General features: G+C 74.1%; 22 protein-coding genes and 30 pseudogenes (1 of these 52 running past the window's edge). 10 read left to right on the forward strand and 42 right to left on the reverse strand.

Annotated features, from left to right (window positions below; all coding sequences use genetic code 11):
• Both FF86_RS56340 and FF86_RS68020 read right to left on the reverse strand, forming a co-directional pair.
• Positions 1-158, reverse strand: a 158-nt coding sequence (locus tag FF86_RS56340) for a sigma factor (protein WP_304438182.1), incomplete at both ends; no start/stop codon positions are given.
• Position 159: 1 nt separating this feature from the next.
• A pseudogene (locus FF86_RS68020) lies at positions 160-323 on the reverse strand (hypothetical protein); the annotation flags it as partial.
• A 588-nt stretch (positions 324-911) separates the two neighbouring features.
• Between FF86_RS68020 and FF86_RS68025 the strand changes: the two are divergent.
• Positions 912-1,409: pseudogene (locus FF86_RS68025) on the forward strand (DNA glycosylase AlkZ-like family protein); the annotation flags it as partial.
• Between the two features lie 125 nt (positions 1,410-1,534).
• Here FF86_RS68025 and FF86_RS56345 read toward each other — a convergent pair.
• The 5 genes and pseudogenes from FF86_RS56345 to FF86_RS23865 form a co-directional block, all read right to left on the reverse strand.
• Positions 1,535-2,019, reverse strand: a 485-nt coding sequence (locus FF86_RS56345; RefSeq protein ID WP_242419403.1) for a cbb3-type cytochrome c oxidase subunit I, incomplete at its 5' end; no start/stop codon positions are given.
• Between the two features lies 1 nt (position 2,020).
• A pseudogene (locus FF86_RS56350) lies at positions 2,021-2,108 on the reverse strand (hypothetical protein); the annotation flags it as partial.
• 1 nt (position 2,109) lies between these two features.
• Positions 2,110-2,675, reverse strand: a pseudogene (locus FF86_RS56355) (cbb3-type cytochrome c oxidase subunit I); the annotation flags it as partial.
• A gap of 1 nt (position 2,676) precedes the next feature.
• A pseudogene (locus FF86_RS56360) lies at positions 2,677-3,253 on the reverse strand (cbb3-type cytochrome c oxidase subunit I); the annotation flags it as partial.
• Between the two features lie 525 nt (positions 3,254-3,778).
• On the reverse strand, positions 3,779-4,366 hold the full coding sequence (locus tag FF86_RS23865; RefSeq protein WP_236706202.1) for a MarR family winged helix-turn-helix transcriptional regulator: 588 nt from the start codon (positions 4,364-4,366) through the stop codon (positions 3,779-3,781).
• A gap of 223 nt (positions 4,367-4,589) precedes the next feature.
• Between FF86_RS23865 and FF86_RS23870 the strand changes: the two genes are divergently transcribed.
• On the forward strand, positions 4,590-6,167 hold the full coding sequence (locus FF86_RS23870; protein ID WP_044887098.1) for an MDR family MFS transporter: 1,578 nt from the start codon (positions 4,590-4,592) through the stop codon (positions 6,165-6,167).
• Positions 6,168-6,209: 42 nt separating this feature from the next.
• Here the strand turns inward: FF86_RS23870 and FF86_RS56365 are convergent.
• The 24 genes and pseudogenes from FF86_RS56365 to FF86_RS56445 all read right to left on the reverse strand — a co-directional run.
• Positions 6,210-7,109 (reverse strand): annotated as a pseudogene (locus FF86_RS56365) (peptide synthetase); the annotation flags it as partial.
• A 599-nt stretch (positions 7,110-7,708) separates the two neighbouring features.
• Positions 7,709-8,740, reverse strand: a 1,032-nt coding sequence (locus tag FF86_RS56370; protein WP_242419404.1) for an AMP-binding protein, incomplete at its 5' end; no start/stop codon positions are given.
• Between the two features lies 1 nt (position 8,741).
• Positions 8,742-9,541, reverse strand: a pseudogene (locus FF86_RS68030) (AMP-binding protein); the annotation flags it as partial.
• A 16-nt stretch (positions 9,542-9,557) separates the two neighbouring features.
• Positions 9,558-10,709: a YqcI/YcgG family protein gene (locus tag FF86_RS23885; RefSeq protein ID WP_044887088.1), complete on the reverse strand. Its 1,152-nt coding sequence runs from the start codon at positions 10,707-10,709 to the stop codon at positions 9,558-9,560.
• A 59-nt stretch (positions 10,710-10,768) separates the two neighbouring features.
• The coding region (locus tag FF86_RS56375) for a condensation domain-containing protein (RefSeq protein WP_242419405.1) at positions 10,769-13,786 on the reverse strand (3,018 nt) is incomplete at its 5' end.
• Position 13,787: 1 nt separating this feature from the next.
• Positions 13,788-13,854: pseudogene (locus tag FF86_RS56380) on the reverse strand (hypothetical protein); the annotation flags it as partial.
• A gap of 1 nt (position 13,855) precedes the next feature.
• Positions 13,856-19,482: pseudogene (locus tag FF86_RS56385) on the reverse strand (amino acid adenylation domain-containing protein); the annotation flags it as partial.
• Between the two features lies 1 nt (position 19,483).
• Positions 19,484-21,769: pseudogene (locus tag FF86_RS56390) on the reverse strand (AMP-binding protein); the annotation flags it as partial.
• Between the two features lies 1 nt (position 21,770).
• Positions 21,771-24,876 (reverse strand): annotated as a pseudogene (locus tag FF86_RS56395) (AMP-binding protein); the annotation flags it as partial.
• A gap of 1 nt (position 24,877) precedes the next feature.
• Positions 24,878-25,752 (reverse strand): annotated as a pseudogene (locus FF86_RS56400) (AMP-binding protein); the annotation flags it as partial.
• Between the two features lies 1 nt (position 25,753).
• Positions 25,754-28,712 (reverse strand): annotated as a pseudogene (locus FF86_RS56405) (amino acid adenylation domain-containing protein); the annotation flags it as partial.
• A gap of 1 nt (position 28,713) precedes the next feature.
• A pseudogene (locus FF86_RS56410) lies at positions 28,714-30,346 on the reverse strand (condensation domain-containing protein); the annotation flags it as partial.
• Between the two features lie 245 nt (positions 30,347-30,591).
• A pseudogene (locus tag FF86_RS56415) lies at positions 30,592-31,006 on the reverse strand (AMP-binding protein); the annotation flags it as partial.
• Between the two features lies 1 nt (position 31,007).
• Positions 31,008-32,265: pseudogene (locus FF86_RS23895) on the reverse strand ((2,3-dihydroxybenzoyl)adenylate synthase); the annotation flags it as partial.
• A complete protein-coding gene (locus FF86_RS23900) occupies positions 32,262-37,379 on the reverse strand; it encodes a salicylate synthase (protein WP_082122134.1) in 5,118 nt (1,705 codons plus the stop codon). The pseudogene FF86_RS23895 and the gene FF86_RS23900, both read right to left, overlap by 4 nt.
• On the reverse strand, positions 37,376-37,672 hold the full coding sequence (locus tag FF86_RS23905; protein ID WP_044887085.1) for an MbtH family protein: 297 nt from the start codon (positions 37,670-37,672) through the stop codon (positions 37,376-37,378). The genes FF86_RS23900 and FF86_RS23905 overlap by 4 nt, the downstream gene beginning before the upstream one ends.
• A gap of 129 nt (positions 37,673-37,801) precedes the next feature.
• Positions 37,802-39,317, reverse strand: a 1,516-nt coding sequence (locus FF86_RS23910) for an ABC transporter ATP-binding protein (protein WP_242419407.1), incomplete at its 5' end; no start/stop codon positions are given.
• A gap of 1 nt (position 39,318) precedes the next feature.
• Positions 39,319-39,490 (reverse strand): annotated as a pseudogene (locus FF86_RS64335) (ABC transporter ATP-binding protein); the annotation flags it as partial.
• Positions 39,483-41,038, reverse strand: a 1,556-nt coding sequence (locus FF86_RS23915; protein ID WP_242419408.1) for an ABC transporter ATP-binding protein, incomplete at its 5' end; no start/stop codon positions are given. The gene FF86_RS23915 and the pseudogene FF86_RS64335, both read right to left, overlap by 8 nt.
• A gap of 1 nt (position 41,039) precedes the next feature.
• Positions 41,040-41,123: pseudogene (locus FF86_RS68035) on the reverse strand (hypothetical protein); the annotation flags it as partial.
• A 347-nt stretch (positions 41,124-41,470) separates the two neighbouring features.
• Positions 41,471-42,087, reverse strand: a 617-nt coding sequence (locus FF86_RS56430; protein WP_242419409.1) for an iron chelate uptake ABC transporter family permease subunit, incomplete at its 5' end; no start/stop codon positions are given.
• 1 nt (position 42,088) lies between these two features.
• Positions 42,089-42,580 (reverse strand): annotated as a pseudogene (locus FF86_RS64345) (iron chelate uptake ABC transporter family permease subunit); the annotation flags it as partial.
• Positions 42,550-43,209 (reverse strand): iron ABC transporter permease (locus FF86_RS56440; protein WP_242419410.1); only part of this gene is annotated, 660 nt, incomplete at its 5' end. The gene FF86_RS56440 and the pseudogene FF86_RS64345, both read right to left, overlap by 31 nt.
• Before the next feature lies 1 nt (position 43,210).
• Positions 43,211-43,623 (reverse strand): annotated as a pseudogene (locus tag FF86_RS56445) (iron chelate uptake ABC transporter family permease subunit); the annotation flags it as partial.
• Between the two features lie 363 nt (positions 43,624-43,986).
• On the opposite strand from FF86_RS56445, the gene FF86_RS56450 reads away from it, so the two are divergent.
• The 3 genes and pseudogenes from FF86_RS56450 to FF86_RS23930 all read left to right on the forward strand — a co-directional run.
• Positions 43,987-44,075: SidA/IucD/PvdA family monooxygenase (locus tag FF86_RS56450; protein ID WP_242419417.1), on the forward strand; the 89-nt coding region annotated here is incomplete at its 3' end.
• A 1-nt stretch (position 44,076) separates the two neighbouring features.
• Positions 44,077-44,225: pseudogene (locus tag FF86_RS56455) on the forward strand (SidA/IucD/PvdA family monooxygenase); the annotation flags it as partial.
• A 1-nt stretch (position 44,226) separates the two neighbouring features.
• A pseudogene (locus FF86_RS23930) lies at positions 44,227-45,360 on the forward strand (SidA/IucD/PvdA family monooxygenase); the annotation flags it as partial.
• Between the two features lie 88 nt (positions 45,361-45,448).
• Here the strand turns inward: FF86_RS23930 and FF86_RS56460 are convergent.
• Positions 45,449-46,111 (reverse strand): ABC transporter substrate-binding protein (locus FF86_RS56460; RefSeq protein ID WP_242419411.1); only part of this gene is annotated, 663 nt, incomplete at its 5' end.
• 676 nt (positions 46,112-46,787) lie between these two features.
• On the opposite strand from FF86_RS56460, the gene FF86_RS23940 reads away from it, so the two are divergent.
• From FF86_RS23940 to FF86_RS56465, 3 genes and pseudogenes are all read left to right on the forward strand, one after another.
• Entirely contained in the window at positions 46,788-48,539 is a 1,752-nt protein-coding gene (locus FF86_RS23940) for an ABC transporter ATP-binding protein (protein WP_242419412.1), read from the forward strand.
• A 104-nt stretch (positions 48,540-48,643) separates the two neighbouring features.
• On the forward strand, positions 48,644-49,953 hold a 1,310-nt coding region (locus FF86_RS23945; protein ID WP_242419418.1), incomplete at its 3' end, for an ABC transporter ATP-binding protein.
• A gap of 1 nt (position 49,954) precedes the next feature.
• A pseudogene (locus FF86_RS56465) lies at positions 49,955-50,307 on the forward strand (ATP-binding cassette domain-containing protein); the annotation flags it as partial.
• Between the two features lie 3 nt (positions 50,308-50,310).
• On the opposite strand, the pseudogene FF86_RS56470 reads toward FF86_RS56465, so the two are convergent.
• From FF86_RS56470 to FF86_RS23955, 4 pseudogenes are all read right to left on the reverse strand, one after another.
• Positions 50,311-50,739 (reverse strand): annotated as a pseudogene (locus tag FF86_RS56470) (hypothetical protein); the annotation flags it as partial.
• Position 50,740: 1 nt separating this feature from the next.
• A pseudogene (locus FF86_RS56475) lies at positions 50,741-50,980 on the reverse strand (thioester reductase); the annotation flags it as partial.
• 1 nt (position 50,981) lies between these two features.
• Positions 50,982-52,053: pseudogene (locus FF86_RS56480) on the reverse strand (AMP-binding protein); the annotation flags it as partial.
• Between the two features lie 183 nt (positions 52,054-52,236).
• Positions 52,237-52,509, reverse strand: a pseudogene (locus tag FF86_RS23955) (dihydrofolate reductase family protein); the annotation flags it as partial.
• A 148-nt stretch (positions 52,510-52,657) separates the two neighbouring features.
• Between FF86_RS23955 and FF86_RS23960 the strand changes: the two are divergent.
• Positions 52,658-53,011 (forward strand): VOC family protein, encoded by a 354-nt coding sequence (locus FF86_RS23960; protein ID WP_044887077.1) that lies wholly within the window; start codon positions 52,658-52,660, stop codon positions 53,009-53,011.
• A gap of 31 nt (positions 53,012-53,042) precedes the next feature.
• Here FF86_RS23960 and rox read toward each other — a convergent pair whose 3' ends face one another.
• The 4 genes and pseudogenes from rox to FF86_RS68040 form a co-directional block, all read right to left on the reverse strand.
• Entirely contained in the window at positions 53,043-54,506 is a 1,464-nt protein-coding gene (rox, locus tag FF86_RS23965; protein ID WP_044887076.1) for a rifampin monooxygenase, read from the reverse strand.
• A 227-nt stretch (positions 54,507-54,733) separates the two neighbouring features.
• On the reverse strand, positions 54,734-55,189 hold a 456-nt coding region (locus FF86_RS23970), incomplete at its 5' end, for a TetR family transcriptional regulator (protein WP_242419415.1).
• A gap of 1 nt (position 55,190) precedes the next feature.
• Positions 55,191-55,237, reverse strand: a pseudogene (locus FF86_RS63025) (hypothetical protein); the annotation flags it as partial.
• Between the two features lies 1 nt (position 55,238).
• Positions 55,239-55,300: pseudogene (locus FF86_RS68040) on the reverse strand (TetR family transcriptional regulator); the annotation flags it as partial.
• A gap of 85 nt (positions 55,301-55,385) precedes the next feature.
• On the opposite strand from FF86_RS68040, the gene FF86_RS23975 reads away from it, so the two are divergent.
• The gene (locus tag FF86_RS23975; protein WP_044887074.1) at positions 55,386-56,297 is read left to right on the forward strand and encodes an SDR family oxidoreductase; all 912 of its coding nucleotides are present in this window, start codon (positions 55,386-55,388) and stop codon (positions 56,295-56,297) included.
• A 139-nt stretch (positions 56,298-56,436) separates the two neighbouring features.
• Here FF86_RS23975 and FF86_RS23980 read toward each other — a convergent pair.
• Positions 56,437-57,411 (reverse strand): WS/DGAT domain-containing protein (locus FF86_RS23980; protein WP_242419416.1); only part of this gene is annotated, 975 nt, incomplete at its 5' end.
• A 1-nt stretch (position 57,412) separates the two neighbouring features.
• Positions 57,413-57,671 (reverse strand): annotated as a pseudogene (locus tag FF86_RS56490) (DUF1298 domain-containing protein); its annotated part runs 73 nt beyond the window's last position; the annotation flags it as partial.

Here is a 57,671-nt window from a genome sequence, read left to right on the forward strand (position 1 = left end):
GTGACGGCGACTCCCAGGGTGCGCCGCCAGTGCGCGGCAAGCACCGTGCGGGCCGTCGCGACCAGGTACGCCCGCACCTCACCGACGCTAGCCGACACCCGCAGGGGACGCAGCGCCGCCATGAACACCTCGGCCGTCAGGTCCTCGGCGTCCGGACGNTTCCCCACCTTCGCAAACATGATCCTGTACACCCGCTCCACGTTGTCGCGATAGATCTCCTCCCAGCCCGGATAGACGTCATCGGACACCACCCGCAACCGCGGCGGATCGGGACGCCCGAACACCCCGACGCCGACGCCGGCTCGACCACCGTCGCCGCCCAGGCCGCCACCTCTGGAGCCGTCACGGCCCCCGGAGCCGTCATCACCACCGGCGCCTCCGACCGCCTCCTCTTCCGTCAGGGTGCGTCGTCGGATCCACACCCGACCACCCGCCACCGGTCGCCACCGCCTCACAGCTCGCCATCGTCGCCGATCTATCGCCTCACCCGTACAGATAGGCGGGAGGGTTACACCCGCGCGTGCCAGGACCACCGCTCCGCCACGCGGCGCCGGCGGCCTGGCTGTGTGAGGCGTGCGCGGGCGAGCGCCTGCGCGCTGTCGAGAGCGTGGAGATGGTCAGGTCAGAGTGGAGATGGTCAGGACCAGAACCTTGCTCGCGGCCGGCCGTTATGTAGCGCGGGGGGAGGCGGGCAGAACAGCACGGATCATCGGGATCTGCAGTGGCAGGCGAGCCCACAGGGCGGCGGCCCGGACGCCCACGCCAACGCTNGTCCAGAGCCGGCCGAACCGCCGCGGGGCGGTTCCGCGGAACCGCCGGAGGCGCCATCCGGGATCCGCCGGTGAGCGACTCGCGGTGAAGAGACCCGGGCACACCTCAGCCGAAGATCTTGTGGGTACCGACGTGCAACCGGGGCACCGCACATCTACCGCCGCGGCGATCTGCCCGCCGTTGCCGCGGCCGTCGAGCCCTTCTCCGAGGCGGACGCCGGAAAACGGAAGGCGAGGTGTCGGGCCGGCTGGCGGAGATGATGGACGAGCCGTACCTGCGCCCCTGCCGGCCCTGCCGGGCCACCCACCTGTACGAGCAGCCGTTCCGGCTGGCCGCGCTGCGTGCCGCCTGGAGCTGGCGGCCGGCACGTCTCCCCCGGTCCTGCAGCCCGTCCCGGGGTTCACCCGCGCCGCCTCGGTGCCCGCGCGCTTCGACTGCTCGGCCGCCCCGGCGCCGTGCTCGTGGACGGCGAGATCGCCGGCCTGTGGCGCCCCCGCGCGTCGGGCGCGAAGCTGCGGCTCCTGGTCACCCCGTGGCGGTCGGTCACGCCGGCGCTGCGCGCGTCGATCACCGACCAGGCCGAGCGGCTCGCCGCGTTCCGCCAGATCCGGCTCGTCGGCGTCGAGCTCGACGACTGACACCGCCGGCTCGCTGCTGGGCTCCACCGAGCTGAGCCGCACCGAGCTGGGCCGCATTTGAAACCGAAACCGCCCCGGATTCTCAGGAGTCCGGGGCGGTTCACGTGCACGCGGGTGCCGCGTTCTTATTCCTTGCGCCGTGGGAGCTGCGTGTGCGCGCCGCCGAGCTCCGGCGTCGCGTGGTAGTCGACGAGGCCGACGACCTCCGGGTAGTGCAGGTCGAAGGCGGGCCGCTCGGAACGGATCCGCGGCAGCGTCTTGAAGTTGTGCCGCGGCGGCGGGCAGGACGTCGCCCACTCCAGCGAGTTGCCGTAGCCCCACGGGTCGTCCACCGTCACGATCGGACCCTTCCGGTACGACGACCACAGGTTGTACAGGAACGGCAGCGTCGACAGCGCAAGCACAAAGCTGCCCGCGGTGGCGATGGTGTTCAGCGTGGTGAAGCCGTCGGCCGGGCTGTAGTCGGCGTAGCGGCGCGGCATACCCCGGACGCCGAGCCAGTGATCCACCAGGAAGGTCGTGTGGAAGCCGACGAACATCGTCCAGAAATGAATCTTCGCGAGCCGCTCGTTCATCATCCGGCCGGTGACCTTCGGGAACCAGAAGTACANCCCGCCGAAGCCGGCGAACAGCAGCCCGGCGACGACGTAGTGGAAGTGGCCGACGACGAAGTAGCTGTCCGAGACGTGGAAGTCGATCNGCGGGCTGGCCAGCAGGACACCGGTAAGACCACCGAACAGGAACGTCATCAGGAAGCCGACGGCGAACAGCATCGGCGCCTCGAAGCTGATCTGTCCGCGCCACATCGTGCCGATCCAGTTGAAGAACTTGACCCCGGTCGGCACCGCGATGAGGAACGTCAGGAAGGCGAAGAACGGCAGCAGCGCCGCACCGGTGACATACATGTGGTGCGCCCACACGGCGATCGCCAGCGCCCCGATGCCGATGGTCGCGTAGACCAGCCCCTTGTAGCCGAACAGCGGCTTGCGGGAGAACACCGGAATGATCTCCGTGATCATCCCGAAGAAAGGCAGGGCGATGATGTACACCTCGGGATGCCCGAAGAACCAGAACAGGTGCTGCCAGAGGATGGCGCCACCGTTGCTCGCGTCGAAGATGTGCGAGCCGAACCGGCGGTCGGCCTCCAGGGCGAGCAACGCGGCCGCGAGCACCGGGAAGGCGACCAGCACCAGGATCGAGGTCACCAGCAGGTTCCAGCAGAAGATCGGCAGCCGGAACATCGTCATGCCGGGCGCCCGCAGGCACNGGATCGTCGTGATGAAGTTGACCGCGCCCAGGATGGTGCCCAGACCGGAGACGGTCAGGCCCACCACCCACAGGTCACTGCCGACACCCGGCGAGTAGGCGGTGTTCGACAGCGGCGCATAGGCGAACCAGCCGAAGGAGGCGGCACCGTTCGGCGTGAGAAAACCGGCGGTGACCGTCAGGCTGCCGAACAGCCAGAACCAGAACGACAACGCGTTCAGGCGTGGAAAAGCCACGTCCGGCGAGCCGATCTGCAGCGGGACCAGGTAGTTCGCGAACGCGAACGCGATCGGCGTGGCGAACATCAGCAGCATCAGCGTGCCGTGCATCGTGAACAACTGGTTGTACTGCTCGTTCGAGATGTACTGCAGGCCCGGCCGGGTGAGCTCGGCCCGCATGAACATCGCCAGGACTCCGGCGAACGCGAAGAACAGCAGCGAGACGATGAAGTACATCACGGCGATGTCCTTGTGAGACGTCGTCCGCAGGTACTGCAACAAGCTCCTCACGACCCTGGGCGGGGCCTCGTCCACCGGCGGGTCCGAATGCCCGGCCGGCGTATCGTGCACGAGTGTCACATTCCACTCCCGATCGTGTTGCCGCTGCCGGCGGTGGCGCGCGCGGTCCCGGCGACGGGTGTCACGACCGCCGCCGGGCAGCCCACAATGAATGTGTCGTTACCGTCGGCGGGGACGGGCCCGACGGATAGACGGCCCCGGGCCGCGCGGCTCGGCGCACCGGCTCCAGAAACCTGCCGGCGCTGGTCACGTTATCCACGCGCTGGTTGCCACGACCCTGTCTGACGGCCCGCATTCGGGGGAACTCCGGCACCCGGGCCGGGCGCACAACGTCCTATGTCCGGCCGGNCCGCCATTGCCGGAAGCGCCCTCCACCCCTGTTTCGGGTCGGCCCATGGCCCGCCACCAGCACGTTCCTTGCCGCAGACCGACCGGCGAGTGCCGTCACGCCGCCCGGGACGACACCCGCAGACGATCAGAGCAGCCGTGATGGCCGGTTGACAGGCCGAACCCCCGAATTTCTTGANCCCCNCCCGAACGGGTGGCCCGCCCCTCCGCCGCGGACTGCCTGGCCGGGCGTGGCGATCAGTCGGCTGGGAAGGCGACGGGGCGTGGACGCATCGCGGCGGGAATGGCGGGCTCCGCGTCGACGATGCGCATGAGCAGGCGCAGCAGCTGCTGCTGCTCGTCCGGCGAGAGCATCTGCACCGACGCCGGGGGAACGGACAGCAGCTCCTGGGCGTGGGCGAGAATGCGTCGGCCCTCCTCGGTCATCGCGACCGTCTTGGCCCGCCGGTCGGTCGGATGCGGCTCACGCCGGGCGACGCCGCGGCGCTCGAGCAGGTCGACGACGCTGGTCAGATAGCTCGGGTCGTAGCGGAAGGATTCGACGAGCTCGCGCATCGGACGCGGCCCGCTTGACAGCACCATAAGAATCTTGAAAGCGGCCGGCGTGAGATCGAATGCCTGGCAGACCGCGTGCATCCGGCCGGGCGCCTCGCCACTGAACATCAACGCCAGGATGGCGCGCCACGCTTCGCGAGCCGTCGTCTCGCCGTCCGTCACTCCGTCCGCAGTCACTCCGCCCGCCGCCGCCCCGCCAGCCGTCACCCCGCGCGTGGCCGCGCCCTGGGCAGCCACCTTTCCGGCGGCCTCCTGAGCGTCCTCGATCACCCCTCAATCGTAGCGGCACGCCGCCGCCCATATCGTGGTCCCAATCATATATTTGACACCACTCAACGAACGCCCGATGCTGGGCGGCGACAAGCTCTGTCCCGTCCGGTCGCCGACGGGGCGACGTCCCGGGTTCCTGCCCGATCGGCTCCGAAGTCGAGCGGACAGGTCCGAACTCGACCGACCGTCCCCAGCGCCCGCCACCTTCACCACGGAGATCAATGTGCCCGACCAACCCAACGCGGCCCCGCCGCCCGCAACCGCCGCGCCCGGGCCCGGGCCCGGGTCGGACGACAGGCTCGACCCGGCACTGATCCGGCTGTCCGTCACGGTGATGCTCGGCGCGATCATGGTGATCCTCGACACGACGATCGTCTCGGTCGCCATCCACGCGCTCGGCAACGAGTTCCACACGTCACTGTCGACGATCTCCTGGGTGAGCACCGGCTATCTGCTCGCGCTGGCCGTCGTGATCCCGCTGGCCGGCTGGTCGGTCGAGCGGTTCGGTGCGACGAGGATGTGGAACATCTCCCTGGCGCTGTTCGTCGCCGGCAGCGCCCTGTGCGGGGTCGCCTGGTCAGCGGAGGCGTTGATCGCCTTCCGGATCCTGCAGGGACTCGGCGGAGGCATGATCATGCCGATCTGCATGACCGTGCTCGCCCAGGCCGCGGGCCCGCGACGGATGGGCCGGGTCATGAGCATCATCGGCGTCCCGACGCTCATCGCGCCGGTCCTCGGCCCGGTCGTCGGCGGTCTGATCGTCGACCATCTCAGCTGGCGCTGGATCTTCTACGTGAACGTGCCGATCGGCGTGCTCGCCCTGTTCCTGTCCTGGCGCGTGCTGCCCCGCGACGACCGCGGCTCGGCGCACCACCGCCTCGATCTACCCGGCCTGGCGCTGATCTCGCCGGGGCTGGCGGCGCTCGTCTACGGCCTGTCCGAGGCAGGCAACGGCGGCGGCTTCGGGGCCGCGAAGGTGGAGGTCAGCATCGGCCTCGGCCTGGCGTTGCTGGCCGGCTTCGTCGGGTACGCCCTGCGCCGCGACGGCGCCCTGCTCGACCTGCGGCTCTTCCGTGACCGGACGTTCAGCATGGCGGGCCTCACGACCTTCGCGATCGGCGCGATGCTGTTCGGCGCGATGTTCCTGCTGCCGCTGTACTACCAGATCGCGCGCGGACAGAGCGCCAGCGACGCCGGACTGCTCATGGCACCGCAGGGACTGGGCGCCATGATCGCCATGACGATCGCGGGACGGGTCGTCGACCGCCGCGGCGCCCGGTCGGTCGTCCCGCTGGGCATGGCGCTCGCCCTGCTCGGCACGCTCCCGTTCACCCAGGTCGACGCGCACACCAACGAGGCGCTGCTGGCCCTGTCGCTGTTCGTCCGCGGGCTGGGCTTCGGAGCGGCGATGATGCCCGCGATGACCGCCGCCTACGCGACGCTCGAGCCGGCGGCGGTGCCGCGCGCGACCACGACCCTGAACATCCTGCAGCGGGTCGGCGGGTCGCTGGCCACCGCGCTGGTCGCCGTCGAGCTGCAGCACGCCATCGCCAGCCGGCTGCCGGGCGTCGGTGGTGGCGAAGGCGCCCTCGCCGAATCGGCGGGGGTGCAGCTTCCCGGCTCGGTCGCCGACAAGGTCGCCGAGGCGTTCGGCACGACGTACTGGTGGATCATCGCGCTGACCGCCGTCGGCTTCGTCGCCAGCCTCTTCCTCCCCGGCCGCCCCGCTGACCCCGCGGCGGACGGCCCCGCCAACCGCCAGCCGCAGATCCCGCGGCCCGAACCAGCCGGGGTGGAGTAGCCCACCGGCGGGTAGCGCCCCGAGCGCCCGACTGGCGCGCGATCAGAACGTCAGGTACATGTCGTCCGGGATGATCGGCTGGTGGTAGGTGCACGAACCGGACAGCACCGTGGATCCGTGGAGCCGCGACTTGGGAATGAGAATCTTGTCGCCGTCACTCAGTGCGATCTTGTGAGTGACATTGTTCCAGAAGTGCATGTCACCCGACTCGATCATGACCAGTCGGTGCTCGTCGTGGACGTGCGTCGTCGACGTCTCGTCGCACGACTCGACGAACGTGTCCAGGTCGACCTCGATCCCCTCGGTCGTGAGGTAGGCGTCGATGGCCCGCGCCTTCGCCTTGTACTCCTCGATCGCGTCCGCCCAGGCCAACTGGTCCGCGAGGTCGCGGTCCCACCGGCGGGCGAGCTCGGCGGCGTCGGTGAAGCCGGCGTGGAAGGCGATCAGGGCCGCGTCCCCGGACAGCGCGAGCAGCGGGGTGAGCAGCGTGTCGACCAGCCTGTCCAGGCCGTCCAGGCCGTCCAGGCCGTCCGGGGTGGCCGGGGTGGCCGGGGTGGCCGGGGTGGCCGGGGTGGCCGCCGACGGTCGCGCGGTGAACAGGGCCGGCCGCTCGCCGAGGCCGTCCTCGATCGCGTCCGCCCAGGCGGTGGCGACGACCGCGTCGTCGATGCACTGGTGCACGAACGCGCCGAGCAGTTCGGCGTGCCGGTACGGCGAGCGGGACAGCAGGTGCAGATGGTTGCCGCGGGCCAACGAGGTGTTCAGGTACAGCTGCCAGTACGCCCCGACCGTCGGGGTGAGCTCGGCCGCGGCGAGCAGCGCCGTCCACGCGGACGAGTCCGCCACCCAGCGCCGGTAGTCCTCGACCAGCAGTTCCCGGGCGACCGCGTGGGCCGGGTCGTACTCGCCGAGCGACGCGCGGGCGGTCGCCGTGCGTGCCGCNGGCAGGAACGCCGAGAGCTGCAACAGCGCGAACGTCGTCGCCTCGCGGCGGTCGCGGGTGCCGCGCAGCACCGCGAACGCGTCCCCCGGATGGTCCCGGCGCTCCTCCCAGTAGCCGCGCAGCTCGCCCAGCACCCCGTCGACCGACGGACCGCCCGACAGGGACGGGCGTTGGGGTGCCAGGAACGAGAACAGGTGACGTTCGAGGACCGGCTGGGCGAGCGCGGCGCGTAGCCGGTTCGCCGCGCCGTAGAAGTCCGCGCCGTCACGATCGGCCGCCGCGTTCCGGTTCGGCGGCAGGTACAGCAGGTCCGCGTCGTAGATGTTGCGCAGCATCCGGTGCCCGAGCAGGCCCGAGAGCCCGAGCGTGTCGTCCGGTCCCAGGGCGGTGCCGTAGTTCAGCCAGGCCAGGTCGGCGGGCCGGACCGGGCGGCGGTACGGGTCGTCCTCGGTGGTCAGCTCCTCCCACTCGGCCGGGCGGAAGGCGGGGTTCGCCGCGAACGCGCGCACCAGCGCGTGCGCGTCCGGACCATCCTGGGCGGCCTCCACCCGGCGGGCCAGTTCGTCGAACCCGGCCAGCGTCGTGGCCTGGTCAGAAGTCATCGGGTTCCTCCTCCAGCGGGAATCGTCGTGGGCTGCGGCTGCTGTTCCTGCGGTGGCTGCTGTTCCTGCGGTGGCTGCGGCGGCGGGGCGGGCGCGGCGAGGGCGCGCCGGTCGATCTTGCCGGCCGCGGTCAGCGGCAGCTCGGCGACGTCGACGAAGGTGTCCGGGACCATGTGCGCGGGAAGCTGCCCGGCCAGGACGGCGCGCAGGTTCGGCGGGCCGCCCGTCCCCGCGCGCACGCAGTACGCCCGCAGCTCGTCGTCGCCCGCCTCGCCGTCGCCCGCCTCGCCGGGGACGACGACGACGGCGGCGTGGCGGATGCCGGGCTGGCCGCACAGGACGTTCTCGATCTCCTCCAGCTCCACCCGGAAGCCGCGGAACTTCACCTGGTTGTCGGCCCGGCCGAGGAACTCGATCTCCCCGTCGGTCCGGAACCGGCCCAGGTCCCCGGTGGCGTACATCCGGCTGCCCGGGACCGAGCTGAACGGGTCGGGCACGAACTGGTCGGCGGTGCGCCGCGGGTCGTTGAGGTAGCCCCGGGCCAGCGGCAACCCGCTGATGAACAGCTCGCCGGCCGCGCCGAGGGGCACCGGGTTGTAGTCGGCGTCCAGAACCCGGATCTGGGTGTTCGGGTTCGGCCGGCCGATCGACACGCGGGCGGTGGCCTGATCCGGGTCGAACACCCGGCAGGACACGCCGATCGTCGCCTCGGCCGGGCCGTAGCCGTGGTAGAGCCGGGCCCGCCACCGCTCCCGGAAGCGCCGGTAGGCCTCGTCGCGCAGGACCTCGCCCCCGCACCAGACGTGCCGCAGCGACCGTCCCGCCTCCTCGGCGTCCGGACGTTCGAGCATCGCCCCGAGCGTGGCCGGCCCGACGTAGCAGAACGTCACCGCATGCGCGTGCACGATCGCGAGCAACGTGCCCGGATCCGTCTCGGCCCCCGGCGGCGCGATCACGATGCGTGCGCCGGCGACCAGCGGCAGGAAGACCTCGTTGATCGAGATGTCGATGCTCAGCGGCGCCTTGTGNAGGACGGTGTCGTCGCCGGTGAGGCCCAGCAGGTCGACCTGCCAGTGCAGCCGGTTGCAGATCGCCTGATGGCGGATCATCACGCCCTTGGGCGTCCCGGTCGAGCCGGAGGTGTAGATGACATAGGCGAGGTTCTCCATGTCCACGGTCGAGTACGAATCCCCGGCCGCGTGCGGGTCCCCGGCGGAGCTCGGGTCCGCGAGGGAGCTCGGGGCGTCGCCCGGGACGGGCCTGGCGGACGTGCCGGCGGTGGCGAGCCGGCCGGCGGGGTCCAGCCGGAGCAGCGGCACGAAGCCGGCGCCGGCCGACAGCTCCGGCGGGGCGCCGGCCGTCCCGGCCACCACCGCGGAGATCCGGGCCTCGTCGGCCACCGCGCTGATGCGCCGCGCCGGCCAGGAGACGTCCAGCGGCACGAACGCGCCGCCGGCCCGCAGCACCCCGAGCAGGGCCACCACCTGGGCGGCCGAGCGTGGCAGGCACACGCCGACGGTCACCTCCGGGCCGACGCCGACCGCGCGCAGCGACGCGGCGAGGGCCTCGGCCCGTCGTTCGAGGTCGAGGTAGGTGAGGGTGACGGCTCCCTGCGCCGCCCGGTCGGCCAGGTCGACGACGGCGGTCGCGTCCGGCGTCCGGCGGGTCGCGTCCGCCACCAGGGCGGTGAGCGAGCGCCCGACGAGCGGGTCCACCCGCCCGCTGGCGAAGGCGTCCGCATCCGTTCCCCGCTGGGCGAGGTCGGTCCGGCCCCCGGCGACGTCGCCCGATGGAACCGACGGGGGGCTGGAAGGCCGGCTCGTGACCATGGTTCGTCCCCTCCGATCAGACGGAACTCGTGGCGACCGGCCCGCGGCCCGGCGCCGGATTCGGGCCGCCGACGGTGCCGTACCGGCCGGTGCGCACCCGCGCGGCACCGCCGGACGAGTCGCCGCCGCGTCCCGACATCCGCCGTCGCAGGCTGCGTGGCCGCATATCGGTCCAGGTCAGCTCGATGCTGTCCAGGCAGTGCTGCCGGGTTCCCGTGACGGAGGTGTCGAACCAGCCGAGCGCGTTGGGCCGCCCGTGCGGCCACACCGAGAACTGCTGTTCCTGGTTGACGACCACCTTGAACGGACCCGTCGCGCCCGACTCGGTCAGCGACGGCCCCGCCTGCCCGGCGGGTGTTCCGGCCGGTTGGCGGCCGGCCCCGGCGTGGAACGGGCAGGACTCGGCGACCGAGGCGTCGTCGCGCAGGAAATACTGCTTCCATTCCCGGTTGGCCGGGTCGCCGTAGGAGCCCAGCAACGGCGTCGAATCCACCTCGTCCATCCGGGCGAGGCGCTCGCGAATGACCTTCCGTGCGGCCGCGCCCCGCGGACTGGTCGGCTCCAGCCCGGCGAAGACCCAACGAGGCTGGAAGGTGATGGTGAAGACCGGGCTGCTGCGGCTGCGCAGTCGCCGGTGCGCCGGCGTGTTGCAGACGACGAAGATGGGGGTGCCGCGGAAGCTGAACTCCCAGCCGGGATCGTCGGTGTCGGTCGGGATGTCCGACGGCCAGGGTTCGCCGTCGCTGTCGTGCAGGTAGCTCAGGATCGACCAGAACCGCTGTTCGTAGGACAGGACGTCGTCGGTCTCCTGCCTCGCCGTCCCGCCGCCGGATCCGAAGAACACGACCAGCGAGGTGTCGCGCGATATCGACTGGTAGACCGACAGATACGTGGCCAGGATGTCCGGCAGGACGGACCAGGTCCGCGCGTCGCGCAGGTCCTCGACGAAACCGAACCGCAGCCCGCCCTTGTGGGCCGCGCCCACCGCGAAGACGCAGGGAAAGGGCTCGGTGTCGGACCTCAGCGTCGCCATGATGTCCCGCGCGCAGGCGGCGCCCCAGCCCGGCATCGGGCCGATGGCCAGGTCCAGGATCTCCTCGCGGACCGCGCCGGTCGCGCCGGTCGCGCCGGTCGCACTGCGCCCACTGGGTTTCGGCGTGTCTCGCACTGTCGTTTCTCTCTTTGCTCAGCCGCGGGCCGATCCCGACCCGCGGTCGTGGGGTGGACTCAGGTGCGGCCGGCCGAAGCGACTGCCGGGTGTTTCGCTGCCCCCGGGTGTGCGGCGCGGGCGGCGAGCGCGGCGAGCGCCCGCAGCCACGCGGCCGCGAGGTTGCCCACCACTACCGCGCCCGGCCCATCCGGGCCGCTGCTCCAGCGCGCGCTCAACTCGGGGCCGTCCGGGCCGTCGACGACTCGCACGATCAGGCTCAACGGGAACGGATCGGGTGAGTCGGCGTTCCAGTCGGCGAAGAGCGCCTCGTCCTCGGCGGCGACGGACCAGTCCGCCACCTCGCCTCGGCTCAGCCGACCCACGTAGTTCAGGTAGATCGTCGGTGTGGGAGCGGCCGACAGGTGCGGCGCGGTCCGCGGGTTGAGGAAGCGCAGCATGCTGTAGTCGGTTCCGCCGTCGGGGAGCTGGGCCAGGAGCGCGCGCACCCGTGCCACGGCGGCGTCCACGGCGAACTCACCGAAGGCGGCGCCGTCGTCGGCGGTCCGCTCGAGCAGGAACGGGAAGATCTCGGCCATCCAGCCGACCGTCCGGGACAGGTCCTGCTGGTCGACGATCTGCTCCTGCCGGCCGTGGGCCTGCACGGCGACGACCATCCCCGCCGCGCCGCCCTCGCCGGGTCGGGTCTGGTCGGCCACGGCCAGGGACAGCGCCGCGAGCAGAAGCTCGCCCACGCCGATACCGAACGCGGCGGGGACCGTCGACAGCAGGGCGGCCGCCCGTTCCGGCGGCAGACTCACGGTGATCGCCTGCGGCTGGCCGACCTGGCCCGACCCGGCCGAAGCCGCTGTCCAGGCCACGGGCGTGGCCCGGTCGTGCAGGTCCACCCAGAACGGCAGCCGGGCCTCCGCCTCGGCCGTGCGCGCCGCCTGGTCGAGACGACGCGCCCACTGCGCGTAGGACACCGGAACAGGGGCGAGCTGGGGCCGCCCACCCGCCCCGAGCGCGGCCGCCGCGGCGCGGAGATCCGCCAGCACGATCGGCCAGGAGACGCCGTCGATCAGCGCGTGGTGAATGATCAGCAGTAGCCGGCCCGGTCGTGCGTCGCCCGCGTCCAGCCAGACGCAGCGGATGGCCTGCCCGTTGTCCGGATCGAGTTCGGCGTTGGCCGCCGCCGCGAGCCCCGAGATCAGCCCCAGCCCGCGCCCGCTGTCGAAGCCGTCGGCCGCGGCGAGGTCGACGGCGTCGATCCGGCGGAGCCAGGGACCGACGTCGACACTGCCGCGCGGCGCGATCGCCAGCGACCAGGCAGGTCCGCCGTCCGCGCCCACCGTCGCCGCACCGGGCGGGACAGGGCCGGCGGCGTCCGAGCGGACGAGCCGAGCCCGCAGCACGTCGTGCTGGTCCACGACCGCCGTGATCGCCGCGCGCAGCGTGGACAGGTCCAGCCCGGCCGGGGTGCGCAGCAGCACCGGCGAGGAGAAGGAGGCGAACGACGCTCCGCGGCCGCGCGCCGCCTGCAGGGCCGGGGTCGGCGGGACGAGGAGCACAGCGGCCGGCCCGGTGCCCGCCTCGGCCACGGCGCTGTCGGACGTGTGCGCCGTCCCCGCGACGGCGGTGGCGGCGGACGGCGCCGGAGCCGAAGCGGGCGCTCGGCGCGTGACGACGGTGGCGAGCGTCTCGGGCGTGCGGTGGCCGAACAGCAGCCGCGGGGTCACGGTGAGGCCGGCGGCCCGGATCCGGGTGACCAGCCGCATGGCGACGATGCTGTCGCCGCCGAGGGCGAAGAAGTCGTCGTCGACGCCGACCGCCTCGACCCCGAGCACCGTCGCGAACGCGGCGACCAGGGCCGCCTCGATGTCGTTCGCGGGATCGCGCCCGGCCGGGGCCCCTTCCTCGTCGCCGGCGGGCAACGCCGGGGCCGGCGGCACGCGGTCGGCACCCGCCGGGGCCGCGAAGGTGGCCGGCCAGCTCAGCGCCAACGCGCGCAGCGGTGCCGACGGGTCGGCGGTGACCGCGGCGAGCACGTCCCGCAGCCGCTCGGCGAGCCGGCTGGCGCTGGAACGGTCGAACAGGTCGTCGCTGTAGGCGACGCCGATGGTCAGGCCGCCGTCGGCCCCGGCCCGTTCGATGAAGTCGAAGGACAGGTCGAACTTGGCGCTGGTCCGTCGCACCGGTTCGAGACGGCCACTGACCGCGTCGAGGTCCAGCTCGTCGACGGCGTCGGACGCCGTCAGGTACACGACCATGACCTGGAACAGCGGATGGCGGGCCAGCAGCCGCGGCGGGTTGACCGCGTCCACCACCCGGTCGAACGGCAGGTCCTGATGGTCGAAGGCGGCGAGGTCGCTGTCGCGGACCCGCCCCAGCAGCTCGCCGAACGACGGGTCACCCGACAGGTCGGTCCGCAGGACCAGCGTGTTGAGGAAGAAGCCGACGAGGTCGTCGACGGTCTCGTCGACCCGGCCGGCGACCGGGCTGCCGAGGGGAACATCCTCCCCGGCGCCCAGTCGGTGCAGCAGCGTCGCGACGGCGGCCCGCAGCACCATGAACATGCTGACGTTGTGCGCCCGCCCGACGGCGCGCAGCGCGGCGAGCGCCCCGGCATCGATCGACGTCTCGACGATCCCGCCGGTGTGGCTCGGCTCGACCGGCCGCGGCCGGTCGGTCGGCAACGCCAGTTCGGCGGGCAGGCCGGCCAACGCCCGCCGCCAGAACTCCCGCGATCTGGCGGCCGGCGAGGACGGGTCGGACTCGTCGCCGAGCAGCTCCCGCTGCCACAGCGTGTAGTCGACGTACTGGACGGGCAGCGGCGCCCACTGCGGTGCACCGCCAGCGAGGCGCGCCCGGTAGGCGACCGACAGGTCGCGGGCCAGCGGAGCGTCGGACCCCTCGTCGGCCGCGATGTGGTGGATCAGGAACTGCGCGAGGTGCAGCTGCGGCGAGCACCGGACGACGCGCACCCGCATCGGTGGCTCGCGTTCGAGGTCGAACGGGTAGGCCGCCGCCTCGACCAGCAGGTCCGCCAGCTCCTGCCCGCCCGGTTCCGGTTGCGGTTGCGGTTCGGGCCGGGCACCNCCGGCCGCGGACGCCCACTCGACCACCTCGAACGGAATCGTCACCTCGGTCGGGTCGAGGATGCGCTNCACCGGCTCGCCGTCGACGGTCGGGAACATGGTCCGCAGCGCCTCGTGCCGGACCACCACGTCGTGCACCGCGGCGCGCAGGGCGGCCACGTCCAGCGGCCCGACCAGGCGCCAGGTGATGGGAATGTTGTAGGTCGGGCTGGGTCCCTCCACCTGCCCGACCACCCACAGGCGCCGCTGCGCGTACGACAGCGGCGGGTGCTGCGGACGCCGCCGACGGCGGACCGCCGCGCGGGCCGTGCCGGCGGAGTCCATCCGCCGGGCGAGCCGGGCCACCGTCGGATCCTCGAAGACCGTCCGCGGCGTGATCTCCACGCCGAACGCCGACCGGATGGCCGCGCACAGCCGCATGACGAGCAGGGAATGGCCGCCGAGGGCGAAGAAGTCGTCGTCGAGGCCGACCCGGTCGAGGCCGAGCACGGCCGCGAACCGCTCGCCGAGCAGCTCCTCCCGGGCGTCGCGGGGGCGCCGGCCGGCAACCGGCGCCGGGGCGGCCGGCTCGGGCAGCGCCGCCCGGTCCAGCTTGCCGTTCACCGTGCGGGGCAGCCCGTCCAGCGCGACGAACGCCTGCGGGACCATGTACGCCGGCAGCACCCGGGCCACGTGGGCCCGGGCCGACTCGACCGGCTCCGGCCCGACCCCAGCCCCGGCTCCGCTCCCGACCCCGGCCCCGGCTGCCGGATCGGGCACCAGGTAGGCGACGAGCTGGAGCGCGGGCGGGGCGTCCGGGCGGAAGACGACCGCGGCCGTGCCGACGCCGGGTGCCGCCGCCAGGGCCCGTTCGATCTCGCCGAGCTCGACCCGGAAGCCGCGCAGCTTGATCTGGTCGTCCGCGCGCCCGAGGAAGGTGAGTGCGCCGTCGGACCGGCGGCGGGCGAGGTCGCCGGTGCGGTACATCCGCTCCCCCGGCGCCCCGAACGGGTCGGCCACGAACCGGCCGGCGGTCAGGCCGAGGCGGCCGAGGTAGCCCCGGGCCAGCCCGGGACCGGACAGGTACAGCTCGCCGGCCACCCCGTCCGGGACCGGCGCCAGCGCGGCGTCCAGCAGGTAGGCCCGGGTGTTGGCGATCGGCGCGGCCCAGCCCGGGTCCGCGCTCGCGGCGGCGGCCGACGGGTCGGTGCCGGTCCCGGTGCTGTGCCAGCCGTAGGCGTCGACCGAGTACTCGGTGGGCCCGTACAGGTCGTGCGCCACCATCCCGGGGATCGCGCGCAGCCGCTCCCACAGCGGCGCCGGGGTGGCCTCGCCACCGACCAGCAGCACGCCCGGCCGGTGGCCGTCGGGGCGCAGGAACCCCTGGCTCAGCAGCTCCTGGAGGTAGGTCGGAGTCAGGTCGAGCACGTCGATGCGGGCCCGCTCGACGTACTCGACGAGCGCGGCCGCGTCCCGGGCGATCCGCTCGTCGACGACGTGGACCTCGTGTCCGGCCAGCAGCCACAGCAACGGCTCCCACGATCCGTCGAAGCTGAACGAGGCCGCGTGCAGGACCCGCTGCGGATCCCGGTCGGGGCCGGCGGCGCGCTCGGCCGGCGCGATGAGGTCGACCGCGTGCGAGGCGAACAGGTTGACCAGGCCCCGGTGGGTGCCGACGACCGCCTTCGGAACGCCGGTCGACCCCGAGGTGTAGATCACGCTGGCCGCACCGGCCGGGTCGGGCCGCGCGGCGGCCCGCTCGGCCCGACCGCCCAGGTCCGGGTCACCGAACACCGGATCGCCGAACGCCGGATCGCCGAGGGGCAGGACGGGGGCGGGGACGGCCGGCAGCCGGCCGGCGAAGGCCCGGGTGGTGAGGACGGCGGTCGGGGCCGCGTCGGCCAGCAGGAACGCGAGCCGGTCGACCGGCTGCTCGACGTCGATCGGCAGGTAGCTCGCGCCCGCCGCCAGCACACCGAAGATCGCCGGCACCATCAGCGCCCGGGGCAGGGCGAGCGCCACCACCGCCTCCGGGTCGCCGCCCAGCCGGGACAGGCGGCCCGCGATCCGGTCCACCTCCCCCGCGAGCTCGGCGAAGGTCGTCCGGCCGCCGGCGGTGACCAGCGCGGTCCGGTCGGGATGCGCGGCCACGGCCCGGGCGAGCAGGTCGGGCACGGTCGTCCCCGGCGCCGACAGCGCTCGCCGCGGGCCGGCGGCCGCGCGCAGGGCGGCCGCCCGCTCCTCGGCGTCGGAGATCTCCAGCCGGCTCACCGGTCCGTCGGGGTCGCGGACGATCCCGGCCAGCAGGCGGAGCAGCCGGTCGGCCAGCCGGGCACCGCCGGCCGGCTCGATGACGTCGGTGGCGAAGTCGACCAGCACGGTGATCTCGCCCCGCGCGGCCCGGTCGACGAACGTCACGTCCAGGTCGAACTTGGCCGCCCCGACCTCGGGGTCGATCCAGGTCACCGGGCCGCCGAACAGCTCCCGGTCGTCGCCGGCCAGGTGGTGGTAGCCGGCCATCACCTGGAACAGCGGGTTGACGCCCGGCGTCCGGCGTGGATTGATCGCCGCGACCACGTCCTCGAAGGGGAGGTCCTGGTGGTCGAAGGCGGCCAGGTCCGTCCCGCGGGTCCGGCCCAGCAGCTCCCGGAAGCTCGGGTCGCCGCCCAGGTCGGACCGGATCACCAGCGTGTTGACCAGGAAGCCGACCAGCCCCTCCAGCGCGGCGTCGGTCCGCCCGGAGATCGGCACGCCGATCGGGATGTCGTCGCCGGAGCCCAGCCGGTGCAGCAGGGCCGCGAGGGCCGCGTGGGCGAGCATCGACATGGAAGTCCCGGTCGCCGCGCACAGCGCCCGCAGCCCGGTCGCGACCGCTTCGGGCAGGACCCGGACCGCCCGCCCCGAGGCGCCGTCGCGGACGGCCGGGCGCGGCCGGTCCAGCGGCAGCGCGATCTCCTCCGGCAGTCCCCGCAGGGCGTCCAGCCAGAAGGCGCGCTGGCGGGCGGCCATGCCGCCCTCGTCGGCCGGGTCGCCGAGCAGGGCCCGCTGCCAGAGCGTGTAGTCGGCGTACTGCACCGGCAACGGCGCCCACGCGGGCGCGCGCCCGGCCCGTCGGGCGGCGTAGGCCGCGTCCAGGTCGAGCAGGAACGGCCGGTCCGACCACTCGTCGGTCGCGATGTGGTGCAGGACGACGACCAGAACGTCGTCGTCGGGGCCGCGCAGCACGGTCAGCCGCAGCGGCGCCTCGGCGGCCAGGTCGAACGGGTGGGCGGCCAGCCGGGTGATCCGGCCGGTCACCTCGCCCGGGGCACACTCGACGACGTCGACGGCGGGGGTCGCGGCCGCGGGGTCGAGGATCCGCTGGTAGGGCTGGCCGTCGACGGCGGCGACGACGACCGTCCGCAGGGCCTCGTGCCGCCCGAGCAGGTCGGTGACGGCGGCGCGCAGCGCGTCGACGTCGAGGCGGGCGCCGACGCGCAGAACGATCGGGTAGTTGTAGGCGTCGTTCCCGCCGGACAACGCCTCGACGAGCCACAGCCGACGCTGCGCCGGGGAGAGCGGGATCCGTTCGGGTCGCTGGCCCGCGACCAGCGCCGGGCGCCCCGCGGTCGGCGCGGCGGTGGACGCGGCGGCGACGCGGTCGGCCAGTCGGGCCGCCAGCGCCTCCACCGTCGGTGCCTCGAACAGGTCGCGGATGGCCAGGTCGACCTCGAGCGCCCCCCGGGCCCGGCTGACCACGCGGGTCGCGAGCAGGGAATGGCCGCCCAGGGCGAAGAAGTCGTCCTCCGCCCCGGCCTCGGGCAGACCGAGAACGTCGGCGAACAGCTCGGCCAGGGTGCGCTCGAGCTCCGTGGCCGGTGCCCGGCCGGAGCTCGCCGCCACCGGCTCGGCCGGCGGCAGGGCGGCCACGTCAAGCTTGCCGTTGGCGTTGCGGGGGATCGCCGGCAGCGGCACGAACGCCGCCGGCACCAGGTAGTCGGGCAGCACCGCCGCAAGATCGGTGCGCAGGCGTGCAACCAGCGCCCCGGCGGCCCGGGCGGCCGTCGGGTCGTTCGTGGGCGCCGCCCGGTCGTCCGGGCGGACGTCACGGGCGCCGGGGACGCCGACGGGCAGGGCCGCGGCCCCCGAGCCGCGCACGAGCACGGCGTCGAGCAGCCCGGGGTCGTCTGGCCGCGCCGCGAGCGCCGCTTCGTAGCCGAGGGTGTCGGCCAGCGCGTAGACGTCCTCGGGCTCGACGGTGCCGCCCCCCGCCTCGGCCTCGCCGGCCGAGCCGCTGGCCGCGACCGCGGCAAGTTCGACGGCTGAGCTCGCGGCCAGGTCGACGGCTCTGCTCGCGGCGAGTTCGGCGGCGATGCGGGCGTCGGGGACGGCGGTCAGGGTCACCCGGGCCGGCCGGCGGGCGCCGATGATCGCGGCGAGCCCGTCGAGGCCGCCTACATCTGCCCCCCAGCTCAGGCGGAGGTCGGCGCCGGCGCCGGTCGGGGTCGGGCGGTCCGCCGCCGCGCGGCGCAGCACGACGTCGTAGCGGTGCCGGGTGAGTTCGTTGCGGTGGCGGCCACGCTTGACCCGCACGCACGCCTCGGCGCCGGCGTCGGCGGCCAGCGCGTGGAAGAACGCGGGCGCGACGACGAGCTCCTTCTCCAGCAGCAGGCGCCGGTCGACGGCCGCCGCGAGCCGGGCCGGATCCGCGCCGGCGCCGGAGCGGGCGAGCTCGAGCGCGGCGTGGAACGCGCGCAGCCGGCCCAGGTCACGGACGTCGCCGACGAGCAGCGATCCACCCGGGGCCAGCAGGTCGAGCGCGCCGAGCAGCACCGTGCGCAGGTAGTCGGCGCTCGGGAAGTACTGGATGACCGAGTTGATGATGATCGTGTCGAAGTAGCCGGTGGGCAGCCCGTCAGTGCGGTGGGCCGGCTGCTGGCGCAGTTCGACCCGGCCGAAACGGGCGGGGTCGGCGGCGATCTCCGCGCGCAGCTTCGCGATGACGGGGGCGGCGAAGTCCGTTCCCCAGTACGCCTCGCACTCCGGCGCGAGCGGGCCGAGCAGCAGGCCGGTGCCGAGGCCGATCTCCAGCACCCGCCGGGGCGCGAGCGCCCGGATCCGGTCGACGGTGGCCGCCCGCCACTCGCGCATGTCCGCCAGCGGGATCGGCTGCCCGTCGTAGCTGGAGTCCCACCCGGCGAAGTCCTCGACGGTCACGGCGGTGGGGATCCGCTCGTACTCGTCGCTGTAGAGCTGTCGCCACTCGCCGACCTGCTCGTCCTCGATGGCCGCCACCTCGGCGGCCGAGGGTCCCGCCGGCACGACGTAGGCGACGAGCCGCTTCGCGCCCGGCGTCACCGGGTCCGCCGCCGCGATGACGGCGGACTGGCTGACCGCCTCGTGCCCGTCGAGGGCGGCGGTGACCTCGCCGAGCTCGATCCGGTGGCCGCGGATCTTGACCTGGTCGTCGGTGCGGCCGAGGAAGTCGAGGTTGCCGTCGTCGGGCCGGCGGGTCACCAGGTCCCCGGTGCGGTACATCCGCCCGCCCGGCCGGGCCGGGTCGGCCACGAAGCGGGTCGCGGTCAGGCCGGGCTGGTCGAGGTAGCCGCGGGCGAGGCCGTCGCCGGAGATGTACAGCTCGCCGGCCACGCCGTCCGGGACCGGGCGCAGCCAGCGGTCGAGCACGTGGACCGCGGTGTTGCGGATCGGCCGCCCGACGGTCGGGGTCGGGCTGTCGGNCGTCGCGGCGCCGAGGGTGTTGATCGTGTATTCGGTCGGCCCGTACAGGTTGTAGCCGGCCGTCCCGTCGGTGGTCCGCAGCCGGGTCCAGAGGGAGTCGGGCACGGCCTCGCCGCCCAGCATGACCAGGGCCGGCCGGTGCCGGTGACCATCCCCCGGGTCGCCGTCGGTGCCGCCATCAGGGGCGCCGTCGGGATCGCCGTCGGGATCGGCGGCCGACTCGGTCCGCTCCAGCAGCCCGGCCTCGAACAGGTGGGCCGCGTAGGTCGGGGTGACGTTGACGACGTCGATCCGGTGGCGGTCGCAGTAGGCGACGAGCCCCTCGGCGTCGCGGCGCAGGTTCTCGTCGCAGATGTGCACCTGGTGGCCCTCGACGAGCCAGAGCAGCTCCTCCCACGACATGTCGAACGCGAACGAGACGGTGTGCGCGACGCGCAGGCGCCGGCCCCCGGTCGCCGCCACCGTCGGGGTGAAGATCTCGTCCCGGTGGTTGAGCCACATGTTCGTCAGCCCGCGGTAGGGCGTGACGACGCCCTTGGGCCGTCCGGTCGAGCCCGACGTGTAGATGATGTAGGCCGGGTGGTCGAGCCGGTCGGCGCGGTCGCGGGCGAAGGCGCCGAGCTCGGCGTCTGCCAGCGGACCGGCCGGGGTGGCGGCCAGCTCGGCGGCGATGGTGTCGGTGTCCAGCGCGAGCCAGGTCGGGCCATCGTGGGCGTCCGCCGCGCCGGGCACCTGCGCGCCGCCGGCCAGGTAGCGGCCGGTCGCCTGGCTCGTGACCAGCAGCGCGGCCCCGCCGTCGGCCACCATCTCCAGCAGGCGCGCCGGCGGATGGTCCAGTTCGAGCGGCAGGTACGCGGCGCCGGTGCGCAGCACGGCGAACAGCGCGACGACCATGTCGACCGTCCGCCCGAGCCCGAGTGCCACCACCGTCTCCGGGCCGGCGCCGTGCGCGATCAGCAGCCGCGCCAGGCGGTTCACCCGGTCGTCGAGGTCGCGGTAGGTCAGCCGCTGCTCGCCGAGGACCAGCGCGACCGACTCGCCGATCCGCGCGGCCCGCGCGGCGAGCAGGTCGGCGACGGTGTCCGTGCCGATCGGCAGCGGCGGGGACACCACCTGGTCCAGCCGGGCCCGCTCGGCCGGTAGCAGCGGGTCGAGGGAGCCCACCGGCGCGTCGAGGTGCGCGACCAGCGCGTCGACCATGGCCAGCAGGCGGGCGAACAGCCCCTCGGCCAGGCCCGGCGCGACGACGTCCGGGCGGTGCTCCAGGCGGACGGTGATCCGCGCGCCGGGGAACAGCACGAACGTCAGCGGATAGTGGGTGTGGTCGAGGCTGCTGCCGGCGACGATCCCGTGGCGGGCGCTGGTCTGGTCGTTCGCCACCTCGTCGATGAAGTTCTGCAGGACGTAGAGCGTGTCGAACAGCACCGGGTGCCCGCTGGCCCGCTGGATCTCGCCGAGCCCGAGGTACTCGTGGTCGAGCAGGTCGAGGCGGTCGGCGGCGACGCGCCGCAGCAGCTCCCCGACCGTCTCCCGCGGGTCGAGCCGGACCCGGACCGGGACGGTGTTCAGGAACAGGCCGACGACCTCGTCCATGCCGTCGAGCTCGGTCGGGCGGCCGGCGACGGTCGTGCCGAACACGACGTCGTCCGAGCCGGTCGTGGCCGCCAGCACCAGCGCCAGCGCGGCGTTGAAGATCGTGTTCAGGGTGACGCCGTGGGCGCGGGAGGCCGCCCGCAGCGCGCTGGCCGTGGCCTCGGGCAGCTCGGCGGTGATCCGCGCGGGGGCGACCGGCGGCAGACCCCGCGCGGCCGGCACCACCATCGTCGGGCCCTCGAGGCCGGCCAGCGCCGACCGCCAGGCCCGCTGCGCGGCGGCGGTGTCCCACGTGCGCAGCCAGCGCAGGTAGTCCCGGAAGGACCCGGCCGCCGCCGGGGCCACGTCCTCGCCGCCGGCGGCGTACAGCCCGAGCAGCCCCTCGACGACGAGCGCACCCGACCAGCCGTCCCACAGCAGCACCTGGCGATTGATCACCAGCCGGGACCGCGTCTCGGCCAGGTGGACGAGGATCAGCCGGAACAGCGGCGGGCGGGCGACGTCGAACGGGCGGGCCCGGTCCTCGGCGGCGATCCGCTCGGCCGTCTCCGACCGTTCGGGCTCGGCCAGTCCGGACAGGTCGATCTCCTCGACCGGGGCGGGCAGCTCGCGCGCGATGACCTGCGCCGGGCGGGACAGCCCGTCGCCGAGGAAGCCGGCGCGCAGGGTCGGGGTGCGGGCCATGAGGGTCGCNCAGGCCACGCGCAGCCGGTCGGCGTCGAGCCGGTGGTCGAAGTCCAGCGAGAACTGGGCGGTGTAGGCGTCGCTGGTCGCGTCGAGCGCCGAGTGGAAGTACAGGCCCTCCTGCAACGGCGAGAGCGGCCAGACGTCCTCGATCGGCGCCGGGAAGGTGCGCGCGATCCGGTCCACCTCGGCCGGTGGGAGCGCGATGAGCTCGGCCGGCTCGCCGGCCGCCGTGGGACCGGCGGCCCGCCCGAGCGAGGCCAGCTCCCGCAGCGCGTCGAGGTAGCCGTCGGCGATGCGGGCGGCCTCGTCCGCCGTCAGCACGGTCGTCAGGTAGGTGAGGGTCGCGCGCAGCACCGGCCCGTCGTCCGTCTCGACGCTGACCAGGTCGACGGTCAGCGGATAGCCGACGCCGAGACCGGGGTCGGGCTCGGCCGCGAGGGCGTCGAACTCCTCGGCCAGTCCCCAGTCAGCGTGGCGGTCGGCGCGGAAGCGACCGAGGTAGTTGAACAGCACCTGGGCCCGCCCGGCCCGGGCCAGCGTCGGGCCGGCCAGCGGGTTGGCGTAGCGGAGCAGGCCGAAGCCGATGCCGCGCTCGGGCGTGGCCCGCAGGCGGGCCGTCACGTCGGCCAGGGTCTCAGCGGCCAGGGTCTCGACAGCCAGGGTCCCGGCAGCCAGGGTCTCGACAGCCAGGGTCTCGACAGCCAGGGTCTCGACAGCCTGGGTCCCGGCGGTCGCGGTCCGCGCCGGGGCGAGCCGGACCGGCGCGATGCTGGTGAACCAGCCGACGGTGCGGGCGAGGTCCAGCCCGGGGGTGATCTCCTCGCGACCGTGGCGTTCGAGATCGACCAGCAGGTCGCCGTCGCCGTCGCCGGCCGCCGGGCGGGGGCGGATCGCCATGCGCAGGCCGGCCAGCAGGATGTCGGTGACCTCGGCGCCGGTTGCCGCGGGGACGTCGGTGAACAGGGCGGCCGTGGCCGTCGGCGGCAGCTCGACGACCAGCCGTCCGGTGTCGGCCACGATGCCCACAGCCGCCGGGCCGAGCGCGGGTTCGGCGGCCGGCGCGGCCGGGCCGAGCGGCTCGGTGAACGGCCGCGCCCCCGGGGCGAGCGCCTGCAGCCAGTGGGTCAGCTCGCCGAGGCGGGCCGGGGCGGCCGCGAGCTCGGTGATCACCTGGCTGAAGGCGCGCAGCGAGGTGCCGACCGGTTCGAGGACCGGCCGGCGGCCGGCGCGGACCGCCGCGTGGGCCGCCTCGAGGTCGGCCAGCAGGATCCGCCAGGACACGCCGTCCACGACGAGGTGGTGGGCCACCAGCACCAGCCGGCCCGGCGCCGTCGGGCCGGCATCGAGCCAGACCGCGCGCAGCACCGCCCCGGCGTCGGGGTCGAGGCGCCCGGCGGCGGAGCCGGAGGCGGCGGCGACCACCGCGCGCAGGGCGGTCGGGTCGAGCCCGGCGGCGTCGATGCGGGTCAGCAGGTCGGGGTCGGGGCCGGCCTGGCCGTCGCCGGGCGGATCGATCTGGAGCAGCCACACCCCGGGCGCGGGCCGCAGCAGCCGGGCCCGCAGGGCGTCGTGGTGCGCGACCAGCGCGCCGAGCGCGGCCCGCAGGTCCGCCTCGGTGGCGCCGGCCGGGGTCCGGACGAGGAAGGCCTGGTTGAACCGCCGGATCTCCCCGCCCCAGTCGGCGAGCCGGGCGACGATCGGCGGCGGGGTCAGCACCCCGGTCGCCGCCGGGTCCGGTCCGGTGGAGGTGGCGAGCGGCGACGGCGGGCCGGCCGGGGTTCCCGCGGACCCGGTGACCGGAGTCGCGGCGGCCTCGGCGGCTTCGGCAGGCGCGGCGGCTTCGGCAGGCGCGGCGGGCGCGGCGGTTTCGGCAGGCGCGGCGGGCGCGGCGGTTTCGGTCGCGGTCCGGCTGGCGACGAGCGCCGCCAGCGCGGCCGGCGTCCGCTGGACGAAGACCTCGCGCGGGGTGACCTCGACGCCCTCGCGGCGGGCCCGGTTGACCAGCTGGATCGCGATGATGCTGTCGCCGCCGAGGGCGAGGAAGTCGTCATCGACGCCGACCCGGTCGACGCCGAGCACGGCGGCGAACACTGTGCACAGCGTGCGCTCGGTGTCCGTGCCGCCCGACCGGGCCGAGGTCGCGGCGGTCAGGTCGGGAGCCGGCAGCGCGGCCCGGTCGAGCTTGCCGTTGCCGGTCAGCGGCAACGCGTCCAACGCGACGACCGCCGCCGGGACCATGAAATCGGGCAACGCCGCCGCGGCGCGGGCCCGCAGCGCCGGCCCGTCGACGCGCCGGCCCGCACGCGGTACGGCGTAGGCGATCAGCCGGCGCCGGCCGGCGTCGTCCTCCCGGGCGACGACGACGACCTGCTCCACCGCCGGGTCGGCGGCCAGGACCGCGGAGATCTCGCCCGGTTCGATCCGGAAGCCGCGGATCTTGACCTGGTCGTCGGCGCGGCCCAGGTACTCCAGCGAGCCGTCCGGGCCCAGCCGGGCCAGGTCGCCCGTGCGGTACATCCGGTCGCCGGGCTCGCCGTACGGGTCGGCCACGAACCGGGTGGCGCTCAGGCCGGTGCGGCCCAGGTAGCCTCGGGCGAGCTGGGCGCCACTGACGTAGATCTCCCCCGGCACGCCGGGCGGCACCGGCGTGAGGTGGCGGTCGAGCAGCCGCGCGCGCAGGCCGGCCAGCGGCTCGCCGATCACGCCTCGGCGCCCCGCGGCGGCAGCGGCCGCGGCGGCCCGGTCCAGCGGCAGGTACGTGACGTGCACCGTGGTCTCGGTGATCCCGTACATGTTGACCAGGGTCGGCGCGTCGTCCGGGTGCCGCTCGTACCAGCCGGCCAGCCGGCCAGGCTCGAGCGCCTCACCGCCGAAGATGACGAAACGCAGGCCGAGGTCGTGCCGGCCGGCGGCCTGGTCGGCCTCCACCAGCGCCGCGAACGCCGCCGGCGTCTGGTTGAGGACGGTCACCGACTCCCGCCGGAGCAGGTCGAGGAACTGCCCGGGGGAACGGGTGACGTCGTGGTCGACGACGACGAGCCGGCCGCCGTGCAGCAGCGGCCCCCACAGCTCCCACACCGAGAAGTCGAACGACACCGAGTGGAACATCGTCCNGACGTCGGTCTCGCCGAAGTGGAACAGCTCCCGGGTGTCGGCGAACAGCCGCACCACGTTGCGGTGCGGGATCAGCGCGCCCTTCGGCCGGCCGGTCGAGCCGGAGGTGTAGATGACATAGGCGAGGTTGTCCGGGCGGGCCCGCCCGGCCCCGTCCGGCGGGGTGGTCGGCGCCGCGGCCAGCGCCGCCACGACCAGCGGGTCGTCCAGTGCGATCAGGGGCACGCCGGCCCGAGCCGGCAGCGCCGCGCGGGTCTCGACGGTGGTCACCGCGCAGGCCGGCGCGGCGTCGCGCAGCATGAACGCGATCCGGTCGGCCGGGTAGGCCGGATCCACCGGCAGGTACGCGCCGCCGGCCTTGAGGACGGCCAGCAGGGTCACGACCAGGTCGGTCGAGCGGGGCAGCGCCACCGCCACGATCGACTCCGGCCCGACGCCCCGCTCCGCGAGCAGCCGAGCGAGTCGGTTGGACCGGGCGTCCAGCTCGGCGTAGGTGAGCTCGGCGTCGCGCCAGCGCAGCGCGACCGCGTCCGGGGTCCGGGCGGCCTGGGCCTCGAACAGCTCGGGCAGGGTGGCGTCGGCGCCCCATCCGGGCGTCGGCGGCGCTGGGAGGAGGGCGGCCCGGTTCCGCTCAGCCGCCGGCAGGGCGGCGACGGCGCCGATCGGCCGGTCGGGGTCGGCGGCGATCTCCTCGAGCAGCGCGAGCATCCGGTCGGCGAGGCCCGCGACCGTCGCGTCGTCGAGGACGCCGCGTAGGTAGCCGAAGGTGAGGCGCAACCCGTCGCCGGGGATCACCCGGATGGTGAGCGCGTAGTGGGTGGCGTCGTGCCCGTCGACCGACGCCAGGCGCGGGCCGTCCGGCGGGATCAGGGTGGNCGGCTCGAACGGGTAGGACTCGAGCACACCCACCGTGTCGAACAGGTCCCCGTGCCCGGCCACCGCCTGGATGTCGGCCAGGCCGAGGTGCTGGTGGGCGAACATGCGGCCCTGCGCCGCCTGGAGCTCGGCGATGAGCGCGGCGAACGTCCCCTGGGCGCTCACCCTGGCCCGGACCGGCACGGTGGTCACGAACAGTCCGATCATGGACTCGACCCCGGGCAGCGCCGGCGGCCGGCCGGCGGTCACCGCGCCGAGGACGACGTCCTCGCGGCCGACCGCCCGGGCGAGCAGGATCGCGTGGGCCGCCCGCAGGATGGAATTCAGGGTGAGCCCCCGCTCGCGCCCGAGCGCGGCCAGGTGGGCGGCCGTCTCGGGGCTGACCGCACGGTCGACGGCGGCCGGGATCGGCACCGTCCCGCTCGCCGACGCGGCTCGATGGCCGCCGCCGGCGGCCATCAGGGTCGGCCCCTCCAGGCCGGCCAGCTCGGCCCGCCAGGCCGCGCGGGCGGCGTCGGAGTCCTGGGCCCGCAGCCAGCGCAGGTAGTCCGAGTACGGGCGGGCGACGGGCAGCCGCGCCGCCGTGACCGGGTCGGCCACGGCGCCGGGATCGGCGACGGCCTCGGAGCCAGCCTCGGTGACGGCCTCGGTGACGGCCTCGGCGCTGGGCTCGGCGCTGGGCTCGGCGGCCAGCGCGAACAGCTCTCGCAGCGCCAGTGGCAGCGACCAGCCGTCCAGGACGACGTGGTGGGCGCAGACCGCGAGCCGGGCGCTGTCCGGGCCCGTGCGGACCCACAGGAACCGGATCAGCGGCGGCGCGGTGAGATCGAAACGCGCGGTGCGGTCGGCCGCGACCAGCCGCTCGGCCTCGGCCGCCCGCTCGGCGGCCGGCCAGGCGGAGAGGTCGACGATTGTCCATTCCGGTTCGGCCCGGTCCAGGATGGCCTGGGCCGGCACGGCGCCGTCGGCCAGGACGGCGGCGCGCAGGACGGCGTGCCGGGCGACGAGCTCCCGCGACGCCGCGCGCAGGCGCTCGGGGTCGAGTCCCTCCCCCGCGAGGTCCAGGACGAACTGGATGACGTAGACGTCCGGCGTGTCATCGCCGTCGACGAGGCGGTGGAACAGCAGCCCCGCCTGCGACGGGGACAGCGGCCAGACCTCGGTCAGCCCGGGCAGCCGCTCCCGCCAGCGCGCCAGGTCCGCCGCGTCGACCGACGCCAGATCCACCGCCGCCGCATCCACCGCCGCCGCATCCACCGCCGCCGCATCCACCGCCGCCGCATCCACCGCCGCCGCATCCACCGCCGCCGCATCCACTGCGGCCGCACGTACCGCCGCCGGATCCACCGGCGTCGAGGCGGCCGCCGCGGCGGCGAGGCCGGCGACGGTCGGGCTGTCGAACACGTCGGCCAGCGCGATCGTCACGCCGGCGGCGGCCGCCCGGGTGACCACGGCGAAGGCCAGGATGCTGTCGCCGCCGAGGTGGAAGAACGAGTCGTCGACGCCGATGCCCGGCTGCCCGAGCACCTCGGCGAACACGTCACGCAGGATCGTCTCGGCCCGGGTCGCCGGGGCCCGGCCGGGCCGGGCGGCGGCGGCGAAGTCCGGGGCGGGCAGCGCCCGGCGGTCGAGCTTGCCGGCGGGAGTGGTGGGCAGGGCGGGCAGCGTCACGAAGGCCGCCGGCACCATGGCCCCGGGCAGGACGCCCGCCGCGTGCGCCCGCAGCTCACCCGCGAGCGTCCGGTCGCCGGCCGGGCCCGCCGGATCCCCCGGGCCGGCGGATCCGGCGGCTGCCGGAACGATGTAGGCGACCAGCGCCGGCCCGGCCGGCCCGTCCGCGCGGACGACGACGGCACAGCGCCCGACGCCCGGGTGACCCTCGAGCACCGCCTCGATCTCACCGGGTTCGATCCGGACGCCGCGGACCTTGACCTGGTCGTCGGAACGGCCGGCGACGACCAGCTCGCCGGTGGCGGTCCAGCGCGCCAGGTCGCCGGTGCGGTATATCCGCTCGCCGGCGTCGAAGGGGCTGGCGACGTACCGGGACGCGGTCAGCGCCGGCCGGTGCAGGTAACCGTGGGCGACGCAGTCGCCGGCGAGGTAAAGCTCGCCGGCGACCCCGGGCGGCACCGGCATGAGCGCGCCGTCCAGCACGTAGGCGCGGGTGTTGCGCAGCGGCCGGCCGACCGCCAGCCGTTCCCCGGCGGTCGCGGCGGCGCGCACCGGGCTCGTCGTCACCCAGACCGTCGTCTCCGTCGGCCCGTACAGGTTGGTGAGGCTCTCCGCGCGGGTGAGCAGCTCCCGGGCGAGGTCGGGCGGTAGCGGCTCGCCGCCGCACAGGGCGCGCACCGCAGGGTAGGGCCCCGGGTCCGCGTTGAGGATGGAACGCCAGCGCGACGGGGTCGCCTGCGCCAGCGTGACCGCTCCCCCGCGCAGCAACCCGGCCAGCGCCGACGGATCGCGGCCCTGGTCGCCCTCGGCAAGGTGGATCGAGGCGCCGACGGTCAGCGGCGCGAGCAGCTCGACGGTGCTCGGGTCGAAGGCCAGCGTCGTCGCGGCGAGCAGCCGGTCCGCCGAGGTGATGCCGACGGTCTCGACGATCGACGCCAGGAAGTTCGTCAGCGCTCGGTGGCCGACGACGACGCCCTTGGGCCGCCCGGTCGAACCCGACGTGTAGATCACGTACACCGGGTTGTCCGGATCGACGGCCGGCGGCCAGGCTTCGGCCGAAGCCGCCGGCCCGGATCGGGGCTCGGATCGGGGCTCGGATCCGGGTTCGCGTTCGGGTTCGCGTTCGGGTCCGTCGATCAGCAGCAGGCCGGTGCCGGGCGCGAGCGGGAGCCGCGCGGCGAGCGCGCGCGTGGTCACCACGACCGCCGGGGACGCGTCCTCGATCATGAAACCGATCCGGTCGGCCGGATAGTCGGGGTCGAGGGGCAGGTAGGCGGCGCCGGCACGANCGGTGCCGGCCAGTGCCACGACCAGGTCGGCCGAGTGGGGCAGCGCGACGGCGACGACAGCCCCCCGCCCGACGCCACGGCCGGCCAGCACCCGCGCGAAGGCGTCGGCCCGCGCGGCGAGGTCGCCGTAGGTCACCATCCCTGCCGCGGTCACCAGCGCCGTACGGTCCGGGACACGCTCGGCCTGGGCGGCGAACAGCGCCGTCCACGACTCGGCCGGGCTGGGCCCGGCGGTGTCGTTCCAGGCGGTCAGGACGCGCTCGCGTTCCGTGCCGGCGAGCAGGTCGACGGCGCCGATCGGGGTGTCGGGGCGGACCAGCCCCGCGGCCAGCAGCCGTTCCAGGCGCGGGCCGACGGTCCGCGCGAACGACGGTGAGACCACGCCGTCCTGGTAGGTCGTCTCCAGTTCGAGCGCGTCGCGGCCGCCGCCGTCACCGAGCTCGGCGACGACCGTCAGCGGGAACTGCGCGGTGCCGTTGTGCGCCGGACGCCGTTCGCCGCGCAGGTCCCGGCCGCGCAGCGCGGCGGCGGCCGGGGTGCGGACGGCGAACATCGTCGTGAACAGGCTGGAGACACCGTCGGCGCGGTCCGGGTTGAGGTCGCGGACGACGTCGGCCAGGTCGACGTCGGCGTGGGCGAACGCGCCCCGACACACCTCGCGGGCGCGGTCGAGCAGGTCGGTGAACGTGTCGGCCGGTCCGACCGCGAGCCGCAGGCAGACGGTGTTGCCGAAGTAGCCGAGCACGCCGGCGGTCTCGGCGCGGTCGCGGTTGACCACCGGCGAGCCGATGGTGATGTCGGTCGCGCCAGTGATCCGGTGCAGCAGGGCACCGTAGGCGGCGAGCAGCACCATGAACGGCGTCGCGCCGTGCCGCGCGGCGAACGCCCGGACCTGGCCGGCCAGCTCGGCGGATGCCTGGTGGACGGTCTGCCGGCCGGCGTCGGGCTCGCCGCCGTCACCGGACCTGTCGCCGTCGCCGTTCGAGGTGCCGTCGCCGTTCGAGGTGCCGTCGCCGTTCGAGGTGCCGTCGGCGGCGGGAGCGGGCAGGCGCACCGGTTCGGGCAGCGGGGTCAGCCGCTGTCGCCAGTAGGCCAGCTCGTCCGGGGTGGGACCGGCCGCGTCCGGCGCGACGGCGTCGAGGAACTGCACGCCGATGCCGGCGCCGGGCTGGTCGTCGGCGCCGCTGTCCCGACGGTCGTAGGTGGCGAGCAGGTCGCCGAAGAAGACGTCCCAGCAGGCGTCGTCCCAGGCGATGTGGTGGGCGGCGAGCGCGAGCGTGTGCCGGTCCGGGCCGTGGCTCAGCACCGTCACCCGCAGCGGCGATTCAGCGGTGAGGTCGAAAGGCCGGCGCGCGGCGCGCACCGCGATCTGGCGGGCGCGCGGCTCGCGGTCCTCGTCAGGTTCGGCAGACAGGTCCACGCTGAGCCAGGCCGGCGTGACGTCGTCGCGGACGACCTGTTCGAGCCCGCCGTCCGCGGTGACCCGGTAGGTGGTGCGCAGGACCTCGTGGCGGCGGGCGACGGCGAGCAGCGCGCCGCGCAGCGCGCTGACGTCCAGCGGTCCGGTCAGCTCGAACGCCGCCGAGATCGTGTAGGCGGCGCTGTCGGGTCGCAGCCGTTGCAGGAACCACATCCGCCGCTGGCCCGGGGTGACCGGGTAGCCCACACCGGGGGTCCGCGCCAGGCGTCGGACGCCGCCGGCCGTCGGCTCGCGCGTCAGGCGCTCCGCCGCCAACCGGCGGCGGAGCAGCTCACGCTTGCGCTGCGCGGAGTCGGGACTGGCCACGGTGCACGTCCTTCCGGTGGTGCGGCTTCGGTGGTGCGGCTTCGAGACGGCGTCTGGATCCGCAGGACCGCGGAGGCACGCGCGAGGGGGCGCTAGCCGAGGCGGCGGCGCAGCTCGCGCTTGTCGATCTTGCCGACGGGGGTGAGGGGGAGCTCGTCGACGACCGTGAGCAGGTCGGGAAGCATGAACCGGGCGAGGCCCCGCTCGCGCAGGTGCGCCTTGAGGGCGCGCAACGTCACCGCCGCGCCGGGCGCTGTGACGATCACCGCGCGGACGCTCTCGCCGACCTGCTCGTCCGCCGCCGCGACGACGGCGGCCTGGGCGACCGCGGGGTGGGTGAGCAGGTGCTCCTCGAGCTCGGTGGCGGAGACGTTCTCCCCGCCCCGGTTGATCACGTCCTTGATCCGCCCCTCGACGACGAGGTTGCCACTCGCTGTGAGCCGAACCAGGTCACCGGTGCGGTAGAAGCCGTCCGGGCTGAACGCGGTCGCGTTGTGCTCGGCGGCCNGGTAGTAGCCCCGCACCGTGTAAGGGCCGCGGGTCCACAGCTCGCCGACGGTTCCCGCGGCGACGTCCGCCCCGTCACGGTCGACGATGCGGATCTCGTCCGCCGCCGCGAGCGGCCGGCCCTGGGTGGTGCAGGCGATCTCGTCGCCGTCGTCGAGGCGGGTGAAGTTCAGCAGGCCCTCGGCCATGCCGAACACCTGCTGGACGGTGGCGCCGAGGGTCGGCCGGATGCGCCGGGCCAGCTCGGCGTCCAGCCGGGCGCCGCCGACCTGGAGCAGGCGCAGGCTCACGGTGTCGGGCCGCTCCCACGCGGCAGCGGTCACCCAGAGGCGGGCGAGCGCCGGCACCAGCGCGGTGACCGTCACCCGCTCGCGGGCGATGAGCTCGAAGACGGTCTCCGGGCTGGGCGAGGGCGCCAGGACCACCGTCGCGCCGACGCCGAGCGCCCCGAGGACGCCCGGGCACGCCAGCGGGAAGTTGTGGGCGGCCGGCAGCGCAACCAGGTAGACGTCCTCGCCGGTCAGCCCACACAGCCCGGCGCTGGCCGAGGCGTTGTAGGCGTAGTCCCAGTGGGTACGCGGGATCAGCTTGGGCTTTCCGGTCGTGCCGCCCGAGATGAGCAACAGCGCGACGCCGGCCGGGTCGGGGGGCGCCGCCGGCCCCACGGGTCGGCCCGCGCGGGCGGCGGCGCCCGCGGCCGCGAGCGCGTCGATCCCGGGGAACGGACCGGCGTCGCCGGCCACCAGCACATGGCGCACCGCCGGGACCGCCGCCACGATCTCCCGAGCGAGCGCGCGGTGGTCGAAACCCTCGTGCTTGTCGGGGATCGCGTAGGCCACCGCGCCGGACAGTCGGGCGAGATGCTCGATCTCGACGCGGCGGTGGGCGGGCAGCGCCAGCACTGGGATCGCCCCCAGCCGCAGCAGCGCGAACAGCAACGTCACGAACTCGATCCGGTTCGGCAGGTGGATCAGGACGCGGTCGCCGGCGGCGAGGCCGAGCCCGGCGAGCCCGGCCGCCAGATCGTCGACGGCCCGATCGAGCTCGGCGTAGGAGAGCCGGACTGGCTGGGTGGGCGGCCCGGCGACGAGGGCGGTCGCCGGACCGAACCGCCGGGCCCAGTCCCGCGGCCGTTCGCCGAGCGGCTCGCCCTGCCAGTAGCCCTCGGCGGCGTACCGGCGCCCGAACTCGGCCGGCCAGGGCACCCAGCCGTCCACCGCGGTCGGCGAGGCCGGGCCGGTCAGCGACCGGCGGATCATCGCTCGGCCCCGATGGTGCCGGCGCCGTCGCCCACGAGGCCGGCGCCGGCGCCCAGCCGCACCGCGATCTCGTCGTCGGACAGACCAGCGATCTCCCAGGCGATCGACGCGACGCGGTCGAGACGCCCGGGTGCGATCTCGGCGGCGCGCATGCGCTGCGCCAACGAGGCCACCGTCGGCGCGCCGAACAGCATGCGGACCGACACCTCACCGGTGTCAAGCTCGTCGCGCAGGCGGGTGACGACGCGGGTGGCCAGCACCGAGTCGCCGCCGAGCGCGAAGAACTCGTCGGTCACCCCGAACGCGTCGCCGCCCAGCACCTCCCGCCAGACCAGCATGATCATCTTTTCCAGGTCGGAACGCGGCGGGGAGGACTGCGGCCGGGGGCCGCAGTCCTCCCGCTCCAGCAGCTCGGCGGCCGCCCTACGGTCGACCTTCCCGTTGGCGCTGAGCGGGAGTTCCGGCACCGCGACGACACGGTCGGGCACCATGTGCGGCGGCAGCAGGCCGCGCAGGCCCGCGCGGACCGCCGCCGGACCGTCCGCCGGATCGGCTCCCGGATCGCCGACGACGAGCGCCCCGAGCGGGGCCGGCCGGCCGGCCCCGCCGCCGATCAGCGCGACCACGCCGGCCCGCACGCCCGGCAGGGCCAGCAGCGCGGCCTCGACCTCGCCCAGCTCGACCCGGAAGCCGCGGATCTTGACTTGCTGGTCGCGACGGCCCAGGAACTCGACGGTGCCGTCGGGCAGGTAGCGGGCCAGGTCCCCGGTGCGGTACCAGCGGGCGCCCGCGTGGGTGACGAACCGGTCGGCCGTGCGCTCGGGGTCGCCGAGGTAGCCGCGGGCGACCCCGGCGCCGCCGATCCACAGCTCGCCGGCGACGTGATCGGGGCAGTCCCGGCCGAGAGCGTCGACGACCCGCAGCGCGACGTTGCGCAGCGGCGTGCCGTAGGGCACCGAACGCCACTGCGCCGGCACCGGACCGCCCCCGACGATCTCGCACACGGTGGAATGGATCGCGGTCTCGGTCGTGCCGCCGAGGCCCAGGAACCGGCAGCCGGGGACGGCCGCGGCGAGCCGGGCCGGCAGGTCGACGCCGACCCGGTCCCCGCCGAGCAGCACCGCCCGCAGGCTGTCCCCGAGCTCGCCCGCCCCGCCGGCCACGGTGAGGATCAGGTCGAGCACGGCCGGGACGCAGTTGAGGATCGTGACCCGGTGCTCGGCGACGAGTTCGGCCCAGCGGGCGGCCTCGCGCCGGGAGTCCTCGTCGACCAGCACCACGGCGCCGCCGACGGACAGCGGCGCGAACAGGTCGAAGACCGACAGGTCGAAGTCGAGGGCGGAGACGGCCAGCGTCCGGTCGTCCGGGCCGAGTCCGAGCCGCTCGGTCAGGTCGTCGAGGGTGTTCATCGCCGCCCGGTGACCGACCTCGACGCCCTTCGGCTGGCCGGTGGAACCGGAGGTGAACAGCACGTAGGCGGGTTCGCCCAGCCGGGCCGGGTCGTCCGCCGCGGCGAGGACGAGGCGGTCGGACGCCGTCTCGGCGGGCTCGCCGGGAGTGCCGTCCAGGCCGAGCGGGGTCACCCCGTCGGGCCACCGCGTGCGGGCCGGCGAAGTGATCACGATGCTGAAGCCGGCGGTCGCCGCGATCCGAGCGACCCGCGCGGGCGGCTGTTCCACCCCGACCGGTACGTAGGCGGCGCCCGCCGCCAGCACGCCCAGGACGGCGACGACCTGCGCCGGCCCCTTGGGCAGGCTGACGGCGACCAGGTCGCCGGGCCGCACGCCGCGGGCGGCGAGCCTGCCCGCGACCGCCCGGGCCCGCGCGGCGAGCTCGCCGTAGGACAGCGAGCCGGCCGGCTCGCCCGTCGCCCCCCACACCAGCGCCGGCGCGCCGGGCCTGCGCTCGGCCAGCGCGAAGAACCCCTCGTGGAGCAGGCGGGTGGACGCCGGCCCCGCGACGGCGCCGACGCGGTCGCGCACCGCGCGCACCGACTCGTCGAGCAGCCCGTCGACGGGCCGGTCCCAGACCGAGCCGTCCCCCGCCTCGCCGGCCGACCTGGTGCCGGCCGAACTGGTGCCGGCCGAACTGGTGCCGGCCGAACTGGTGCCGGCCTCGAGCGGCCTGGGGGTGGCCAGGTCATGCACCAGTCGTTCGAAGGCGGCGAACATCGCGTCGACCACACCGGGCGCGAAGATGTCCTCGCGGACGTCCCAGTTGACCAGCAGGCCCCCGTCGAGCTCGGTGATCTGGGCGTCGAGCAGGACCTGCGGCCCCTGCGAGATGATCCACGCCGGGTCGCCGAACTCGCGGCGCACGGCGGGGTCGAACAGTTCACCGAGGCCCAGGGCGCTGGTGAACACGACCGGGGCCAGCACCCGCTCGCCGCGCGCCCGGCCCGCCTCGCGCAGGATCTCGACGCCGGAGAAGCCGGCGTGGGCGGCGTCGGCGTGCAGCCGGGTCTGGACCCGGCGGGCCCGCTCGACGAACGGGACCCGGTCGGTGAGGTCGATCTCCAGCAGCACCGAGCTGGTGAAGTCGCCCACCACCCGGTCGACGTCGGGGTGCACCTGCTCGCGGTCGAACAACGGGACGTTCAGCAGGAACCGGGGCTGGGTGCTCCAGCCGCCGAGCACCTCGGCGAACGCGGTCGCCACGGCCATCGCCGGGGTGAGGCCGCGGCGGTGGGCCGCCTGCCCCAGCGCGACGCGGGCCTGCTCGGGCAGCCGGAAGTGCCGCCGGGACACCCGCGGCTCGGCCGTGGCGCCGACGGCGGCCAGCGGCGACGCGAGCGCGAGTTCGGGCGGCCCGGGCAGGCTGGGCAGGCGGTCACGCCAGGCGCGCCGGGACCGTTCGGCCTGCGCCTGCCGGCCCGCGGTGTGCTCGGCCCGGTACCGCCGGTAGGTGTATGCCGGCGCGGACGCCACCTCGTCCGGGCGGCCGTAGAGGTTCGCCAGGTCGGCCAGCAGGACGCGGTAGCTGACGGCGTCCGCGGCGACCATGTCGACGTCGAGGTGGAACCGGGTCGCGCCGCCCGGGCGCAGGCTGAGCGCGGTCGCGAAGACCTCCCCGCGTTCGATGTCGAGCATCTCGTGGGACAGCGTGTCGCGCACGGCCGCAAGCCGGGCCGCGGCGACGTCCTCGTCGAGGTCGCGCAGGTCGTGCACGGTCAGCCCGCGCCAGCCCGACCGCTCCTCGACGACCTGGCCGCCGTTGTCGGTGATCCGGGTCCGCAACGCCTCGTGCCGGGAGATGAGCCGTTCGATCGCGGCGGCCAGCCGGTCCGGCTCGACGCCCCGCCCGTCGAACTCGCTGTAGAGGTGGGCGGCGACGCCGCCGAGCGGCTGCCCTGGATCGCGGCCAACCCAGTAGGCGTGCTGCATGAGCGCCAACGGGAACTCCCCGCCGTCCGCCGCGGGCGGATCCGGCCTCGCCGCGGCCGGCTGCGGCGGCCCGTCACCGGCGGCGCCGCCCTCGGCGGCCGGCGCGGCGGCCGAGAGCCGGCCGGCCAGCAGCTTGAACCACGCGTCGAGGGTCGGGTTCTCGGCGAGCTCGGCGAAGTTGACCTCCAGGCCGGCCCGCCGCCAGGCGCCGACCGCCTGGATCAGCGCGATCGACTCCAGTCCGCGTTCGAACAGGTTGTCCTCGTCGCCGACGTCGGCCGGGTCCTCCTCCAGCAGGCCGGCGACCGTGCGCCGCAGCGCCTCCCGGTCCGGTCCGGCCGCCGGCGCCGCCACCAGAAAACGGCTGACGCTGCGCAGTTTCTCGCGGGTCTCCTCCAGCTCCCGCTCGGGGCGCGACGCGCCGACGACGCCCGCCCCCGCGCGCAGCCAGGTCCGCCCGTCGCGCTGGAAGGCCGTGCGCAGGACGAGGGCGGCGTCGAGCGAGCCGTCCGCGGCGACACTGATCACGGCGCCGCTGTAGAGGCCGCGCGGCTGCGGCTCGGCCCGCCTGATCACGGCGAGGGCGGCTGCCTTCGGGACGCCGGTGGCCGTGATGGACGGGAAGACGGCGGCCAACGCGTCCCAGCCGTCGCGGCCGGGCGCCAGCCGGCCGCTGACGCGCGAGGCCAGGTGCTGGACGCTGCCCCGTTCGAGCACGGCCATGAACTCGTCGACGACCAGCGTCCCCGGCTGGCACACCCGCCGCAGCTCCTCCTGGGCCACCTGCACCGACACCGCGTGCTCGTAGATCTCCTTGGGGTCGGTGCGCAGCGCCTCCCGGCGGGCCCGGTCGGCCTCGCCGCCGTCGACCCGCCCGCCGTCGAAGGCCGCGGTGCCGGCCAGCGGCTGGGTGGAGACCTGGCCGCTCGCTGCGACCTCGACGACGGTCTCCGGGCTGAACCCGGCCGCGCGCACGCCGCCGAGGTCGAGCAGGAAGGACCGGGCGGGGGTGTTGCCCCGCCGACCCCGCTCGTACGTCGCGATGAGGTCGATCTCGCCGTCGACCGGGATGACCCGGGAGAGGATCACCTTGCGCAGCCGGCCGGCCCGGATGTCCTCGACGGCGCGGGCGACGCCCTGCCGGTAGTCGTCGGCGCCGTGCTCGAGGTCGGCCAGCGGGCTCAGCCGCGCCGCCTCGTCGGCGGCGGCACCCGTGCTGGCGGCGGCGCCGGTGCCGGTGAGGGCGCCGGTGCCGGTGAGGGCAGGCGCGGTGGCCAGCGCCTCGGCCAGGAGGTCCAGGTCGGCCGGGTCGGCGGCGCGCAGGGTCGCCCCCGCCGCCGTCAGCCGCGCCTCTCGGGCCGGAATGATCAGGTGGACCAGCGACTCGGCCGACTGCGGGCCGGGCAGGCCCGCGATCCGGGAACCGAGCTCGAAACCGGCCCAGCCGCACGCCCGCCAGTCCACCACCGGGACGCTCGCCAGCACGCCGGCCAGGGCCCGCAGCGGCGCGGCGCCGACCGGCTCGACGCGCCAGCCGCCGCCGAACCGGTAGCGGATCTCGTCCCACGACAGAACGATCTCGGCCAGGGCACCCGAGCCGAAGCACCACTCGCCGTCGCGCTCGTAGACGGTGTACGGCGCCTCGGCGCCGCGCCCGAGGCGGGCCGCCGCCGCGAGCGGGTCGCCGGTGAGGCGCACCGTCCGCTCGTGGTAGACCAGCGGCGCTGTCACCGGGACACGCCGGATTCGGCTCCGTCGCGGTGTTCCCGCCCGGCCTCGGCGGACTGGTCGGACCCTCGGTCGGCGGGCTGGTCGGCCGCCATCCGGGCGACCAGGCTGGCCGGGCGCAGGTCGGTCCAGGTGGCCTCGACGTACTCCAGGCAGGCCGTCCGGCTGGCGGCGTCGTGCACCGTCCGCCAGCCCGCCGGAACCGGCGCGAAGGTCGGCCAGAGCGAGTGCTGGCCCTCGGCGTTGACCAGGACGTAGAAGCTTCCGTTTTCGTCATCGAACGGGTTCGTCGACATGCGGTTCCCGTCTCCTCGGGTCTGCGGCCTGAGATGGTGTCTAAGGTTAGGTTTACCTAAATTACTGGGGCGCGTCCAGCCTTATCAGGCAAAAACCCCAGCTCGTACGTGCAAACGACCCGCGGGGGGTTACCTCAGGCGGCCGGCCTCGACGCGGACGGTCCGCGGCAACCGGGCGATGGTGGCCGGGCGGTGCGCGATCACGACCAGCGTCCGGCCCGACCGGAGCCGATCGACGGCGGTCTCCAGCCGGCCGGCCACCTCCGGGTCGAGGTCGGCGGTGGCCTCGTCGAGCAGCAGCACCGGCGGGTCGACCAGCGCGGCCCGCAGTAGCCCGACGATCTGCCGTTCGCCGGCGGACAGTCGCTCGCCGCGCGTCCCCAGGTCGGCGTCGAGCCCGCCGGGCAGCCGGGCGACCCACTCGGTCAGGCCGAGCAGCTCGACCGCCCGCGCCATCGCCGCCCGGTCCGGCGTTCCCGGGGCGAGCGCCAGGTTCTCGGCCAGCGTGCCGGTGATGATGTGCACCTGCTGCGGGATGAGGACGATGCGCGCCCGGACCTGCTCCGGCGACGCGGTCCGCAGATCGATCCCGCCGTAGCTCACCGAGCCCGTATCCGGCTCGTAGAGCCCGGTGAGGAGCTTGGCCAGCGTGGTCTTGCCGGATCCGGTGACGCCTACCAGGCTCGCCCGGTCGCCGGCCGGGAAGGCGACCGAGACGTCGCGCACCACGTCCGCCCCCGGCGCGTAGGCGTAGCGGAGGCGCTCGGCGACCAGGTCGCCCCGCGGCGGCAGGTCGGGAGCCGGCGACGAAGCCGGCGGCGGGTCGGCCGGCGGCAGCGCGTCCAGCAGGTCGACCAGCCGGGCGAGGCCGACCCGGGCGAGCTGGGCCTGGCCGGCGAGCCCCGACAGGGTGAGCATGCTCTCGAACAGGTTGCGCGTGGCGAGCACGAACACGACGACGGTGCCGACGCTGAGCTGCCCCGCCCGCACCAGCCAGACGCTGAGCAGCAGCAGCGCCGCCGTGGCCAGCCCTTCGAGCAGCCCGAACAGCTCCAACCGGCTCTGGACGGCGACGGCCCGGTCGTTCGCCGCCAGCAGTTCGTCGTTGTCGGCCCGGAACCGCCGGACCCACTCGTCCGGCCGCCCCGGCGCGACCAGCGCCTCCTGGGCGGTGAGCGACTCGGTGAAGGTCGCGGTCATCGCCGCGTCCGCCGCCGCCTGCCGGCCGAACGTCTCCGGGGAGGCCCGGTTGAACCAGGCCAGCACGGCGATCGCGATCGGCAGGAACAGGGCGATGAGCAGCAGTGACAGCAGCCACGAGTACACCAGCAGCATCACCGTCGTCAGTCCGATGGTGAGGGTGACGCCGAGCAGGTTGGGGAGCTGGTCGCGCAGGAACAGCGTCAGGTCCGCGATCTCGCCGGTCGAGCGGCGTAGCAGGTCGCCGGTGCGGTGGGCCTCGATGAAGCGCAGCGGGGCGCGGGCGAGGCGTTCGACGACGAGGTCACGCAGACCGCGGATCGTCCGTTCGCCGGCGTCGGAGAGCAGGATCTCCGACCAGCGCAGCATGACCAGGCGGGCCAGGACCACCGCGGTCAGCAGGGCGACAGCCCACCACAGCCGGGATCGGTCGCCGGCGGTCACCNCGTCGACGCCCCACCCGATGGCCGCGGCGACGGCCACCACCGCGGCCGTGCTGGCGACGCTGGCCAGCAACGCGACGGTCATGATCACACGATGCGGGCGCAGGTAGGGCCAGAAGCGCCGGAACACCCCCGCCGTCGACGGTTCCTCGGCCAGCATCCGGACCTCAGCCACTGACGCCTCCCACCCCGACGATGTGATCATCTCCGGTGCCCTCGGCCGGGTCCGCGGCCGCGCCGGCAGGCCCGGCGGCCCCGTCCTGGGCGGTCGGCGTGCCGTCCGTCCCGAGCCGGATCACCCGGTCGGCGACGGCGAGCACGGACGGGCGGTGCGAGATCACCACGAGCGCGACCTCGGGCGCCCACGCCCGCAGCCGGGCGAGGATGGTGGCCTCGGTCGCGGCATCCACCGCCGCGGTGACATCGTCGAGGATCAGCACGCCCGGCCGGCCGATCAGGCCACGGGCCAGGGCGAGGCGCTGGCCCTGACCGCCGGACACCGTCGCGCCGCGCTCCCCCAGCGCCGTGTCGAACCCGTCGGGCAGGCTGGCCACGAACTCGTCGACCGCGGCGACCTCGCAGGCCGCGCGCAGCGCCGAGAACTCGACCGCCCGACCGACGCGAAGGTTGTCCGCGACCGTCCCGGCCAGGATCAGCGGCCGCTGCGGCACCAGGCCGATCCGGCCGGCCAGCTCGACCCGGGTGACCCGCCGCAGGTCGACCCCGCCGAGGCTGACCACGCCCGTGGCCGGGTCCTCCAGCCGGCACAGCACGCGGGCGAGGGTGGTCTTGCCGCTGCCGGTCGGGCCGGTCACCGCGACGAACTCGCCGGGAGCGACGTGCAGGTCGACCGGACCGAGCACCCGGCGCCCGGCGCGGACGGCCGTCACGCCCCGGGCCACCAACGCACCGCCCGCCGGTGGGGTCTCGGCGTCCACCGGGTCGTCGTCGCTGACCGGCGTGTCGAGGATCTCGGCGATCCGGGCGGCCGCGACACGGGCCTGGCCACGCGAGGAGAGCAGATCCACCGCGATCGTGACGGCCAGCGTCAGGGTGGTCATCCACGAGGTGAAGGCGACCAGGCCGCCGACGGTGAGGTCGCCGTGCAGGGCGGCCGTCCCCCCGCTGGCCAGGCCCGCCGCGATCGCGAGGCGGGGGACGGCCGGCGGGACGGCGGTCCAGGACGCGGAGACGCGCGCGGTGGCCATCGTGTGGTCGGTGAGGGCGGCGCTGCGGTCGTGATGGCGGCGCACCAGCGCCGACTCGCCGCCCAGGCCACGCACCGCCGCGCTGGCCGACAGCAGGTCGTCCACCGCGTCGGCCCGGGCGCCGAACGCCTCCGACAGGCCCGTGTTGGCCGCGTCGAACCGGCCGGGGAAGTACGCGTTCGCCAGCGCCACCAGCGGGATCGTCACGACCCCGATGACCAGCAGCAACGGGTCGAGCAGGGCGAACGCGGGCAGCACGACGACGACCGTGACCACGATCCGGACCCAGATGGCCAGGCTCTGCACCCACAGCCGAACCAGGTCGACGTCGCGGGTGGCCCGCATCGCCAGATCACCGTGGCCGTAGCGGGCGAGGGCGGGCCGGTCGAAGGCCGCCACCCGCGCGACGATCGACGCGCGCAGCCCGTGGGCGACGCGGGCGGCGGCCCGGCCCGACCACCACAGGCCGCCGATGCCACCCAGCATGAACGCCACGGCGACCAGCAGCGTGGGGANGACCCAGGTGACCGTGCCGTGCACCGAGCGCGCGGTGATGCCGCGGTCGAGTGCGCGCTGGACGCACCAGGGCAGGGCGAGCATCGCCGCCTGCTGGACCACCGTGGCCAACGCGCCGAGGATCAGCTCGCCCCGTAGCCCGCGCAGCCGCGTCCACAGCAGCCGGCTGCCGGTCGAGCCGTTCACGCGCACCGCCCTTGACTGGATCGGGCCCGCGTCGTCCGACCACACCGCCCGGGCTGGTGGGCCACGGGTCGGGGCGACGGGCTGAAGGCCCGCAGCCCGTGTGATCGGCGACGGCGGGCGGTGACCGTCCACCCGACATATTAGGTATAGCTAACCTAAGTACCTGCGCAACGTCAACCTCTTCGCGGGCGTCCCGTCCAGCCGGACCGACGCGCCGACCGCGCCCGTCACGCCCGTCACGCCCGTCACGCCCGCCGCCGAAGCAGCAGGGCGGCGAGATACACCCCACCGACGGCACCGGTGGCCACGCCGACCGGCAGTTGGACGGGGGCGAACAGGCGTTGGGCCGCGAGGTCGCCGACCGCGACCAGCGCGGCTCCCGCGAGCGCGGTCGATACCAGCGGCGGCGCCGGCGCGGCGGTGAGCCGGCGAGCCAGCGGCGGCGCGGTGAGCGCGACGAACCCGACCGGCCCGGCGGCGGCCGTCGCCGTGGCGGCCAGCGCCGCTCCCACCGCGAGCAGCAGGAGCCGGCTGCGCTCGACGTCCACGCCGAGCGTCTGGGCGGTCTCCCGGCCCATCTCCAGGTAGGCCAGCCGCCGGCCGTGGAACAGGGCGACGGGCATCAGGATCACCAGGGCGAGGGCCAGCGGCCAGGCCTGGTCCCACCCCCGACTGTTCAGGCTGCCGATCAGCCACACCTGGGCGGCCACCGCGGCGGCCAGTGTCGCCCGGGTGATCAGGTAGGAGTTGACCGAGATGAGCAGCGCGCCGACCGCGATCCCGATCAGGATCAGGCGCGGTCCGGCCAGCCCGTGGCGGCGGGACAGCGCGTAGACCAGCGCGCCGGTGAGCAGGCCGCCGGNCACCGCGCCGAGCGACGCCTCCGCCGCGTTTCCGCGCAGCACCAGCAGGACGACGAGCGCCCCGGTGGCCGAGCCGGTGGTGAATCCGAGGATGTCCGGGCTGCCGAGCAGGTTGTTCGACACGCTCTGGAAGATCGATCCGCTCAGCGCCAGCGCGGCGCCCACCAGCAAGCCGGTCACCAGGCGGGGCAGCCGCAGGGAGTTGACGACGAAGTCCGTCCCGCCGTCGGCGTGCCCGAGCAGGGCGCGGAGCACATCCCCGACCGGGATCGGGTAGTCGCCCGTGGTCAACGCCACCAGCCCGGCGGCCACGATCACCACGCCGAGCCCGACGCTGACCGCGACGGCCCGCGGCGAGATCCGCACGGACACGGCATCGCCGCCGAACCGCCGGACCCGCTGGCGGCCCGACGGCCAGCGCGGCTCGCCGGCCGGCGCGAAGCCGCCGAGCGCGGGGCCCGTCACGGTTGGGCCAGGCGGGCTCGGCGGCACAACGCGATGAAGACCGGCGCGCCGACGAAGGCGGCGACGACCCCGACCCGCAGTTCCCCCGGGGCGATGATCACCCGCCCGACCAGGTCCGCCCCGATCAGCAGGATCGCGGCGAGTACGCCGGAGTACGGCAGGACCCACCGGTGGTCCGGCCCGGCGATCGCCCGCGCCGCGTGCGGGACGGCCAAGCCGACGAAGGTGATCGGACCAGCGGCGGCGGTCGCCGCCCCACACAGCAGGACCATGGCGAGCGCTCCTCTCGCCCGGGCCCGGTGTGGGTGGGCGCCCAGCGCGTGGGCGGACTGGTCACCGAGGGCGAGTGCGTTCAACGGGCGGGCGAGGCCGACCGCCAGCAGGATGCCGACCACGATGAACGGCCAGGTGGCCGCGAGGGCGGGGGCGCCCGGCGCGGACAGGGAGCCGACGTCCCAGAACCGCATCTGGTCGAACGTCGTGACGTCGAGCAGTTGGACGGCGTTGACGAACGCGCCGAGCAGGGCGGTCGCCGCCGCGCCCGCCACCACCAGGGTGGCCGGTGTCGCGGCACCGCGACCGGCCGAACCGATCGCGAAGACGGCTACCGAGGTGACCCCGGCACCGACGAAGGCGAACCACACGTAGCCGGCCGGNCTCGTCACACCGAACACCGAGATCCCCACGACGACAGCGGCGGAGGCCCCCATGTTGACGCCGAGCAGCCCCGGTTCGGCCAGGTCGTTGCGGGTCAGCGCCTGGGTGAGCGCGCCGGCCACCCCCAGCGCGGCGCCGACGGCCAGGCCGAGCAGGGTGCGAGGGATCCGCAGATCGTGCACGATGGTGGCGGCCGACGAGCCGTCGTCGTGCCACAGCACCCGCCAGACCACGGCGAACGGCAGATGGTTTGCGCCTACCCGCAGGCTGAGCAGGCACATCCCGGCCAGCGCGAGCACCGCCGCCGCCAGGCCCGCCAGGCGGACGCGCCCCGAGTGCCGGCCACGTGGGCCGATCCGGGCCGGCGGCGCCGTGGACGCCGTCACGGCGGCCGGGGTTAGCGCGAGCGGCCCNCCCTCCGCCACTATCTGCACTTCGCCACTATCCGCACTTCTCGCCCCACAATCTGTCGATGGTTAAGTCAGCCTAACTTTGGCTAGGCTAACTTTATTGAGCCGGACGCTAGCCCGGCAACGCCCGTCGCGTCCAGAGCCCCGCCCGCCATCCGCGCCGGGCGGCGATCACCAATCAACGTCATCGAAAGGTCGTCGATTCGGCGGCCCCGACCGCCAGGGCATCGCCGCGTCGGCGCCGGCAGACCGCTTGACACGTCACGGNGACCCTCGGAAGATAAGTTAGGTTTACTTAAAATTACTGAGCGCGCCAATTTTGCTACCGACAGTTAGTCGGTGCGCCCGGAGACCGGAGGATCGGCTGTGGCAAGACGTCCGGCGTCCGCAGACCTCGGCATTTGGGACATCGTCGGAGTCGGTTTTGGTCCTTCGAACCTGGCTCTGGCGATCGCNGCCAGGGAACACAACGCGACCGTGTCCCCCGCGGCAGCACTACGGGTGTCGTTTCTGGAGCAACAACCCCGCTTCGGTTGGCACCGCGGCATGCTCCTCGAAGGAGCCACCATGCAGGTCTGCTATCTCAAAGACCTGGTGACGCTGCGNAATCCGGTCAGCGACTTCGGCTATCTTTCCTTCCTGCACGAACGGAACCGACTGGTCGACTTCATCAACCACAAGACCATGTTCCCGCTGCGCCAGGAATTCCACGACTACCTGGAATGGGCCGCCCACCGGGTGGACGACATGGTCGAATACGACACCCGGGTGGTCGACCTACGGCCCGTGCTGGTGGGCGGTGAGATCGCGCTGATCGACGTCGTCAGCGTGCGCGGCGACACCGGCGAGACGATCGTCCGTCGGGCCCGCAACGTCGTCGTCGCCGTCGGGCTCGAACCGAGCCCGCCGCCCGGCATCGAGCTGGGCGAGCGAGTCTGGCACAATTACGACCTGCTGAACCGGGTGGCCGACATGCCCGCTGCGGTGCGCCAGCGGTTCGTCGTCGTGGGCGCGGGACAGAGCGCGGCCGAGGTCACCGAGTTCCTGCACACCCGATATCCGCAGGCGGAGGTGATGGCCGTCTTCGCCCGCTACGGATACAGCCCGGCGGACAACAGCGCGTTCGCGAACCAGATCTTCGACCCGGCCGCCGTCGATGACTTCTACGAGTCCCCGACCCCGGTGAAGGAGATGCTCAACGCCTATCACCGAAGCACGAACTACTCGGTGGTCGACATCGGCCTCATCGACGAGTTGTACCGCCGCGTCTACCAGGAGAAGGTGCACGGCCGGGAGCGGTTGCGCATCATGCGTGCCTCCCGGCTGGCGGACCTGCGCCGGCTCGACGACGGCGTCGCCGTCGACGTCGAGTTCATGCCGACCGGACAGCGCGAGACCATCGAGGCCGACGTCATCGTCTTCGCCACCGGATACCGATCCCGGGACACGCGGCGCATTCTCGGCACGATGGCCGAGCACTGCCTCGACGACGCCGCCGGCCGGCTGCTCATCGGCCGCGACTACCGCCTGATGACCGGGCCCGACTCCGGCGCCGACCTGTATGTGCTCGGCGCCACCGAGCATTCGCACGGAATCTCCTCGACGCTGCTGTCCAACATCGCGATCCGGGCCGGCGAACTGGTGCAGTCGGTGGCCGCGCGCAGCGCCGAGGCGCAGGCGGCCAGGACCGGAGCCGGAGCCGGGCGCAGCGGCGAGCTCGGCGAGCTGGCGTCGCGCTGATCGGAAAAGTCTCGCGGGTCGAAGCGGGCTCGTGCGGCGCGCGGTGACGAGCGCGTGCCGCACGAGCCCGGGTCGGGACGAGGGCGGATCAGCCGGTCGCGGTGACCTTGGTGAGGGTCGGCTTGAGCTGGTCGAGCTGCCACGGGATGTTGAGGATGGTCGGGTTGTTGACCGCGCCGGCGGTGAAGGCATCCACCTGCAGGACCCGGCCCGCCTTGACCGCCGGAATCTCGGTGAACAGCTTGTTGGCGTTCATCTCGGTCTTCAGTGCCGGGGTGGCGTACCCGATCAGCATGAAGTCGGCGTCCAGGGCGCCGAGCTTCTCCATGCTCAGCGAGCGGTCGACCACGCTGGTCGTCACACCGGGCGCGAGCTTCATGCCGAGCTCGCCGTAGAGCTGCACCGACACCGTCTTCGGGTCGTCGATGACCGCCAGACCGCCGGGCTCGTAGTAGAAGGAGTAGCTGAACGTCCTGCCGACCAGGCCGGGCAGGTCGCCCTTGACCCCCTGGATGATCTTTGTGGTTGCGGCGATCGCCTTCTGGATGTCGGCGTCCCGGCCGACGGCCTTGCCGACGATGGTGCTGTTCTCCTGCCAGGTCGCGATGCCGGCGTCGTCGGTATAGCCGACGGTCGGCGCGATCTTGGAGAGCCGGTCGTAGTAGTCGGCCAGGCTGTAGAAGTTCGTGGCCAGGATCAGGTCGGGGCGCAGCGCGGCGATCTGCTCGAGGTTGAGGTCGCCGCTGGTGTCNAGGGCGGCGCTCTTCGACAGGTCGATCTTCCCCGCAAGCCAGGGAAAGACGCCGTCAGGCTTGTACTCGTTCTTCCCGTACGCGATCGGTGTGAGGCCAAGCGTCGCCAGAGTGTCCTCTTCGTAGCTGAGTGCAATGACCCGCTTCGGCTGGGACTTGATGACCGTGGCGCCGAACTTGTTCTTCAGCGTCACCGGAAAGACACTCGTTGCCGCGCTCGCCGACGCGGCCGTCCCGCCGTCGTCGCCACCGCCGTCGTCGCCACCGCCGCCGCTGCCGCAGCCGGCCGCAACGACCAGCGCCGCGACGGCCATGAACACCGCAGCCAACAGCTTCAGTCTTTTTCGCACCAGCACAACTTTCTCGATTGTGGCGATCATCCGCGTGCCGCGGCGTGCCCGCATGGTCGGAAACAGCAGGCAGATTGCTTGCCCAGAATGTTAGGTATACCTAACCTAAGTTGACCGAACTCGTCAACCCATGGACAGGGCGACCAGGCTCCGTAGGCGGGCCCCGACGGCAGGACCACNGGGTCCGCCAGGTACCCATCCGCCTTCCCGCATCCGGTGGATTAGGTTAACCTTCCCTACCTAGTGCCCCGAGATCGGTTGGGAGGAGTGATCTAGTGCCGCGACCCGCCACGTCCCACTCGTCGAGGGGGGCTCCGGCCGCGCCGTGGGCCCACTCCACCTGATGGCGACCGGCAGCGCCGCGCTCGACCTGGCCGAGTTGCGACGTCCCGTCGGCGGTCGCATCACGCTGGCGGCCGCACTGCAGGCTCTGGCCACGGTGCTGGCGATCGCCCCGGCAGTCGCGCTGGTGGAGATCGCGCGCCGGCTGCTGAGCGGGCCGGGGCAGTCGGTGTGGCCGCTGGCCTGGCTCGCGGTCGGCCTGCTCGTGGCGCGCTTCGCGCTCTACGCCGCGGCAGGCCTGCTCAGTCATCTCGCCGACGCGGACCTCGCCTACCTGCTGCGTCGGCGCCTGACCGAGCAGGTGAGCGCGCTGCCGCTGAGCTGGTTCGCCGGCGGGGTCTCGGCCCGGATGCGCGCGACGGTGCAGGACGACGTGGCGACGCTGCATCACGCGGTGGCCCACGCTCGCGGCGACCTGGCTTCGGCGGTGGCCGGCCCGGCGGTGGTGGTCGGCTACCTCCTCTGGGTCGACTGGCCCTTGGCACTGGTCACGGTGGCGCTCGTCGCCGCGGCCCAGGCGATCCGCATGCGGCTCGCGGTCCGGGCGACCGATCAGGTCAGCCGGATCGCCGCGGCCAACAACGAGCTGACCGCGGCCGTGCTCGAGACAGTCCGGGGCATCAGCGTCGTCAAGGCGTTCGCCCGCGGCCGGGGCGCGCCCCGGTTCACCGCCGCCGCGGCCGAGTATGTCGATGCCGACGAGCAGGCCCAGCGCATCTTCCTGCGGCCCCGCGGGGTGGCCCGGGCGACGGTGGCCCCGGCGACCATCCTGTTCGCGGTCGCTGCCGTCAGCACCGGGCTGGTTGCCGCCGGGTGGAGCGATCCGGTGGACCTCGTGGCCTTCGCCCTCCTCGGGGTCGGGCTGTTCGACCAGATCACCCCGATCTACCTGGCCCAGGACCTGCGGGAACGCTCCCGGGACGCGGCGGTCCGCATCGGCGACCTGCTGCGCGAACCCCGCCAGCCCGTTCTCGAGCCCGCCCGCGCCCGCCCGGTGGGCACCCCACTGACGGTGGAACTCGACGACGTCCACTTCCGCTACCCGGACGGCCACGGTGTCCTGCGCGGCGTCAGCGCGACGCTCCGGCCGGGCACGGTGACGGCACTGGTCGGCCCGTCCGGGGCCGGGAAGTCGACGCTGGCGATGCTGCTGGCCCGCTTCGCCGACGTCACCGGTGGCGCCATCCGGCTGGGCGGGGTCGACCTGCGCGACATCGACCGGGACGAGCTGTACCGCAATGTCGCGTTCCTGCTGCAGGACGTCGTCCTGCTGCGCCGCTCGATCCGCGACAACATCGCCCTGGCCGTTCCCGAGGCGTCCGACGAGGCGGTGCGCGCCGCCGCCCGCGCGGCGGCCGTCGACGACCGCATCCTCGCACTGCCGCGCGGCTACGACTCGGTGGTCGGCGAGGACGCGCACCTCTCCGGCGGGGAGGCGCAGCGGGTCGCGATCGCCCGCACCCTGCTGGCCGGGACGCCGATCGTGCTCCTCGACGAGGCCACCGCGTTCGCCGACCCCGACTCGGAGGCCGCGATCCAGGACGCGCTGGCCGAGCTGGCCGCGGGCCGGACCCTGCTCGTGATCGCACATCGCCTGTACACGGTCACCGAGGCCGACCAGATCCTGGTCCTCGACGACGGCCGGCTGGTCGAGCACGGCCGCCATGACGAGCTGCTCGCCACCGACGGACGCTACGCCCGGCTCTGGCGGGCCCAGCAGGGCGGTCGGGCGTGACCGCGCACCTGCGCGGCCTCGTCCCGGCCGACCAGCACCGGCCGCTGGGCCGGTACCTGGCGGCCGTGACCGGCTACGCCGTCAGCGAGGGCGTCGCCTTCGGAGTGCTCGTCCCGCTGCTGACCGCCCTGATCGACGGCCACCCGGCCACTGCGGCCTGGTGGCTCATCCCGCTCACCGCCGCGGCGGCGGCCGGCTGGTGCGCGCACTACTACCTGGGATCGCGGGCGTTGCGGCTGTCCTCGGCCTGGCGGCGCGCGCTCTACGCACGACTCGGTGACAAGCTTCTGACCTTGCCGTTGGGCTGGTTCGACGGTCCGTCGGCCAGCCAGGTCCCACAGCTGATCATCGGGGACGTCGCACGGGTCGCCACCACCGTCTTCTTCGCCGAGGCCCTGATCGGCGCGGTCCTGACCCCGGTCACGATCGGGGTGTTCATGCTCGGCTTCGACTGGCGGCTGGGGCTCGCCGCGCTGCTCGCCGTCCCGATCGTGCTCGTCGCCGTCTCGATCGGCAGCCGCCTCACCGAACGCACCGAGGCGGCCAACCACGCCGCGACCGTCGAGGCCGGCAGCCGGCTGGTCGAGTTCGCCGGCGCCCAGCCGACGCTGCGGGCCACCGGCAGCACCGCCGCCGGCCGGGCCGCGCTGGACGAGGCGCTGGCCGCCCAGCACCGCGCCGCCCGGCGCGAGATCGTCGGCTCCCTGCCGGGCGAGTATCTCGGCGCGCTCGGTATCCAGCTCGCCTTCACGGCCCTGTTCCTCGCCGGCCTCGCGCTGGTCACGCACCATCACCTCAGCCCGACCCGGATGATCGTCCTCGTCGTGCTGGGCATCAGCCTGCTCCGCCCGCTTGACGCCCTGGTCGGCCTCAGCGCCGCGGTGCGTTCCGCGCAGGCCTCCGCCCAGCGGATCGACGAACTCCTGGCGGTCGAACCGCTCCCGGAACCCGTCACCGGCCGCCGGATCGACCAGGGCAGGATCGAGCTCACCGACGTCCACTTCGCCTATCCCGGCAGCCCCCACGGCCCGAGCCTCGAGGCGACGGATCCCGAGGAGGGGACGAGTCCCGAGGTGCTGAGCGGCCTGACGCTGACGATCCCGGCCGGGCGCACCACCGCGCTCGTCGGCCCCTCCGGCGGGGGGAAGACGACCGTCACCAAGCTGATCGCCCGCTTCCACGACGTCGGCTCCGGCTCGGTGCGCATCGGCGGGGTGGACGTCCGCGACCTCACCAGCCGCGACCTGCTCAACCACATCGCGCTCGTGTTCCAGGACGTCTACCTGCTCGACGGCACCGTCGAGGACAACATCCGCTTCGGCAACCCCGACGCGACCCCGGAGCAGGTCCGCGACGCGGCGTGCCGCGCGCGGGTTGACGCGATCGTCGCCCGGCTGCCGGACGGCTGGGCCAGNCGCGTCGGCGAGGGCGGCCGACTGCTGTCCGGCGGCGAACGCCAACGCGTCGCCATCGCCCGGGCCCTGTGCAAGGACGCGCCGATCGTGCTCCTCGACGAAGCCACGGCCTCCCTCGACACCGAGAACGAGACCGCCGTACACGCCGCCCTGGCCGAGCTCGCCGCCGACCGCACTGTCCTGATCATCGCGCACCGGCTGGACACGATCGTCCGAGCCGACCAGATCGCCGTCCTCGACGGCGGCCGGGTCGTCGAGTGCGGCCGGCACGACGAGCTGCTGGCCCGGGACGGCCGGTACGCCGCGTTCTGGCGTGAACGCGAACGCGCGCGCGGCTGGCGGTTGCGCCGCGANGATCAGGAGCCCGCCGCGCCGGTAAGTCCGTGAGGCGCTGGGAGTCGGTCGGTGGTCGAGGGTGGCGACACCGTCAGTGCCCGGCGGTCCACCTTCCCGCCGGCGGTGACGGGGAGCGTGTCGACCACGGTCACGGCACTCGGCACCATGTACCGGGGCAGCAGCTCGGCGCACCAGGCCAGCACCTCGTCGGCGAACGTCCCGCCCCCGGCCCGCTCGGCCTCGGCGACCACGGCCTCGGCGACCACGGCCTCGGCGACCACGGCCTCGGCGACGGCGACGGCGGGCACGACGAAGGCGAGCAGGCGGGGCGCGGCGACGTCTCGGGACAGCACGACCGCCGCCCGCCGTACCCGGGGGTGCTCGGCCAGCGCCGCCTCGACCTCCTCCAGCTCCAGCCGCATGCCGCGGATCTTCACCTGGTTGTCGGCNCGGCCCACGAACTCCAGCCAGCCGGCGCTGTTCCAGCGGGCGAGGTCACCGGTCCGGTACATCCGCGCGCCGTCACCGGCAAACGGGTTGGCGACGAAACGCGACGCGGTCAGCGCCCCGTTGTGCACGTAACCGCGGCCGAGCAGAAAACCGGCCACGTACAGCTCGCCGACCGCGCCGGAGGGCACGGGGGTCAGCGCGTCGTCGAGGACGTGGAGCTGGGTGTGCGGATTGGGTCGGNCGATCGAGGCGGCGAGACGCTCGGCGCTGTCCCGATAGATGACGTGCGAGACACCGATCGTCGTCTCGGCCGGGCCATACCCGTGGTAGAGCGCGGTGTCGACCTGAGCGCGGAAACGCGCGAAAAGCGCGGGGGTCAGCACCTCGCCACCGCACCACACATGCCGCAGCGAGCTGAGCGCGGGCGTCCCCTCCGCCGCCTCCAGCAGAATGTCCAGCATCGACGACACCAGGTAGACGAAGGTGACCCGCTCCCCCTCGATGAGCTTGAGCAGGTATCCCGGATCCAGCTCACCGTCCGGTTCCGCGACGACCACCCGGCCGCCGCAGACGAGCGGCAGCAGAATCTCGTTGATCGAGATGTCGAACGACAACGGCGCCTTGAACAGGGACGCATCGTCCGCGCCGAAGGCGAACAGATCCCTCACCTGCCAGCGCAGCCGTTCGGCTATCGCGTCGTGCCGGATCATCGCCCCCTTGGGGGTCCCGGTCGAGCCGGACGTGAAGATCACATATGCCAGCCCCGCGGGCAGGATCGGCAGGTCGAGCGGCTCGGACGATTCGGCGCCCCAGGCCCAGGCGCCCAGCTCGACCGGCACGGCCGACACCCCGTCCACCAGCCCGCCGGCCGGCGCCGGCGCCTCCGGGCCGGTCACGATCAGCCGGGCCCGCGCGTCGGCCAACACCCGCCGGCGACGCTGCTCGGGCCAGGCCGGCTCGACCGGAACGAACGCCCCGCCCGCGACCATGGCCGCCAGCACCGCGACGACCATCTCCGCGGATCGGATCAGCCGGATGCCGACAACGTCCTCCGGCCCGAGACCGCGGGCCCGCAACGCCCGGGCGAGCTGGAACACCCGGGCGCCGAGCTCGGCGTAGGTCAACCGCACTCCGGGGGCGACGAGAGCGGCCGCGTCCGGCGAGCGTCGCACCTGGGCGGTGAACAGATCGGCGACGGTCGTGGTCAGCGCGGGCAGGGTGCCGTCGTTGCAGCCTTCGAGCGTCGTCGGCGGCTCGGTCGAGCCGGCCGGCGGCACAGGTTCCTCAGAGCGCAGGCTCACAACCATTCCCATCTGTGCTCGGTGCACCGGGGCGGCGGTCCGATGCCGCGCGGAGCCACGGGTCGGGTGTGTCCCCGGGGCGGAACCCGTGCAGTCACCGATCACCGGCGGCCCGCGCCGATAAGGTAGGCACACGCGTAGATAAGGTTAGGTTTAGCTAAGACTTTGCCAGCTTGTAGTCAGTCGCGCCTCCTGTCAAGGGAACGCCCCTCGCCGACCAGCCCCGCGGCCGGCGCCGAGACCCCGCCGCGGCATGGCGAAGCCGTTCTTCCGCAGGCCGTTGGCGTAGACGCCGTGTTCGACCAGCGTCAGCTTCCGGGTGTCCTGGTCCGTGGTGCTGAACAGCCGCTTGCCCGCGCCGAGCAACAGCGGGAAGACGAGCGGGTGATAGCGGTCGATCAGGCCCGCGTCGAAGAGTCCGTGGTTCAGCGAGGCGCTGCCAGGGACGATGATCGGGCCACCCTCGGGGTGCCGGACGCGCCCCGCGACTCCGGCTCCACGACGGCCGTCAGGGTCTAGGTTGTTGATGTACCGACTCTCGCGGAACCCGCGAACCCACCGGTTCTGCGCCACGCCGGTGCGGGTCGCCGAACCGATCCGGTCCTAGGAGGCACCCATGAGCGACCAGCAGGTACGGATGATCGTCCTGTCGACGGACGATCTCGAGGAATCGATCAAGTTCTACACCGAGACCCTCGGCTTCCCGCTGAAGTTCCGCGACGGTGCCCACTACGCGGCTCTCGACGGCGGCTCCGTGACCATCGCCCTGGCCACCGCGGTCGATCATCCCATACCCGGCCAGGTCGTCGTGGGCATCAAGACCGACGACGTCGACGGCGCAGCCAAGGCGATCGAGGAGAACGGCGGCGCCATCGTGAAGGGCCCCTACGACGACGCTCACGAGCGCCGCGCCGTGGTGTACGACAACAAGGGCAACGGCCTGGTCTTCTACAAGTCGCTTCCGCGCTGACGCACCTTCGAACCGCTCCCCCGCTGGCCGGTCACCGGCCAGCGGGGGGCGGCTCAACCCACGCGTCCCGCGGCACGGCGGCGCCGAACCACCGAGGGAGCTGGTCGAGCAGATCCTGCTGATCGCCACCGACCCACGCCACATGGCCGTCCGGCCGCAGCAGCGCCGCGGGCACGTCCAGTTCCTCGCTGACGTCGACGACGTGGTCGACCCGATCTGCCCACCCCGCCGCCGAAAGCCGGCCGGTCTGGTCGAGCAGCAGTCCGCGGCCGCCGTGCATCAGCCCGTAGAGGCGACCCCGCTTCAGCCCGACATCCCGCAGCCGGCGGCCGACGAGCGGATGCTCGTCGCCGAAGTCGTAGCGGATCCCGATCGCAGTGATCTTTTCGATCAGATATCGATTCACCTCGTCGAAATCCATCAGTTCCGACACCAGCCGGCGCACTGATGCCGGACCCGGCTCGGGGGACAGCAGCACGGCCTGTGCGCGGGTGTTGTCCAGCACGTCGGCGGCGACCGGGTGCCGTTCGGTGTGGTAGCTGTCCAGCAGCCCCTCCGGGGCCCAGCCGCCGATCTCGGCGGCCAGTTTCCAGCCGAGGTTGAAGGCGTCCTGGATCCCGAGGTTGAGGCCCTGGCCGCCCATCGGCGGGTAGATGTGCGCCGCGTCGCCGGCCAGCAGCACCCGGCCGGTTCGATAGCTCTCGGCCTGCCGGGTGGCATCGCCGAAGCGGGAGAGCCAGCGCGGTGCGTGCGCGCCGAAGTCGGTGCCGGCGAACACCCGCACCCGCTGCCTGAACTCCTCGAGGGTCGGCGGGACCGAGCGGTTCTCGGCCACCCCCTCGGCGGGCACGATGATGCGGTACACCCCGTCGCCGATGGGAATGGCACCGAACCGCACATGGGTCCTGCGGACGTCGGCCACCACGGCGGCCAGCGTCTCCGGCGGCACGGTCACCTCCACCTCGCCCAGCAGCGTCTCGACCCTGGTCGGCTCGCCGGGGAAGCCGACGCCGAGCAGCTTGCGCACCGTGCTGCGTCCACCGTCGCAGCCGACGAGGTAGCGCGAGCGCAGCCGAGTGCCGTCGGCCAGCGCGGCGGTCACCTCGTGTTCGTCCTGGCTCAGTCCGACCAGTGCGGTGCCGCGCCGGATCTCGGCGCCGAGCTCGGTGGCGCGCTCGGTCAGCAGACGCTCGGTGCTGTTCTGCGGGATGCCGAGGATGTACGAATGTGCGGTGTCCAGCCGGTCCGGCCACGGCCTGGTGATGCCGGCGAAGAAACCGCCGACCGCGTACTGCTTGCCGAGCGCGAGGAACCGCTCCAGCAGACCGCGCTGGTCCAGCACCTCGATGCTGCGCACGTGCAGACCCAGCGCGCGGGCGTGCCCGGTCGGCGCCGCCTCGCTGTCCACCACGAGCGCGTGCACGCCGTGCAGCCGCAACTCGCCGGCCAGCATCAAACCGGTCGGTCCGCCGCCGACAATGATCACGTCAATCATGAACCGCCCATTCATTGAGATTGCATTTCGGCCAGCGGCTCCGCACGGTCCGGTCCGGTCGCGCACACACGCGAACACACGCACGTCGCGAATCCCTGAATTCCACAGGTTCTGGCTTCGCCGGCGATTCTGCAGCACGACCCGGGTCTTGCCGCAAGCCCCCCAGTGTGCTATACATTGAGAGTGACAGGAAGTCGCCATTCTTCCTGTGGAGGCGAGGCTTTGCACTATCCGGTCGAGGCGATCTCCCGGAGCTGCGCCAGAACATCCCTGGCGATCCGCTGGAACGGCGTCTGGTCCGGGTCCTCGACCCATTGCTCGAAGGCGACGTGCATGATGGTCGTGCCCGTGCGGGCGGCGAGGGCGGCGGTGGTGTCGCCGAGCCCCCGGGCGCGCAGCGCCCCTGCCATGGCGGCGGCCAGTGACGCGGCCTTGATCAGCTCGCGTTCCTGCAGCTCGTGACTGGAGGCGATGATCCGGTGCCGCGGGCCGGCGAACTCACGGACCTCTTCGAACCGGATGGCGGCGGCGTCCAGCGCCGCGCCGATCAGGCCGAGAGCCGAGGCGGACGCGGGGGCGGCCTCGATGGCGGCCACCATCTGCTGCTCCAGTAGCTCCGAGCCCCGAAACAGCACCTCACGCTTGTCCGTGAAGTACCGGAAGAACGTTCGCTTCGTCAGCCCNGCGCGTTCCGCGATCTCCGCGACGGTCGTCTCCTCGTACCCGCGCTCNCCGTAGAGGGCCAGGGCCGCCTCCTGTAGCCGCACCTGCGCATCCGGCTGCCATCTGCCCATGCGACCAGACTAGCGATGACACCTGGTGTCATGGCCATGTTAAGGTGATGGCACCAGGTGACATCAGCGTTCCGGGAGGGTTCCCATGCGTGTTTTCGTGACTGGCGCGTCCGGACACATCGGCTCGGCGGTCGTGCCCGAGCTGCTGCAGGCAGGCCATCAGGTCGTGGGGCTGGCGCGTTCGGACAGCTCGGCCGAGGCGCTCGCGGCCGCAGGCGCCGAGGTCCGGCGCGGCGACCTGGACGATCTCGACGGGCTGCGCGAGGCCGCCGGGGCGGCCGACGGCGTCATCCACCTCGCCTTCAAGCACGACCTGATGGGGTCCGGCGACTTCCCCGCCGCGATCGCCGCCGACTTCGCCGCCATCAAGGCGCTCGCCTCGGCCCTCGAAGGGACGGGCAAGCCGCTCGTCACCTCCTCCGGCACGCTCATGCTCACCCTCGCGGGCATCACCGGACGGCCGGGCACCGAGGCCGATTTCGCTCCCGGCGGTCCGCGGGTCGACGCCGAGAACTTCGTGATCGGGCTGGCCGAACGCGGCGTGCGGTCGTCGATCGTCCGGCTACCTCCGATCGTGCACAGCTCGCTCGATCACCACGGCTTCGCGCACATCCTGATCGGCGTCGCCCGGCAGGCCGGCGTGTCGGCGTACGTGGGGGACGGGGCCAACCGGTGGCCTTCGGTGCACACGCTCGACGCGGCGCGGGTGTACCTGCTGGCGCTGGAGGGCGCCCCGGCCGGGAGCCGGCTCCACGCGGTCGCCGACGAGGGCATCCCCTTCCGTGACATCGCGGCCGCCATCGGCCGCGGGACCGGCCTGCCCGTGACCAGCGTCTCCGCCTCGGACGCCGGCGAGCGCTTCTCCTTCCTCGGCGCGTTCGTGGGGGTGGACAACCCGACCTCCAGCGAGGTGACACGAAAGGTGCTCGGGTGGGAGCCGGCGCATCCGGGACTCATCGAGGACCTGGAGCAGGGCCACTACTTCGGGCAGGGCTGAGCGGATCCGTCGCGGGTGCAGGTTCGCTGTGCGGCGCTCGCTCTTCGCTGTGCGGCGCTCGCCACAGCCGAGCGGGATCGATCTTGACCGGGAAGGCCGAACCGACGTAGCGCCCGGGGCGCCGGCCGGAGGATCAGCGTCACCGGCGCGAGCCGCGGGCCGCCAGCTCCGCGAGCTCCCCCAGTTCGGCCAGCCACAGGTCCGCCAGCGTCTCCTGGCGGGGCACGCTCGCGCTCGCCGTGAACGTGACACGGGCATGCTCGCCGTAGCCGAACAGGCCCACGGAGAGGTGCTGGCGGCCGACGAAGAGCGGAGGCAGCCCGACCAGTCCGGTCACCGGCCGCCCCGCGACGGCCAACCGGCAGCGCAGGCTCCCCGGGTTGGAGGCGACGAGAGCGACCTCGCGGGTGCGCGCGCCCGAGCTTGCGACGTGGGCGAGGAAACGCTGCGAGGCACCGGGCGACAGCTCGGCGAGGGCGAGATGCCGGCGCTCGACCACGCCCAGGCCACCGCCCCGCTTCAACCGGCGCGTGAGCGCGGCGACGCGGACGAGCCGCCGGCCGGGATCCGGTTCGCCGCAGGGCAGGGCGAGGCGGACCCCGGTGGTGAAGTTGGACATCAGCTCCTGTTCGGCGCTGGTCCGGATGCTGATGGGCATCAGCGCGTGGATGGGCCGATGCGGCCGGCGCCATTCCGGCAGCGACCACTGCCGCAGCGCGCCGGCGAGGGCCGCGAGATAGACGTCGTTGATTGTGACCGCATGCCGTCGGGCGATCCGCCGCAGCGCGTCGAGTTCCGTCGTCACCCAGGTGTGGCGGGCCGGTCCGCGGGCCGGCCCACCCCAGGCCGCCAGGGCCCGGGTGGGTGCCAGCCCCCGCAGGTTGCGACCGGCGAGGCGCAGGTAGTCCCCCGTCCGGGGGACGGGAAACGCCGGCGGCAGGGCCAGGGCCGTCTCGTCCCCCTCACCGAACAGCAGGTGTAACGCCCGGTAGAGGGCCCCGCCGTCCTGGTGCACATGACTCGCCCGATAGAGCACCAGGGTGCCGGGGACGGAGTGCCCGCGCAGGAGGTGAAGCATCCACGGCGGTCGACCGAGGTCGACGGGCCGGGTGGCNAGCCGATCGATCGTGCGACGCAGGCCCTCGTCGCCCGACCCCTCCGGGACAGCGGTGACGACCACATGATCGTCCACGTTGACGTCGCCACGCGAGGCCCACCGGGGCGAGGCCTGCTCGGCCTTCGCCCCGCGGCCGTGGCTGTCCTGAGCAGGCGACGCGACGGACTGGAGTCGTTCGGTGAGACGTGGCGCCGCACGAAGCCGGTCCGCGACGTGCGCCCGCAGACCGGCGAGGTCCAGCGGCGGCCCGCCGACGT

The sequence above is a fragment of the Frankia sp. CpI1-P genome, assembly GCF_001421075.1.
GTDB classification, from domain to species: Bacteria; Actinomycetota; Actinomycetes; order Frankiales; family Frankiaceae; genus Frankia; species Frankia torreyi.

What these genes read in the sequence shown, in the direction of transcription:
- FF86_RS23905 (WP_044887085.1), bottom strand. Translation starts at nt 37,672, where the DNA reads ATGTCGACGAACCCGTTCGATGACGAAAACGGAAGCTTCTACGTCCTG.
- FF86_RS23960 (WP_044887077.1), top strand. Translation starts at nt 52,658, where the DNA reads ATGAGCGACCAGCAGGTACGGATGATCGTCCTGTCGACGGACGATCTC.
- rox (WP_044887076.1), bottom strand. Translation starts at nt 54,506, where the DNA reads ATGATTGACGTGATCATTGTCGGCGGCGGACCGACCGGTTTGATGCTG.
- FF86_RS23975 (WP_044887074.1), top strand. Translation starts at nt 55,386, where the DNA reads ATGCGTGTTTTCGTGACTGGCGCGTCCGGACACATCGGCTCGGCGGTC.